Consider the following 57,671-nt stretch of genomic DNA (forward strand, 5'->3'; position numbering starts at 1 on the left):
CCTTGAGCCTGTCGAAAGGCGGTGTGTGCTTCGACAAGGCTCTCCTGAGCTTAGTCGAAGGGCTCAGCACGAACGGTTCAGGCATTAAAAGGCCGAATCTATAAGAATCCTTTGGGCAGGGTTCAATGCTTGAATATCCTCCACACACAGTGGCAGATATTTCCTCAATAACGCATTTCGCTAAAACGCCCTTATTCAACCGGCAAGCCCACCTCAAAAAGTGTGCCATATCACCTACCCGTTGCGGCATATTCGGCACTTTTCCCTGGAAGCCCCAACTGGCGCGGGTTTCAGGGGGTCAAAAAAATTATGCAATTGGGGCATATTCTACACATTTTGCTTAATGTGAAGAAAATGGCGATTTTTTAAGGTGTTTTACGGTCGTTTACTTTAAAAAACCTGTTTTAGAAAACCGCAATATTTCGTTATGCACACGCAGCTATTTAGATAAATAGCAATATATAATCAAATGCTTATATCGATATACTGGAATTTTTGAAGCTCCTCCTCTCACAAATAAAAATCGCCACAAAAGCCCGTATAAATGGCATGAAAAGTGCCTTAACTACGCCGTGACACCTTCGGCTGCCACGTTATAAATGCATTGCTTTTTACAACAAGACCTATGTCCGAGGAGGACTTCAATAATGAAACACACAAAACTAACACTTTGCGCACTTGCGGTAATGTTTGCTGCTGGTCAAGCCTTTGCCCACACGGGTGTACGCGACCAGGTAACCGTAACTGCTACGGCGGGTGCCAACAGTTACAACGGTTTTACCATTACCCACGGTTGTGGTGGCGACAGCGGCGATGCGTATCCAGTTTTAGGTCAATCGGCTGTATTCCCTACGGGTGATCGGGTTGTTTGGCGCGATGCGGCAGGGACTGTTCTCGGAGAAGGCGGTGGTGCAGGAGTCTTCCCGACAATTGTACAAGTACCAGATTTTGACGCTAACGGAAACCCAATCCTAGATGCTAATGGTAACCCGGTAACACATCCAGAAGATAAAGGCCTTAACTTAGGCGTAAACGGCTATGGCAGCGTTTCTTCAGCGTTTACTACAGCACAAGAAATTATTGACCCAAATGCGTTAAGCCCAGGTGTAGTAGAGGGTTTATTCTGGAAAGACGGCGCAATGGAGCCTAAGCTGAACACCATTACGCCATTCAAAGTGGCCGTAACTAAAATCATTGATCCCTCCGTAAAGCAAGTTAATATCCGTATCGGCGTAATCAATTATTGCGACCTTGAGAAAAATGCGGCGAATGATGCTAGAGGCCCCTATAAACAACCTAAAGATGCGTTTGAACGCAAGATTCCGCTGTTGGCATCTTCTGCTGCGCCTGACCAAATCAACGTCAATGGTGCGCCCGTATACGTTTCATTGCCTGCAGGCAACGGCGACAACAACCGCCAAGACTGGTGGTTTGCGGCACCTTACGGCGGTAGTGCGTTATATAACGACCCAGAGCTTATCCAACCAACTTACTGGACAACTTTGACGGTTATCAATTCATCTGCCACGGGCTCAAGAGTGGTATCTGTTGAGCCGACTGGTGCGGCGTTTGACGCCATCTTGACTGGCCCAAACACCCGTCCGTTTACCAAAGGCAATTCAAATCTGTAAGCCATCAGGGCTGATTTTTGTTGGTTAAGCGCAAACAAACCGCCTCAACCAACAGACCAATCCTTTCCATCCAGGGTGTTCCGTGCAATGCGGAACGCCTTGGATTTTTGCGTTTATAGCGCACTTCGGCACCAAGGCTGGAGCCGATAACTGGCCTTACGTTAACGTTTCGATAAGTGCCAGGTAAATCGGGTATGGCGGAGATTGTTTTCGTTTGCCCATGCCGTTGGTTTGGGGATGAAACCACGGCTTTTTTATAACAATCCGTTAGACGACTAACGGCATGAGGAAATAACGATGAAAAAATTAAAAACATTAATGGCTGCCAGTTTGGTCGCGGCAGCAGGTTTTTCCGGCGCAGCATCAGCCCACGACTATTTAGGTACCTTGGGGACAGCGGCGGCGGCAAAAGACATTTGGTATTTTACCTGTCTAAACCCAAACACGGCTAAAGTCCAGCTTCAAGTTAAGCGTCAGGCGGGTACGCCCTGTGTTAAGGCTGCACTATCTTCGCCCGCTTTATCTGCAACCAGTTGCAGTACCACCACCTTTACCACGCTTCAACAAGTGGCAACCGGTTCCGGAAACAAAGTATTTATAGTGAGCAAAAATCCGGCTATAGCGGGTACTCTAAGCTATACCGTCCGGGCGCATTGTATTGACAACACGGGTGTCCATAACCCAGCCGATCAAACAACGCCACAAACTTATTTGCAAAATCAATAAGTCAATGTTGGTTTGATGTGCCATGGCAGCGCCGGCGTTAAGTGTCGGTGCTGTCAAGGACGTTTTGAAAATGTTGAACACACAGGTATCACAAATACGAACAACGCTGAGTTATCAACCGGAATTACTTATTTAACCATGTGAAAACCATGAAATTTGACGACCAAAACAAGCGTTCGCTAATCAGTTTAATAATTGTTTCAACTGTAACTTCAGTTGTAACGACAGTGCTATTATTTGCTTGGATTTTGCCAAACTTTTTCCACAGTGACCCGGTTGGTTGGGGTGCAAATCTCGGTATCAAAGACGCATCGGCGCAAATAGAGCCAAAAGCAGTAAGCTATGAGCTTACATCGACAGCTCAAGCTGCGGATCACGTTGCAGCGCAAGCTAAGCCAACCCCACCTTTTGCTGTTACGCCAGCCGAAGATCCCTTGGCAGAACGCCAGGATACCGTTGCCTTAACCATCCCGCCCAAGCAAAGCCTGGATTATAGGCTGACAATGGAGCGGGATTACGACCTGGATTACACCTGGACGGCGAATGGCAAAACCATTTACGCCGAACTACGCGGCGAAGCCACAGACAGCAAAACGCCCAGCCTTACCTTCGCCAAATTGACCAGCACCAGCGGCAAAGGCTTTTTTATTATCCCGTTCAATGGCCAATTTGGCTGGCATTGGCAGAATAAATCCGACCAGCTTGTGACGATACGCTTGACCACCAAAGGTACATATCAAGTGATCGGGCAGGTTTACGCACCCGCACCAACGTAGCATCAGCGCAATGCCAATGCGCCACTAAAACCGCAAACCACACTTTGTAAAAACAACAGGCCAAGGAAAGGCCATTAAAAAAGAAACAAGAGGTAAAACACGCATGATGATAACAAAACTGACAGCATTAATGCTGTTGCTGATGATGGCGGCAACACTCCCTGCCTGTTCCACGGTACAACCCTGGGAGCGCGGCAATCTTGCAAAACCACAAATGGCTTTAGACCCACATCCGCTACAAAGCAGCTTAAGGGCGCATAACTATGGCAGCCGCGAGGCGGCGGCAGGCGGCAATGCGGGACAAGGAGGTGGTTGTGGCTGTTATTAATAAAAACGATAAGGTTTCATCATTAAAAGCGTTAACCGCGACAGCCTTGTCGTTGCCTGGGATATTGTCGCCAATTGCCCATGCCGCCGACGGTGACGAGGTGGATTTTCAATACAGCCATTACCAGGAAGGGAAAAGGGATATATCGGTTTCTGAAGTCGATGGATCATCTTCTGGGATTTCTGGTACTAAAAGTTTCAACCCCATCGAAGTGGATAGTCTGCATGGCAGCGCACGGGTCAGTTTGACGGATCGGGTGAAGTTTGCCTTTAATTACCTGCAAGATACCTGGGGCGGTGCAACGCCTATGGCAACCGTGCCTTACTTGGCATCGGGAAATCGTGCCATCAAAAACACAGCCGATGCGTTAACAGGTGCCTCGCCTTATGCGATCGCAGGGGCTGGTTTAAAAAATTTGTTTTTGGGTTCACGCTCAAATCGGCTGTTTCAAACCGACCGGGTTGACCCCAACACCGGCCTGCCTGTGTTCAAAAATGACACCAGGCTGACCCATGTGCTGGCGACAGCTTCGCCGGAAACCCGTAAGCAAGGGGACTTCAAGCTGAGTTATGACTGGGACAATGCCGCCGTCAGTGTCGGCGGCGGTATTTCCATAGAAGATGACTACGATTCCCGTTTTGGCAATATCGGCGGACGTTTTGATTTTAACCAAAAACAAACGACCTTAAATGTTGATTTAAGTTATACCAATAGCTACACCCATGCCACGCTAGACCATGATGACTATACGAAGAAAAGTCTTCTGCCATCGCGACAATTAACTGAAATCGTAGGTGAAAGTGGAACAACCATTGAAAAGACAATCATTCATGGCACTCGCCAGGACTGGGCGACTCATTTTGGCCTGACTCAGGTTGTCAACAAGGATGTCTTGCTGGGCGCGGATTTTAGCTATACCCGCAGCACTGGCTACCAAAGCAACCCTTATAAAGGCGTGGCGATAGCCTTTGTCGATAACAACCCGGATTCCAATACCTACGGCGATTTGCCGCCAGGCGTATTTCCCACTCAAATCGCGATGTTTACCGAGCAGCGGCCAGACGTACGCAACCAATATGCTGTGGGTGGGCGTTATGTGCAATATATTAATGCACTCGATGCCGCATTGCATTTTGACTACCGCTTTTCGGCGGATGATTGGGGTATTCAGGCGCATACGTTTGAAGGGGATTGGGTGCAGCCCTTGGGCAGCGGCTGGACGGTTACGCCACGTATCCGTTATTACTCGCAAGATGCGGCTGATTTTTATGCGCCTTTCCTTATTTCGCAACAGCGTTACACATTAGATAGGTTGGTTGACCCGAACAAACTACCCGCCCATTATTCCAGCGACCAACGCTTGTCCGGCTTTGGCACCCTAAGTGGCGGGTTGACGGTAACGAAACAGTTTGCCAAAGGGCTTGCCCTGGAAACCGGCTTTGAGTATTACACCCATCAAGGTGGTTTAAAGCTGGGCGGCGGCGGTGAGTCCGCCTATGCCGATTTTGATTATTGGGTAGCCAATGCCGCGTTAAAGGTCAACCTGAGTGCCTTGGGCAATAGTGGAGCCGGTCATGCCAGTCACGACGGTCATGCGGGGCATCAGCACGGCGCACACGAACCCGCTGGCGTTATGTTTGCCCATACGCTACCGAAAGCGGGCGACTTTATGGTCGGCTATCGTTACATGTGGAATAGCCAGGGCGGTGACATGCTCAATGGCACCAGTCCGGTGAGTGATCAAGCCGTTGTCGACAGGGGATGTACTGAGACCGATACGTTAGGCTGCTTTTTAACGCCGGAGTCCATGTCGATGAGTATGCACATGCTGGATTTGATGTACGCGCCTACGGATTGGTTGACCTTGATGTTGATGCCGCAATTTGTGGATATGCAAATGGGTATGCGGGGGCTGGATGGCGCCCAGAGTATTGATATCATACCGAACAATTTAGGGCATCATATAACTCACCATATACAAAATCCCCATGAAACGGGCGGCATCGGTGATTTGGGGATGTATGCCCTGGTTAAACTTTTTGATAACGGGTTGCACCATGTCCATGCGACCGCTGGCTTAAGCGCACCCACAGGCGATGTCGACCTGCAAATCCGCAGGGCTCATGCTAACGATGGTGGCTATCATGATTACGGTATGCAACTCGGCAGCGGCACCTGGGATTTCAAGCCCAGCCTGACCTACACCGGACAGGTGGATAAGTTCTCTTGGGGCGCACAAGCCAATGGTATTGTGCGGATGGAAGGCAAAAACAAGTCCGGCTATCGCTTGGGCGATATGTTCCAGGGTATGGCCTGGGGCGGCTATAACCTAACCAACTGGTTGACGGCGACAGTACGCGGTGTCTATACCGTGCAAGGTTCGATCAAGGGCCAATATAACGGCTCGTCAGTAGGCCAATTTTTTAATCCCAATAACCCAAAAGAAGAAACTGGTTTTATTAGAGTAAATTCCCAACTTAGATTCGGCCCACAAGACTACCCCAGCAATTATGGCGGTCGGTTTTGGGATGTCGGCTTTGGCTTAAGCGCTGTTGTGCCATCTGGCGATTTGGCCGGCAACCGTTTCAGTGTGGAATGGCTGCAACCCGTTTATACCGATTTCAACGGCTACCAACTGGATCGTGATGGTGCGTTGTCAGCAACCTGGGGTGTGGCTTTCTAAGAGAGCCGAATCCTATCGTTTGAATAGCAATGAATGTTGAGGTTAAGCAATGAACAGCATATTTCCAACTTACCGTTTCGCAAGCGTGCTTGGTCTGTTGCTCGCGTTGATAGGCGTTAGTTTAACAGCGTACGCGCAGGGGGCAGACCCAGTGCAGCAATTAGTAAAAGCCAAAGGGGTGCAAAAAGCCTTGCCATTTTCTTCGCTGTTTCAGGGGCGCGGGGACGGTGTGACGACCTGCCCGGTCACTGGCGAAAAGATCACGAACAAAAAATTCAAGGCCGATATTTTAGGCCGTACGGTCTTGTTTTGTTGTCACGGCTGCCTGAAAGCGGCCAAGCAAACCCCTGGGAAATTTATCAAGGCGACAGTGGCAGAACAGCAAAGCGCCGTTAAGTCTTTCCTTGCACGGGCAACGCAGGCAGCCGATGAAGCAGAGTTTTGTAATGAGTGATGATGGTATTTATTCCTGGCATGGTCAGGTTCAGGCCTGTTGCAATAACCGAGTCAAGTAGGGTGCATTCCATACACCGTATTTGGTGCGTAAAACGCACCCTACATTCTAAAAACAACGCATAAGCTGCATGGCCTATGCACTTATAAATCAGAGGGGATAGTTAAAATGTACCACGCAACAAAATTACCTATAGTCATCAAAACTATAGTGTTATTAACGGGTTTGCTTGCTGCAACAGAAGCTATGGCTGCTACGCCCTTATTTGATAGTAATTGCGCCACTGGTTGCCACGGTGATGGTAATACTGGAACCAATGTTGAGGGTGTCATTACTCCTCCCGTGCAGGATCGCTCACTTACTGGCATTAGAAATTCCATTATAACTGAGCCTTTGCCTGTGCCGGAACACTTTGCTACAAGGTTAATTTATGATTTTGGGGGGTATACAGACCAATTCTTTGTTGACATTGTTGCTGAACTTAACCCGCCTTCAGGTTGCATACCTCCGCAGGAATTGGTCAATGGCATTTGCACGATACCGACAACACCAAGTTGTACCGCACCCCTAGTTTTAGTCAATGGCATTTGCGCCACCCCACCACCACCAGAGTGTGATGACAGCGCCAATACGGCACTTTGTGTCAACCAACTGCACCAATTTGGCAGCTTGGGCAGCGCGGAAACGGCTGCTGACATCTATAAGGCCATCTGCGCTAAACCGGCAGTGGCTATCCGTGCGACCATATCAGGGTTGACTGCGGACACTATGGTGAGTGTCCAGGTATCCAAAGGCGGAGTTTCTACGCCCGTCATCGTGGATGCCACCCCTGGTGACGGTATTGTCAGCGGCAGGCCGGCCCAATTAGCCAAAGGCCCTGGCGTTTATAAGGTAAAGATCAATAAATATAACGCGAATGTGCCTGGCATCGTACAGTACGATGCCGCAATAAGCTGCCTGGATAAGAGAAGTAGGCGGGTAGGTGCCAATGTTGTCATCATGAGGAACCAGTAGCACCGAACGGGCCATTACGATTGGCATTGGGAACAACTTGTCAGGCACTAAAACGGAGCGGCTTTTGTTAAGGCAGTGGTGAGATATTTTATGCTGTTGCATCCGGTTGTCATCCTGCCAAAGCAATATACCTCTGGCCTACGGCGATGAGGATTTGTCGCCGTATTTTTTTGTTATATAAGTCGCCAACTATTTTATAAGCCCATGTATACAAAATTTCCTCTGTTAACGCGTACTTGCCTACTTCGGCATTTGTTGGGCTTAATTATTGTTGGGTTGGCTGGGGCGGGCATGGCTGCACCAGCGGAAAAGCCTATGGCTGAGTTAGTCATCAGCACCAACAAGGGCAGTGAACTACAACTGGAAGTTAGGCAGATACCTATGGCGGAAGTGCTGAAAGCGATTACAGCAAAAACTCAGGTGCCGATCCATTTTTCGGTATTACCTGATGGTTTGGTGACGGCGACGTGTGTGGGTTCAACTTTAAAGCAGGTCTTGGAATGTCTACTGGAAAGAAGGGCTGATTTGGTTGTCCGTTACCCACATATACCCGATAAGTCGGAGAGCAAAGGGCAATTGGCGGAGGCTTGGGTGCTGGGGTCGCGCCAGGACGGTACGGCCTGTTCGCTAACTGGCAATACGCTGCCCGAGCAAAGCCAGCAAGTGTCCGATACGACAGCGAAACCGAATCCTTCCGACACCCTGCTCAAAATGGCGAAATCGAATAATGCTGCCGGACGGGCAGAAGCGATTGGAGCTTTATTGGCGGCTGGCACAAAAGACGACCCTAAAATTCAGGAAATGCTGGAAGATGCAGTCCATGACGAAGACGCCAATGTTCGGGCGCAAGCCCTGTCGACGTTGACGCATTGGAGTAACGATACGGAAAGCATTTCGGTGGCGCTTAGTGAAGCCATCCACGATGGCTCGGCAGATGTCCGCCTGATGGCAGTGGACGGCATTACGGACGATGTTGACCTGCTGCAGCAAGCGGTTAATGACAGTGACGAAGTCGTGCGTACAACGGCTATTACAAAACTAGAATCCCTTATGAAGCAAGCAGCACAGTAAATTGATAGCCCACCATATTATGGCTGTAAGCGGTCGGTAGGCACTGTGTTTATAATGATTAAACTTTAGCTTGATAATTCCACACGGTTTTACGAATTCCACTATCTGAAACTATTCGCTGTTCGACGCTATAATGGCCAGATGCAACAAAACAATCTCAAGTACTTTCGCACTGAGTTCAGGGCAATGGGAACACCGTGTGAAATACAATTATTTGCCCCGACCCAAACAAAAGCGAATAACGCCTTTCTGGCAGTTATCGCAGATGTAGAACGCTTAGAAGCACGGTATTCGCGCTATAAGCCCGATAGTTTTTTATCTGCAATCAATCGGGCGGCGGCTATCGGCGGGACAATTAATGTGGATGACGAAACCGCCAGTCTCTTGGATTATGCGGTCACCTGTCATGAACAAAGCGATGGCCTGTTTGACATTACATCCGGGATTTTGCGACATGCCTGGAAGTTCGATAAAGGGGGGCTGCCAGAACAATCCCTCGTTGATGAATTGCGGGATAAGGTCGGTTGGCATAAGGTTTCCTGGAAACGACCTGTACTGGCTTTTTCCGTGCCGGGTATGGAAATTGATTTCGGCGGCGTGGTTAAGGAATATGCAGTCGATCGTGCCGCTTCTTTATGTTACGGCTTGGGCATAAGGCGTGGCGTTATCAACCTGGGTGGCGACATTAAGGTGATCGGTCCCCGTGATGATGGTAGCCCCTGGCAGGTAGGTATACGCCACCCGCGCAGCAAGGACGCGTTGCTGGATACCGTGCAATTGTACGAAGGGGCTTTAGCCAGCAGTGGGGATTATGAGCGTTGCATCATGGTCGACGGCGTACGTTACGGTCATGTCCTTAACCCTAAAACGGGGTGGCCGGTGCGGCATCTTGCGGCGGTTAGTGTGGTTGCCGATTTTTGTGTGGTGGCTGGCAGCGCATCGACGATTGCTATGCTCAAGGAAGATCGAGGGGTCGAGTGGTTACAGGATTTGGGATTGCCCCATCTTTGGGTGGATGTTCGTGGCGAGAAAGGCGGGTTTTGGATCAAAAAACAACTATAATGTAATCCCCAACTTTTGACCAAAGAACACGGATAAAGTATTTTTAGCGTTAATTATGAATGACAAACAAACAGGGAATTAGCCATGGTCGACACCTCTTCAACTAAGCGCGGCAACGCCGGGCTTTACCTGATTGTATTTCTGACCGGCGCATCGGTGATGGTCATCGAAATGCTTGGTACACGCCTGATCGCGCCATTTTACGGGGCAAGCCTTTATGTGTGGTCGTCCTTGATTTCGGTCACCATGATCGCTTTAGCGGTTGGTTACTTTGTCGGCGGGCAATGGGCGGATCGGGCGCAACGCATCGGGTTGTCGTTGATTATTGCCTTGGCGGCCTTGTTCACCCTGCTCATCCCTTGGGCTACCCGGCCTGTGTTACTGGCGACCGATACGTTGGGGTTGCGCGGCGGGGCATTTGCCAGTGCGTTAGTGTTGTTTTTTCCCAGTTTGACTTTGCTCGGTATGGTGGGCCCGTTTGCGATTAAGTTGGCGACATCTGAATTGGATGGCGTTGGCAGCAGTTCCGGCACTGTTTATGCGGTCAGCACCTTGGGCAGCGTCATAGGTACGTTACTGTTGGGGTTCTTCCTGTTTCCTTGGGTGGGATCGCGGCAAATCCTGGTGAGTTTAAGTTTGATGCTGTTCTTGCTCGCGGTTGTCGTCGCTGTGTTTGAACAAAAACGCTTTGGCAAGACCGTTGCCGTGCTGCCTTGTACGCTGTTAGCGTTAGCCGGATTATGTTTAGTGCCTAAGATTGTCGGCGCTGGCCATATCCCGCCTGATGGACGTTTTAACGTCCTTTCCGAGCGCGAGAGCCTGTACGGCTATGTCCGCGTCATTGAACAGCCTGGCAGGGATTTACGGTTCTTGACTGCCGATGCGTCGATGATAGGCGCGGCCAACATATCCGATGGCACAAACCGCTTGACCTATCAGGATATTGTCGCTTTGATTCCGGCATTAAAGCCAACCATCAAAAAAGCGTTGCTGATAGGCCAGGGGGCAGGTCACATGGCAATGACCTTACGTGATAAGTACGGCATAGTCACCGATACCTTGGAGATTGATCCTGCCGTAGCCGATGCCGCCAGCAATTATTTCGGCTATAAGCCGACTGGAAAACAGGTCATAGGCGATGCCCGCTATGAAATTCGGCATTTGACCGGGTCGTATGATTTGATTATTCACGATTGTTTTACGGGTGGCTCCGAGCCGTCTCACCTATTGACTGTGGAAACCCTGGGGCAACTTAAGGGCTTATTGGCTTCCCAAGGCATCTTGGCACTCAATTTTGTCGCCTTCGGGCAGGGCGAAGGCCAACAGGCGTTAGCTTCGGTTGCTAGGACTGTAGCGCAAGTGTTTCCGAACCAATCCCTGTTTGTTTCCGAGCCTGGCGAAGATTTCAATGACTATATCTTCCTGGCGAGTAGCCAGCCGATTGACCTGGCTACCCCTCCGCTCACTACCGGACAAGCCGACTGGCTTAACCAGCGCAAATTCACGGTCGACGCCAGTAACGGCATTGTCCTGACCGATAATCTTAATCCCCTGGAACATTTGCAAACTCGAAAATCTGAACACTATCGCCATGTTTTAGTCGATTGGTTTGGGAATGATTTGTTGGTGCGTTAAATTTCATGAGTCTTCTAATGTCGTTCACCAAATAGAGCCGTGCCTATCCTCACTATCGTAGCGCCTTCGCTGATGGCGGCTTTCAGGTCATTTGTCATGCCGAAGGAGAAAGTATCCAGCTCTGGCCGTTTTAGCGCAGTTACAGCTCGAAAAAGTGCCTTATAAGGCAAGCGTTGTTGTTCGTAATCTTCTTCCGGCGCAGGAATTGCCATGACACCGCGTAACTTTAATCGGGGAAATTCGGCTATTGCCCCGGACAGTTCCGCTAATTCGTCGGTTGCAATACCGGATTTCGTCAGTTCCTCACTGACATTAATTTGCAGGCAGATATTCAGGGGCGGCAAATTATCCGGCCTTTGTTCGTTTAAGCGCTTAGCAATCTTTAGGCCGTCAACGCTGTGTACCCAGCTGAAATGTTGGGCGATCAACTTGGTTTTGTTGGATTGGATAGGGCCTATAAAATGCCATGTTATGTCGTAAGCACCCAGGGCTTGTTGTTTTAGCAACGCTTCTTGGCAATAATTTTCCCCAAAATGACGCAGACCAGCCTGATAAGCGATGGCAATATCGGTTGCAGGCCTGGTTTTGCTTACTGCCAGCAGTAAGACAGTTTGCGGATTGCGGTGGCACGTGTTGCAATACGTTTCAATTTGGTTTCGGATGGCTTTTATTTTTTCGGGGATATTCATTGAGGGAATGTATCAGTAGGTATGGTCGTTTATTAAACAATATCGCTTTAAAAAAGCGAAGACTTGAACTATTGTTAGCAGCATAACTAACCTTTCTTTTACGATCCAGGAGTAAACTGTGGATATCGCCGAACTGCTAGCCTTTTCAGTCAAAAATAATGCCTCGGATTTGCATTTGTCAGCAGGCTTGCCGCCCATGATACGGGTTGATGGCGATATCAGGCGGATTAATATCCCTGCCCTGGAACATAAGGAAGTCCATGCGCTGATTTATGACATTATGAATGACAAGCAACGCCGCGATTATGAGGAATTTTTGGAAACTGATTTTTCCTTCGAGTTGCCAGGGATTGCACGGTTTCGGGTGAATGCATTCAACCAGGAGCGTGGTGCGGCGGGGGTGTTCAGGACGATTCCTTCCAAGGTGTTGTCATTGGAGGATTTAAAAGCGCCTAAGTTTTTCGCCGAGCTGACCACCAAATCACGCGGACTTATTTTAGTGACAGGCCCTACAGGTTCAGGCAAGTCTACGACTTTGGCGGCGATGATCAACCACATCAATACCAATGATTATGCCCATATCCTGACGGTTGAAGACCCTATCGAATTTGTGCATGACAGCCAAAAGTGCTTGATTAACCAGCGCGAAGTCCATCGTGATACCCACGGATTTAATGAAGCCTTGCGATCGGCGCTGCGGGAAGATCCTGATATTATCCTGGTTGGCGAAATGCGGGATTTGGAAACGATTCGGCTGGCGCTGACGGCGGCGGAAACGGGTCATTTGGTGTTCGGTACCCTCCACACCACTTCTGCGGCCAAAACCATCGACCGTATCATCGATGTATTCCCCGCCGCAGAAAAAGATATGATAAGGTCGATGCTGTCTGAATCGTTACAGGCGGTTATATCGCAGACACTGCTAAAGAAAAATGGCGGCGGTCGGATTGCCGCCCATGAAATAATGGTGGGCACGCCCGCGATCAGGAACCTGATACGGGAAGCCAAAGTGGCGCAAATGTATTCGGCGATTCAAACCGGCCGCAAGGAAGGCATGCAGACCCTGGACCAAAACCTTAAAGAACTGGTCGAACAAGGGCTGATCCATTCCAAAATGGCAATGAGCAAGGCTGTCAATAAAGATATGTTCCGTTAAGAATAGGGAGGAACTATGGATTTTAAAGCCTTATTAGAATTAATGGTTAGGCGCAGGGCGTCTGACCTGTTCATCACGGCGGGTAGGCCGCCTACCATGAAAGTTGACGGTTCACTGGTTGAGGTTTCCAATACCGTGTTGACTGCCGAACAATCCATGATGGTTGTAACGGGCATCATGGATCAGCGGCAAAAGTCCGAGTTTGAAAACACGAAAGAATGCCAGTTCGCTTTGGGCTACCCTAATTTAGGGCGGTTTCGGGTCAGTGCATTTACCCAGCGGGATGCGGCTGGTATGGTGCTGCGGCGAATAGAAAATCAAATTCCAGACTCGGATTCACTGCATTTACCGCCTATCCTAAAGGACTTGATTATGGAGAAGCGGGGATTAGTCATCTTTGTCGGCGCGACCGGTACCGGTAAGTCAACTTCTTTAGCATCCCTGATAAAACATCGGAACGAAAACAGCAGCGGCCATATTATTACCATCGAAGATCCCATAGAATTCCAACATCCGCATTTGGGTTGCATTGTCACCCAGCGAGAAGTCGGGATTGACACGGAATCCTACGAAGTCGCCTTAAAAAACACCTTGCGGCAAGCGCCTGACGTGATCCTGATTGGCGAAATCAGGACACGGGAAACCATGCAGAATGCGATCACCTTTGCCGAGACAGGGCATTTATGCCTGTCCACCTTGCATGCCAACAATGCCAACCAAGCCCTAGACCGGATATTACACTTTTTCCCCGACGAAATGCACGACCAATTGTGCATGGACTTGTCGCTGAATTTGCGCGGCATCGTCGCCCAACAGCTGATTAAACGCACCGATGGTAAAGGCCGTTACCCCGCCGTTGAGGTATTGTTGAATACGCCACTGGCTAAGGACTACATCCGTAAAGGGGAAATCAATAAACTCAAGGAACTGATGAAAAGCTCCCGCGAACAAGGTATGCAAACCTTTGACCAAGCGCTTTACGACTTGTATATGGCGAACAAGATCAGTTATGAAGATGCCTTGACTTCAGCCGATTCCAGGAATGAAGTCCGCTTGATGATTAAGCTGGGTACGTCCAAGGGGGATGGTTTTGACAATGATGATATGATTTTGTCCGAGACTGAAAATTAAGCCCGGAAAGTATTTCCGCCTAATGCCAACGCTATTCGGCCTTGCCAGGGAAACCAGGAAAAGTCCCCTTGATTGGGGGCAACGCTAAATCAATGACCGGAAAGCTCCGTCAAGGCCGATAAAACCTGTTCGCAATGGCCCTTTACGCTTACTTTTCGCCACTCGCGCACCAAAGCACCGTGCGGGTCAATTAAAAACGTACTGCGTTCGATACCCCTAACCTGTTTGCCGTACATGTTTTTCATCTTGATGACATCAAATAACTGGCAAAGGCTTTCGTCCGTGTCGGAAAGCAGGTCAAATGGGAATTCCTGCTTGCACTTGAAATTTTCGTGTGATTTGAGGCTGTCCCTGGAAACGCCCAAGATGACCGCATTTAAGGCGCTAAACCGTTCGATATTATCCCTAAAGTCTTGGCCTTCCAGCGTACAACCAGGTGTGCTGTCTTTAGGATAAAAATACAAGACGACAAATTTGCCACGATAATCACTGAGTTTGACGGCCTTATCGCCTGTTGCTGGGGCTTCGAAATTGGGCAGCACATCGCCAATATGGGGTATGGACATAATTACACCTATCTTTTGATCGGTTCAAGGATTGCATCGATATTCAAATGGTCGCAAAAATCGAGGAACTCTTCACGTAGCGTTAACAAATGGATTTGCGGCGGCACCAAAATCACGAATTTTGTTGAAAAAACAGAGGCTTGGGCATAAGGCGCTTGATAAGAGCTGCCAGTGATTTCTTCAATATCAATATCGTGCCCCAACAAAAAAGAGATGATGGATTCAATGATGCTTTCCTTGTCCAAGGAAATGGTTTCCAGTGTGTAGGGGACGCACTCCTTGACTTTATCTTTGGCTTCGGTGCGTAACGAGTGGACTTTAATCTCCATGCGTTTTTGCAATAAGTCCAAGGCGGTTTCCACTTTGGCGATCTGATTCCAATTGCCTTGAATTAACAGGTAGCTGCCAGTACACTGGCCTAAGCGTGACGACCTGACTTCCAACACATTGCACTTGCAATCGCGGATAGTGGGCAATATTTCCGCGATAAAATGGGTATGAAGTTTTCCTAAAGCGGTAATAGTCAGTTGCATGGTTTATTTTGTGGTTGTTTTATAAAATTCTATCATCAAAAGAGAAAAACTTGATTAACAAAGATTATTGCGTGCACAAACGCAATTTAACCGCTATGGTTTTAAGCGATACTTTTACCCTGAGATTATGAAAAAGCAAAAGTTGGTGGTTGCCGTTTCTTCCCGTGCCTTATTCGATCTTGACGAATCCCATGCGGTCTTTGAAACCCAAGGTAAAGAAGCGTTTTGTAAATATCAGATACAACATGAAGAGGAGATTTTGGCGCCGGGTTACGGTTTTTCCCTGGTAAAAAAATTTCTTGCGCTTAATGGCAATAACCTCAATGAGCCGCTAGTCGAAATCATTTTGCTGTCCCAAAACAGCGCCGATACCGGATTGAGGATATTCAATTCCATAGCTTACCATAAGCTCAACATCACGCGTGCCGCCTTTACCAGTGGCGTTTCGCCTTATGCGTACATGCCGGCGTTTGGCGCCCATTTGTTTTTGTCGGCAAATGCGGATGATGTCGTCAAAACCCTGGATGCCGGGTTTGCGGCGGCGACGATTATGAGCGGTTCCGGCACAGCCAACCAAAGCCAACAATTGCGAATTGCGTTTGACGGCGATGCGGTGCTGTTTTCCGATGAGTCTGAACGGATTTATCAGGAGCAAGGTTTAGCGGTTTTTGCCGAAAATGAACGCAATGAAGCGAAAAATCCCTTGCCAGGTGGGCCGTTCAAGGATTTTCTGGCGCGATTGCACCATATCCAGATGCAGTTTGAACCCGACAGTTCTCCCATCAGGACGGCTTTAGTGACCGCACGTGCAGCACCTGCACACGAGCGCGTGGTCAGGACGCTCAGGGCATGGGGAATCCGTATCGACGAGGCATTGTTTCTAGGCGGGATGTCCAAGGGCGCATTTTTGAAGGCATTTGGGGCGGATATTTTCTTCGACGACCAAAAAGGCCACTGCGAATCGGCGGCTGTCCATGTCGCTGCGGCACATGTGCCGCATGGGATTACAAACAAAAAGTCAAAGCCTTAGATTTTGTTGGCGTATCACTCAGTGGAGCCAAGAATTTACGCATTCCATTACTTACCTGAATTTTTGTCCAGTTCCTTGAGATGCTTTAATTTCTCGGCTATCTTGATTTCCAAGCCCCTGGCCACCGGACGGTAATACGTACTTCCGGTTAATTCATCGGGGAAATAATTTTCCCCAGCCGCATAAGCTTCAGGTTCATCGTGCGCGTAACGGTATTCTTTGCCGTAATCCAGCGATTTCATCAGCTTGGTAGGGGCATTCCTCAAATGGACGGGAACTGACAGGCTGCCATATTGCTTGGCATCGCGCATCGCCGCGTTATAAGCCAGGTAGACGGCGTTACTTTTTGGCGCACAAGCCAGATAGACGACGGCTTGCGCCAAACTGAGTTCGCCTTCTGGACTACCCAAACGCTCTTGTGCTTCCCAGGCGTTGATGGCAATCTGCAAAGCCCTGGGGTCGGCATTGCCGATGTCTTCCGATGCCATCCTGACAATTCTACGCGCCAGATAAGTCAGGTCACAGCCGCCGTCCATCATCCGGCACAGCCAATAGAGTGCAGCGTCCGGTGAACTGCCGCGCACGGATTTGTGCAAGGCGGAAATCTGGTTATAGAATTCTTCACCCTGGTTGTCGAAACGACGAACGCCACCTGACAGCACTTCGGCGGCACATGGTTCGGCTATCTCCCGTTCGCCATTTGCCAAGGCCAGTTCGGCAGCAATTTCCAGGAGATTCAACAGCCGTCTGGCATCGCCATCGGCAGCCTGGGCAAATTGTAGCTTGATGGGATCGGCCATCGTTATTTCCAACGTACCCAAACCTCTAGCCTTATCGGTCAGCGCTTGTTCCAAAACGACCAATAAATCGTCGGTTGTCAGTGCATTCAGCACGTACACGCGGGCGCGTGACAACAAAGCGTTGTTTAAGGCAAACGAGGGGTTTTCTGTGGTCGCGCCGACAAAGTAAAACGTGCCGTCTTCTACATGCGGCAAGAAAGCATCCTGTTGGGATTTGTTAAAGCGGTGGACTTCGTCCACAAACAACACGGTTGGCCTGTGTTGTTCTTTTTGAGTCTGTTTGGCTTGTGTGACCGCATCCCTAATGTCTTTAACTCCCGCAAGCACGGCAGAAATCGGGATGAATTCCGCATCGGAATGTTGGGCGATAATCCGTGCCAGGGTGGTTTTCCCTGAACCCGGCGGTCCCCAGAAAATCATGGAATGCAAATGCCCTGATAGGATGGCTTCGTAGAGCGGCTTGCCTTGCTTGAGGATATGTTGCTGGCCGATGTATTCGTCCAATTGCCTTGGACGCATCCGGTCGGCTAGGGGTTTTGTTAAATCATCCTTCATGGTTACATGAAAGGAATTTAACCATCATTAAAAACATCCGCCCCTTTAGGTGGCTTAAACTCAAACAAGGTCTGCTTAAGCGGCGCATTGACGATGACATTGGAGAAATAAATGCGTGTCAACTGACCGAAGTTATCGCTCAACTCCATGCCCGCCAATGTGCCTTTCGACAAACCGATCAACACATATTTAAAACTGCTGTCCTGGCTTTTGGGCAGTAATTTCACCCATTGCATGTCACCGTCAGTACCTTGGCTTTCCATCGTGTAGTTGTCTTCCAGGGCGACATCGCCGCTTAATAGCAATGCAGGCGTAGAACCCAGGGATTCATCCACTTTTTTTACGGTGACTTGCTCAAGGTCCGTGTCGTAAAACCAAACTTTCCCTGTGTTGGAAACAATTTCTTGCTTAAAGGGTTTTTGGTAATCCCAACGAAATTTTCCGGGCCTTTGCAGGTAAAACACACCATAACTGGTTTGGGTCGGATTGCCGACTTCATTAATCAGTACTTGCTTAAAATCGGCGGACAGCGATTTTGAGACTTTTAAAAAGACTTGCAGTTGTATGACTGGCTCATTCTTTCCTTGTTTGGCGGCGTGGGGTTTTGCGTGGGTTTTGGCAAAGCCAGGACCCGCCATTACCAGCAAACACAGCCCGACCATAAATAACACTGTACCCCTATTCATAATTTACCCTTAGTTGAAAATCATTCTGTAAATAAATTATCAAACCAGGATTTATCCTGGTCGATAACCGCTTGCCCACACGTAGAATACGATGTCGGTGCCGACCCTGGCAGGTAAGGAAGTTCTTTAGCATTTCTGCAAGCTTTGTTGGCGAGTAAGCCATTGCCCATGTCCACCCAGGCTGTTGTGATATTGTCGGGTGGAATGAGCGTGACCGGCTGTTTGGAAATCTGTTTCATTAAGTCAATCCAGACTGGCAACGCCCCTGTTGCACCCGTTAGCCCGATCGGCTTGTTGTCATCCCGACCTAACCAAACCACTGACAAATAATCCCCCGTATAGCCGGCAAACCAGCTATCTTTGGCATCGTTAGTGGTGCCTGTTTTTCCTATCAAGCCATAATCTTTGGGGAAATTGTCATAAGCGGAATGCCCCGTGCCTTGGTGCATCACCTCTTGTAACATGGTGTTTACGATATAGGTTGCAGAGGGGTCGACTGCTTGCCTGACAACATAGGGATAGCTCTGTAATTGTTTGCCGCCATCAGCAACGACTGCCCGGATACCACGAAGGGGCGTTAAGAAACCGTCGCCTGCCAGGGTTTGGTACATTTGCGTCACTTCAATAGGTGTCAGGGAAGATGCACCTAACAATAATGAGGGATAAATGTCGACCTCTCGTGTAATGCCCATTTCTTTTAACGTCTTTGCTGTCCTGGCAACACCAATTTCCAGCCCGATCCTGACAGTTGCTAGGTTGTAGGACTTTGCCAACGCGGTGAGCAAGGAAACATTGCCATGCTCCCTGTGGTCGTAATTTTTGGGACTCCAGGTCGTGCCATTGGGTAAGTTAACCGAAATGTCGGAATCGCTGACACGCGTAGAAATCGTGTACTTGTTTGGATATTGCAGTGCCGTCAAATAGACCACAGGCTTCATCAACGAGCCGATAGGCCGCACGGCATCTAAAGCCCGATTGAAACCGGAGGCCGATTCTTCGCGTGCGCTTACCAAGGCAGCAATTTCGCCGCTGTCCCTGCGCGTGACCACAACCGCAGCTTCCAGGTTTTTTGCACTGGATGATTTCTCCATCTGGCTTAATTGCTTACTGACAGTCTGTTCAAGCGTGTCTTGCACTTGAGTGTCAAGCGTCGTGAAAATCCTAAGCCCGTCTGAGGTCAAATCTTCTTCGCGGTATTCTTGCTTTAACTGGCGTTTGATTAAATCCAGAAAGCCCGGATAACGGTTTTTTGCCGTATGTGAACGTGGCAGGATCACCAGCGGCTTTTGTTTGGCTAGATTTGCTTGTTCTACGGTAATGTATTCCTCATTGGCCATCTCATCCAGCACCAAATTGCGCCGTTCAACGGCACGTTGCGGATAACGCCGTGGATCATATTGGGAGGGGCCACGAACCAAAGCAACCAAGGTTGCCGTCTGTTCCAGATTAAGGTCTTTGAGTGCTGTGCCAAAATAGAATTCACTGGCTAAGCCAAAACCATGAATCGAACTGGCGCCATCCTGCCCCAGGTAAATTTCATTCAGGTAAGCTTCCAGGATTTCATTCTTGCTGTACCTGAACTCCAAAATCAGTGCCATAAACACTTCTTGGATTTTACGCTTTAACGAGCGTTCAGGCGTCAGGTAAAAATTTTTGGCCAATTGCTGGGTAATCGTACTGCCGCCCTGAACAAGGCCGCCTGCCTGAAAATTCGCAAAGATTGCCCGGGCGATACCGCGAAATGAAATGCCGATATGGTTATAAAAATTCCGGTCTTCGGATGCTAGCAAACCTTTGATGAGTATATCGGGGCATTCCTCCAGCTTAATTAATATCCGGTCTTCTTTGATCGCCGGGTAAAAACTGCCAATTTGCACCGGATCCAAACGCACAATAGCGATTTCTTTGCCCTCGCTAAAATCCATCACGCTAGCGATGGCGGACTCATTAAAATCGACCGACACTATTCTGCTGGGTTCATGGCCATCCCAAAAATCAAACGCACGGGTTTTGATGATGTATTGTTGGCCTTTTTTAGTATATGAGCCTTCAACTTGGAGTTGACTGTCTTGGCGATAGTTTAAGCGCTGGACCAATTCGGCAAATTTTTCGGCAGTCAGGTTTTGTCCTGTGTAAAGCTCAACCGGGCTGGCGAACACATGGGCAGGTATAGCCCAGCGCTTGCCTTCAAATTGTTCCCTAACGCTGGAATCGAGGTAGCCTAAAAAGCAGAACAGTAAAAACGTGCCTGCAACAAAAACCCGCAACACAGTATTCCTAAACCAGTGCGATTTCGGTTGGGTCGGCTTTTTTTGGGCGCCATACCTGGTGTTACGTTTTGTTGTCTTTTCTGCCATAAATTCTGACTCGGTCAGTCGATTCCTGTTGTTACGAGCTGTTTGTCCTTATTATACCGATATTTAATCATGCTGACTTGGCTGGTAAATAGTGTAGTATTTCGATGTGAACGCAAAATGAACAGTATTGGGTAAGGGACTTTTTTATAAATTGCCTTGGATTTACGGATTCTTAAAATTCGGTTGTCGACAAAGCTAATTTTCCCGAGAGGTGCTCAACAGCGATAAAGCGATGTGCTTGGCCTGCATGTTGCAATGGAAATTTATTAAGGCATTAACCCGAATTACTTTCAAAGTGCATCTCTTGGTTGCCTGATGGTGAATGCTGAGTTACTCATCGCTCAGCCATTGTTGCCGATAATCTTGATAAGTGGCGCGTTTTATTCGTCTTGTCTGTTTGCTGTCAGTTATGTATATATCAGGCAAATTGTAGCCGTTAAACCGATTGGCTTTGGACAGGCTGTATGCGCCTACTCGCTTAAACACCAATTTATCGCCCACAGATAAGGGCTGGTTGAAGCGGTATTCACCAAACAGGTCGCCCGCCAGACAGGTGCTGCCAGCCAAAATAACGGAATAACCCCCGTCAGGATTATGCTCGTACAATTCCGGTTGCCGCTGGTATTCAAACACTAGTGGATTGTGGTTGACCGAAGTATCCAATACCGCAATGGCTTTACCATCACTGCTGAAGCAATCAATCACAGTAGCCAGTAAATAGCCTGCTTTACCCATGATAGCATTGCCAGGCTCGATAAATATATCAAGGTCAAAGTCATTTTTTAACGAAGCTACCTGACTGATAAATCCGCTGCTGTCAATGATTTGATCGAACAAATAGCCGCCGCCGAGGTTCAGCCAATCTAAAGCGGTTAATTGATTGCCCATTAGGTACTTTAGTTTGTCCAAGGTTTGCATCATCGGCGTGAAATCCATAGCGGAAAAAACGGTATGAAAATGCAAACCTTTAGCGTGTTCGGTAAGCCCGGAATCAAGGAAATCGCTTATCTCAACACCCAATTTCGAATACTGCCGACACGGATCATGGCGCGCATCTTCAGTAAAAGAAAGTTTTGGGTTGATCCGTAAACCCAATGACGAGCTGGTTTTGTCGACGCTTGCAACTTGCCGGAATTGGCCAAGGGAATTGCAGCTTACGTGCGAACAAAGCACAGTCAACTCGGCTATTTCATCTGGCCTGATTCCCGGTGTCGTCAAATGAATAGTACCCTGACCAGCCAATGCTTCGCTTGCCAGTCGTGCTTCAAACAACGAACTTACCGAAAAACCGTCGACATAGGGTTTTGCTAGCGCCAGGACAGCCGACAAAGGCAATGCCTTGATTGAGTATAATACTTTGCAGCCGCATCGATCACGGAGCGTAGCCAATGCTTCTAAAGCCTTCGACACTTCAAGTTCGTCCACCACAAACGCGGGCGAGCTAAGAATGCCGTCTTTTAATGCCTGAATATCCATTATCGAAAAGGTATTGTCCTTATGCCAGAAAAGCTGAGCTGGATAATACACGGAATTGACGTAAAAGTGAGTAGGAATCGTCCGTGGTGGAAAGCTAAATCAGCGTTTTGAATGGCAAGGCAAGCAACTCGTTCAGCTACCCCAACAACCCGGTGGTTATCAGCAGCAACAGACAGGGTTACCCGCAGCAACAAAGCTACCCACCGCAGGGTTATCCACAACAGAATTAATCTGATAAAGGGATTGCCGGCAAAGATTGCAGGGTGCATAAGCTCTGGCTTATGTATCTTGCAAGGGGTCTGCCTGCCCAATAGGTTTAGCTGTATGGACGGTTCTTGTTGAGTAGGTGAAGGCGCAAAAATACTCACCAGCCAAACCAGCTAGTACCGTAAAATTTTACTTTGCATGGCTTTGATTAAAGAAACATAATGTTTATCTTAACCCTGTTTTGTGATGGCACAAGCATCATCGCAATCTCCTAAAAGACGCCAACACTCTTGGTTTCGATAGAGACAAAAATAAAGAATCACCCCATGTGATAGAGTTGGAAAATTTCGATGCCGCCGAAGAGGAGTTGATATTGCCATCGGAAACCGGGCAGATAAAAAAGTAGTCGTAAGCCGAAAAACCGAAATGTATTGGGAAAAAAAGCAGCTACAAGGGCAAATAGGCGGCTTTAGCGAGATAGATTTTCTTTTTAAGCGGTGTCGTACGGTTTAAACTTGTCATGCACAAACTCAAACAAATGTTTGTTATACAGACGGTGCCGTTTGGGCGGATTACCACCTGCTGCCTTACCCTCTTATAGAATTGTGCTAATCTTAATCCTGTCGCTTTAGGAATAAATACCCCCTTACAACTGTCAACTGTATTTAATGAATCCCACTGATGCCAGCCTGCCGGTTGTGTTGCTTATTGATGATGACCAAACCGTCCATTTGTGGGCAAACCGTAACTTGTCGGAAGCGGGTTTTAAATTAATATCGCGTTTCAATGGTGAAGAAGGTGTGGAAGCGTTCAAGGAGGAGTCGCCCAATATTGTCCTGGTTGACATTGAAATGCCGATTAAGAATGGGTTCCAAACCTGCGCCGAAATTCGCAGCCTACCTAATGGTGAAAATATTCCCTTGGTTATCATGACAGTAACAGAAGATTCCCAACGGATAGCCCAGGCTTATGCTTCAGGCGCTACAGATTTCGTCGTCAAGCCATTTAACTGGAAAATATTGGCGCAACGCTTACTTTACATGGTCAAGGCAAGCAATAATTTGCTTAAGCTTGCAAAAAGCGAACGCCGTTTGTTAAGGGCAAAAAAAATGGCCCGATTGGGCGATTGGGAATGGCAAGTCAATGATGAAATGTTGTACTGGTCAGACGAGATCTATTCGATGGTGGAGCTTGATAAGCGCGAATTCAGTCCCAGTACCCATAATTTCAATCAATATATCCATAAAGCCGACATCCCTTACGTGGGAAAGCATTTGGCGAATGTCATCAAAACGAAAGGCGCATCCGATTTAGAGTTTCGCATTATAACGTCCGGGAAGAAAGAGCGTTACGTCTCGCAACATATCGAAGCGGTGGCGGACCATAAGGCTCAACTCACCGGCCTGGTCGGCACAGTCCAGGACATAACCGAATTCAAGGCGCAAGAAAACAAAATCCGGCATTTGGCCTATTACGACGAGATTACCCAACTGCCTAACCGGATTTTCTTTCTTAAATTTTTGGCGAAAACATTAGAACTGGCGCAACGGAACAAACATAATTTCGCCATTTTATTTTTGGATTTGGACGGCTTCAAAGGGATAAACGACACCTATGGCCACCAAGCGGGCGACCATCTCTTGATGGAAATATCAAAACGCCTGACAGAGGGTTTAAGGTGTTCCGATTTGGCATCGAGGTATCTTGATCACTTTGACCAAAAAGTCGATGTGGCAAGGTTGGGGGGTGATGAATTCATTATCCTGTTGAATGATCTTACCCGCCCTGAAGATGCCGCAATCGTCGCTGAACGGATTCAATGCTGGATCACGGAGCCTATAAAGCTCGGCGACCGACTTGCCTATATCGGTGTCAGTATGGGCATCGCTGTTTATCCTGATGACGGCAAAGATTCTGAGGCCTTGTTGAAAAATGCAGATATAGCGATGTATCACGCTAAAAGGACAGGTAAAGGCCAGTATCGGTTTTTCCATGAAACGATGGCAATCAAGGCCAAAAAACGGTTGGAAATGGAAACCTATATGCACAACGCGGTCGCCAATAATGAGTTGTGTTTATATTATCAACCGGTCATGGAGGTCGCGTCGGGAAGGTTGATTGGTGCAGAAGCGTTAATGCGGTGGGAAAGTCCGCAATTGGGTTTTTTGCCGCCCAATGATTTTATTCCTTTGGCGGAAGACAATGGCCTGATCAACCAATTTGGCGAATGGGCGATTCGCGAAGTGTGCCGCCAACACAAAGCTTGGCAACAACTGGGCTTGGGTAACCTGGCCATCGCCGTCAACTTGAGTAGCCTGCAATTTAACCAAGCATCATTCATCCCAATGGTTGCAGGGATCATAAAGGAATTTGGAGGGAATCCAACATTTTTGACTTTTGAGCTGACAGAAAGCATGATTATGGCAGACACCGATAATATTCTGGAAAAACTCAATAACCTGAAAGATTTAGGGATAAAGCTGGCACTGGATGATTTTGGTACCGGTTACTCTTCCTTGCGTTACCTCAATCGATTTCCCCTGGATACCTTGAAAATTGACCGCTCATTCGTGAAAGGATTGCCGGACAATGCCGATGCTGCCGCCATAGTCAGTGCCATCTTGGCAATGGCTAAGGCGCTTAATTTGGATACGATTGCGGAAGGGGTTGAAACCCAGCAGCAAAAGGCGTTCCTGCAAAATACCAGTTGCCATGCAGTGCAGGGCTTTTATTTTTCTAAGCCAATACCGGTAGCGGAATTTCATCGATATTGGGAAAAACAGAAGGCTGTTTCCTGAGTGGACATGTTGGGAATAAACCGGATCAAGAATTATTTTAACCACGCGTCAATTCGGACAAAATTGACCATGGCGATGGGTTCGTGCGCTATACTGGCATTAGTTTTTGTTGCATCCGCGCTTTCCGTCAGGGAATACGTTACTCGAAGGCAACAAACTGAGCAGGATTTATCCGCCGTTGCCAGCATCGTCGCCTGGAATAGCCGGGCAGCATTGGCTTTTAAAGATTTTGACGCCGCGAACGAGTCGCTGCAATCGTTGAAAAACTACCCAGGCGTTATCTCGGCATATTTGTACGACAATGACAGTAAATTAGTTGCCGCTTATGTAACCCCCTATACCGCCTATAAAGGGGACAGGCAGTTCGTGGCTTCGGAAGCTTTGGAACGCGTAAAAAATAATACGTCCCAAACGCTGCCCAACCCTTCCTGGTTGGAGTCCCTAGTGCAAAGGGTAAAAGTTACCTTCGGTAAATCCTCAAGAAAGCCCCTTCAATCCGGTTATTCGGAAGTGATACTTTACGAGAATGGCCATTTGCATCTGTTCCTGCCCATTTTTATGGATAGTGAGCTCATCGGCATCCTGCATCTGGTCGATGACCTAAGCCGTTTGTATGCCTTTTTACACAGCTTTTATTTGATCACCGCCACCATCGTATTATTTACCTTAGTCGCAGTCTTGTATGCGTCGAGACGGTTGCAACGGTTTTTTTTAGACCCGATGTTCAATTTGATGCAGGCCATGCGCGCAGTCACACAGGAAAAAAAATTCACCCGCCGTGTCACTAAGACCAACAATGATGAATTCGGCCAAATGCTTGATGTGTACAACGAAATGTTGGATGAAATTCATAACAGGGATGAACTGTTAGAATGGCAGCGCGAAAAGCTGGCTGTCCAGGTTCGTGATCGCACTCTCGAATTATCGGAAAAGAATGTTGAATTGGAGCAAGTCGTTGCTGAGGCATTGGCGGCCAAAGAAGAGGCGGAAGCGGCCAATATAGCCAAATCACAATTTTTAGCCAATATGAGCCATGAGATCAGGACACCGATGAATGCTGTCCTTGGTATGGCAGATTTTTTATGGAATAGCGAATTGGGGCTTGAACAGCGGCGTTCCGTCGAGGTGATGAGGCAATCTTCGACCTTATTGCTGAGCGTCATCAACGACATTCTGGATTTCTCCAAAATAGAATCCGGTAAGTTGGCTCTTTCCTCGCAAAAATTTGTGTGCCTTGATTTACTCCGCGACAGTTTTGAATTATTGCAATTGGAGGCTAAATCAAAAGGGTTGAAATACCAACTTCACATTAATACAGAACTGCCGGATGTCCTGATTGGGGACTCCATACGCTTAAGCCAAATTCTGGTCAACCTGCTGAGTAATGCCGTCAAGTTTACGGCTCAAGGCGAAGTGACGCTCAGCGCCACTTGCCGCCCCATGTCGAAAAATAACGTCCGCTTGTATTGCGAAATTACCGATACCGGGATCGGTATCAACCCAGATAAGTTAAACCTTATTTTCCAAGCGTTTTCTCAAGCCGACAATTCAATGACCCGGATTTACCGAGGTACAGGTCTTGGGCTTGCCATTGCCAAGCAGTTGGTCCAATTGATGCAAGGCCAAATTGGTGTGAATAGCCAACCCGGTATAGGTTCAAGTTTCTGGTTTTGGGTATGTCTGGAAAAATCCGAAGGCTCATTAAAGTCCAGTAAGTCAAATGCCAATTACCGCTTTAAAGCCAAACTGTTAGTGGCCGAAGATTACCCTGCCAACCAATTGGTTGTGCAGCGTTTCCTTGAAGACTTAGGCTGTCAGGTAACGATCGTAAGCAATGGGTTTGAGGCCGTCAAAGCATTAAAAAAAGGGCGTTTCGATCTCATTTTTATGGACTGCCAGATGCCCTTTATGGATGGATACCAAGCTACCGAAGAAATCCGCCTGTACGAGCTTGGTACGGATTCCGGCAAACATATCCCCATCATCGCCCTCACTGCCCACGCCTTGAGCGAAGATGAAGCCAAATGCAAAGAAGCGGGGATGGATGAGTGGGTGACCAAACCCTTTACCCGTCAGGATTTGAGCAAGATTTTAAAAAAATGGTTGCCGGAACATTTAATTCTTACAGATCAGCCCGCTTTAAAAACAGATATTGGGACACTAGCCAAGGCCATTAACGTAGTAGAGGACACTACCGCGATCAATATGGAGTTTTTCACCCAACAATTTAAGATGGATAATATTGAAGACGTGGCTTTTATCACGTCATTAACAGAAGCCTTTCAGCAGAATGCTGCCCAAACGCTTAGCAACCTACAATTGTGCATAGAAAACGAAGATGCCGAGCAAGTCCGCCTTTTGGCACATGGCCTGAAATCGCTTAGCACAAATGTAGGCAGCGGCAAACTCACCGAATTATGTATAACGATGGAACAGGCCGGAAAAAATAAAAGGCTCGGCAGTACCCAAGCGCTGCTGGAATCCATGAAACAAGAGTATCTAAGGGCGTTGACTGAACTTAATGTGTTGTGTGCAAGAGCATAGCAGGTTTACCTTGTCCATTTGCTATCATTAGTGCGCGTCAATCGCCATTGAAAACTCCCTCTTAGGGCTGGACTTGTGCTGATTTCAGAAAAACAAAAATCCATTCTTCAGTTGTTGGCCGATGGGCAATTCCACTCAGGTACCGAATTGGCGGAAGCCCTCAATATAAGTCGCTCCGCTATTTGGAAACACTTAAACGGCTTGGCTACCGACCTAGGCTTGCAGCATTCTGCTGTTAGCGGCAAAGGGTACCGACTGGAAAGGCCATTGGAGTTGCTGGATGAAAACGAAATCTTAAAATCCGTCGATGCGAAGATAAAACCCTTAATAAGCAGGATTGAAATTTTCGACCAAATCCCATCCACTAACACGTATTTGATGGAACGCAACCATAACCATGCGCCATCCGGCATGGCCTGTTTTGCCGAACAACAAACCGCAGGAAAAGGACGACGGGGACGGCGTTGGGTTTCACCTTTCGGGAGCAATATTTACCTGTCGTTACTCTGGCGTTTCCAAGCCAGCCCCTTGGCAATTTCAGGGCTGAGCCTTGTCATCGGCGTTGCCGTCATCCGTGCACTTCAGTCCCAGTATGGGGATATTTTTCAATTAAAATGGCCTAATGACATTTACTGCAGGGACAAAAAACTGGGCGGTATTTTGGTTGAGGTTTCGGGCGAATCGGAAGGTCCGTGCGCGGCGGTCATCGGCTTGGGATTGAATGTCTACTTACCGGAAGCGGAAGCCGCCGAAATTACCCAGCAATGGACAGACCTGTGCCAAGTCACTGGACAACCCCGCCATAACAGGAATGCATTGGCGGGTGAATTGCTAAACCAGTTGTTTCTAATCATTTCCGAATTTGAAATACTAGGGATAGCTTCCTACTTGGACGAATGGCGGCAATACGATTGCCTCAAAGACAAATCCGCTACGCTGCACATTGGGCAGCACAGTTATCAAGGCATCGTGAAAGGCATTGATGACCAAGGCTTGTTATTGTTAACTAAGCCCGATGGCAACACCCAGGCTTATGCGTCCGGCGAAGTCAGTTTTAGCGGCGACATCGTATGAATCTGTTAATCGACATGGGCAATACCCGGCTCAAGTGGGCAATCGAAAGTAACTTGGATATTGTCCCTGGGAAACCGATCGACAATGCCAAAATCAATCGAAGCGCACTTATCCAGTTATGGCGCGACATGGCATCGCCCAACCAATTGGCTATCTCCTGTGTCGGCACCAGCCAACTTTTCGACTTGGTTGTAGTAACGGTCAACGAAATTTGGCCTAGGATAACGGTTATTCGCGTCCTATCTAAAGCTCAAGGATTTGGTGTTATTAACGCTTACCGAGAACCGGAAAAGCTAGGGGTTGATCGCTGGTTAAGCCTGATTGCAGGTTACGACCGCTACCGGAAAGCGCTTTGTATTGTCGGGTGTGGTACTGCCATTACTTTGGATAGGGTTGACGCCTCAGGTCGGCACTTAGGCGGCCTGATTAGCCCTGGCTTGCGCTTAATGAAAGAAGCGCTTGCACTTAACACGGAGAATTTGGGGCTCAATGAAATCCCTTATCCTTTTGGACTTGCAACTTTTACCGATGCCGCCATCTATAACGGTGTTTTATCAGCCGCTTGCGGATTTATCGAGCATGCCCTAAAAAGCCAACCTGATGCCCCGCAGCTACTGCTTACAGGAGGCGACGCCGAAACTATTTCAGCCCATTTGTCCATGCCAGCGATTATCGACCCTGATTTGGTATTCCGTGGACTTTCTTTAACCTTAAGAAAGCAATCATGAAAACACTTTGCCTGACGGTCATCTTAGCCAATATTTTTCTGCTAATGTGGGAATACAGGAGCGGAGGCTTCACGGAAAACAAGGTAAGCCCAGAGCAACATGCCACATACGGGAAAGAACAGATCTTTTTACTGCACGAACTAAAAAAGCAGCCGCAACCTCCTGCTGCGCTAAAGCCAATTCGAGATCTTCAGCCATCTCTCTTTAATCTTAGCAATGACATTAAGGATATCCCCCTAAAAGCGGGCGAACAAAATGAAAATCCCCAAATTAAGCTGCCTTGAAATGGCCTTATTATCGTTTGGCTGCTTATGGGGCAGGTTTTTTTGAATACGCCAAGTAGCTATACAAAAAAAACTGCGTCCCAAAAATCAGGTTTGCCATTAACAGATGGATAGGTTGCGCCACTGGCGGCATGCCCAGCCTATCAAGCGAAATCCCTGCCATAATGCCAGAAACGATTAGTCCGATAAGCAACAAGTTTACCTTATAAACAAGCGCCGTTCGGTCGAATGCCTGGAAGACTTTCCAGGTTAACCAACCGTTGGTCAACAAAATAAGCGAAGAAAAAGAGCGGTGTATATAAAAAATAACAGGGAAATCGTCGCGCCAGTACTGTCTGTCGATATAAGCATGTTCGTTGGCGATCATGTCCACTGCCTCCCGGACTTGTGTGCCCATAACCACCTGCAATAAGGTCATCAACATAGCCACAACCAGCACATTCGTGAACTTATCGGGCAATACACTGATATCCAGGTAACCGTACTGGGCCTTTTGTGAGCGCGCAAGAATGTAAATAAGCAAGGCAACAATCAATAATGCCAACAGCATGTGCATCGTAATAATCACTGGCTTGAGATTGCTGGCAACTACGGTTGAACCCAACCAGCCCTGAAAACCCACCACGAAAAACACCGTCCACGACAACCAAAAGATCATTTTGTCTTGGGGGCGATAAACGCGCGAACGCCAAGCCGTCAGAAAGATAAGAAAACCGATGGTGACACCGGTCAATCGGTTGAGGTATTCCGTCCAGGTTTTTATGGGATTGAATTGGGTGTTTTCGTAACCGACAGCATATCTCTCGTGGTAATCCGCAGGCAATTGTGCTTCTTCCGTCGGCGGAACCCATTGTCCAAAACAGGTCGGCCAGTCGGGGCATCCCATACCGGCGCCGGAAGCGCGGACGATGCCGCCTACCAATATCAGAAAATAAACGGCACAAACCGTTAAAGTCGCCAATCGCCGAAATGATTGGGCAGCCTGTTGGTCAATCATGGGCGAAAGGTATGAGTTTGATTTGTGTTTGCATATCGCCTTGCAAACGAAGGTTATCGCAGGCGGATTCGGTCGTTTGCAGAATAACCAGCAGTTTGCAGCCTTGATCGTCTTGCTGCGCCAACAACACTTTTCCGATGGTTTCTTGCCCAATGCCATCTTTGTCGATGACCGTTGAATTAGGCTCGGGCACTAGGGAGGATTGACACTCGGCAAGCAACATTTCACGTTTAGTTTTACCCAGGTAATGGGTACGGGCAACAATTTCCTGCCCGGTATAACAACCCTTGTTAAAGCTAATGCCGCCTAATTTATCGAGATTCAGCATTTGCGGGATAAACTCTTCAGAAGTTGCTGTCGTTAGCCAAGGCATACCTGAGACGATGTCGAGATAACGCCATTCGTCCGAGCCGGCTTTACGAAAACCCTGATGATCGATTTGCTCCGTCCAAAACTGCATGGCTTGATCCACATTCATTATGGACAGTCTACGTCTTGTTGAGACAGGAAGATTGACTGAGATCAAATTTTGTTGAATTTCCGAAGTGTTAGGCTGAACGGGCTGCTCCTGCTCAAACAAGCCCAATAAACAGAGGTCGTCAGAACTATCCGTAATCTTTACGTCAGAACGCAACACATACATTTGCAATCTTTTCTTTACCGTTTCCAAAAGCTCTGTGGGGAGAACCAGCAAAAACGTATCCGCTTTCTTCGCCAGCAAAAACGTGGCGATCGCCCTGCCTTTTGGGTTGCACATGGCCGCCAAACTACTGTTGGCTTCGCTTATATCATTGACGTTGCAAGTGACTTGCCCCTGCAATAATTTCGCTGCATCTTTGCCCGTCACCGATAACACGGCAAGATGAGGCAACGGATAAATACGCTTGCTGCCCGTATTCGTTGCCCCTACGAAAGTTATCTTTTCATCTTCCACTGTAGCCAGTTGACCCAGCAAAAAGGTTTTCCAGTTTATGTTCATGCGATATGATCTAGCTCCAAGAATCTGCCCTAATTATATCGCGCTTCATCAGCCATAATGCTTATGTTTGTTAGATACGGTAAAAATGACCGGGCTATTGGGATTTAAAATCTTGGGGTTGCATTGATCGCAAAAAAACAGGGCGCACCGTTTGTCGCCGAACTTAAGCCTTCAAAAAATTTGCAGCGATTGGTCATCGTCATCCATTTGATCGCCTTCGTTGCGACAGTCTCCAATGCCTTGCCGCTTGTAACCAAGCTGGCGATAGTCGTTCTCATCGGAGTAAATTTTAGGGTCAATTTTCCCCGGCTTAAAAATGAGCAACGCAAAATCAGGCATACTGAAAAGCTAGGCTGGGAAATTTCCGATGGCGGCGATTTTAAAGCGGCTACTATCTTGAAATCAACAGTTGTCACAACATTTCTTATCTTCTTGCACATTCAAGATAATCCCCCCATCCTCGTTGCCAATGATGCCCTAAGCATGGATGATTACAGGCAGCTTCTCGTCAAGCTGAAAATGACAGAGCATTAACCCTGTCACCACTTATTCACCCAGATTAGCGTTGGAACTTGTATAATGCCCGGATTTTTCGGAATTCCTAAAATCTCCCCTCGGCGAAGGAGAGAATAAGGGCAAGAGGATTATGCCTTCTTGCCAAGCTTATTCTAAAGCACGAGGTTAATTGAAATTTCTACGGATTTCGGCAACTTATCTATTCCCAAGAGAACTTATGGCATTACACTGTGGAATCGTTGGCTTGCCCAACGTGGGCAAATCAACCTTGTTCAACGCACTGACCCAAGCAAAAATCGCGGCTGAAAACTACCCGTTCTGTACTATCGATCCCAATGTGGGCGTTGTTCCTGTACCCGATCCGAGGATGGATAAGTTAGCAGAAATCGTCAAACCGGAACGCATCGTCCCCACCACTATCGAATTCGTCGATATCGCAGGGCTGGTTGCAGGTGCATCCAAAGGCGAAGGGTTGGGCAACCAGTTCCTAGCGAATATCCGCGAAACCGATGCCATTGCCCATGTCGTCCGCTGCTTCCAGGATGACAATGTCGTCCATGTTGCCGGGAAAATCGACCCGCTTTCCGATATTGAAGTCATCAACACCGAATTGGCTTTAGCCGATATGGCTTCTGTAGAACGAGCCTTGCTGCGTGTAAGCAAGGCGTCTAAGTCTGGCAACAAGGATGACCTGGCAAAAAAACAAGTATTGGAACGCATCTTTCAACAGCTAGATGCCGGATTACCTGCGCGTGGATTGAATTTGGATGATGAAGAAAAAGCTCTCGTCAAAGACTTGTGCCTGCTGACCCTAAAACCCACCATGTACATTGCCAATGTGCAAGATGACGGCTTTACCGACAATCCCTTGCTAGATAGGGTACAGGCATTTGCGGATAACGAAGGTGCAACGGTGGTGGCGATCTGTGCCGCCATCGAAGCGGAAATCGCCCAATTGGAAGAAGACGAAAAAAAGGAATTCCTTGATGATCTCGGCCTTGAAGAGCCCGGCCTAAACCGCGTGGTTAGGGCGGGTTATAGCCTGTTAAACTTGGCCACCTACTTCACCGCAGGCGTTAAGGAGGTCAGGGCTTGGACAATTCCTATTGGGGCGACCGCCCCTCAATCCGCAGGTGTAATCCACACCGATTTTGAAAAAGGTTTCATCCGCGCCGAAGTCATTTCCTATCAGGACTTTATTGCTTATAAAGGCGAGCAAGGCGCAAAGGATGCAGGCAAATGGCGACTGGAAGGCAAAGACTACGTCGTCAAAGACGGTGATGTCGTGCATTTCAGGTTCAATGTTTGACAAAATAAGGGGCGATATCTATAATTCCCGGCTCTTTATCGAGAGCCCACTCATCAGGCGATATAGCTCAGCTGGTTAGAGCACGGGATTCATAACCCCGGGGTCGGTGGTTCAAGTCCACCTATCGCCACCAATTAAATCAAATAGTTACATGATATTGGTTTGTTGATTTAGTTGTTTAACGTAGCTGAATCGTAGCTGTTTTGCTCGACATCTACGGAACGTAGCTCAAACAGTTTATCAACGTACCCTGCCAAATGTTCACCGGACAAATGCGCGTATCTCTGAACCATTTCTGCGGAATGCCAGCCGCCCAGGGATTGCAAGGCATGTAACGGCGTTCCATTCTGAACATGCCAGCTTGCCCAGGTATGCCGGAGGTCATGCCAACGGAAATTTTCTATACCTGCCCGTTTTAATGCCAAACGCCATGCTTTAGTATTAACCTGAATGATAGGCTTGCCTTTGTAACTAAACACATAAGAATGATGCTTGCCTATTTGCTCTCGAATAATAATTACAGCCGTTTTTGAAAGAGGAACTGGTATGGCTTTTCTTGATTTAGCTTGGTCAGCATGAATCCATGCTATGCGCCGAACTAAATCAACTTGTGACCATTGAAGCCCCGTGGCATTCGAACGCCTTAACCCCGTTTGCAACGAAAATTCTACAATTGCCTTTAGGTGTTCTGGCAATTCAAGAACTAACCTATCGGCTTCCTCCCTGGTTATCCAACGTATGCGATGATCTGGCTCTTTCAATAGCCTTATCTTGGGTACTTTATCTAGCCACTCCCATTCTATGGAAGCTCTACGCAAAATAGCACGAACAAGTTGCAACATCCGATTAACTGTAGTGTTACAAACTTTGGTTGCCAGTTTTGATTGAATAAGGCTATCGACCATATCACGATTAATATCATGCAGATAAACACCATTCAAATGCTTGTCCAAAAATCGCAAATGCTTAATGTCATGATCCCTAGATGCCTTATGTTCCGTTTCCTTAAGCCATCTTAAAACCGCATCCTGCCATAGATACCCAGGCTTAACCCCAAGCCGTACCTGTTCCCAAAGTTCCGTTTTCAGTCGGTCGTGGTATTCTTGGGCGGCTTGTCTATCCTCAGTCCCAGTGCTTTTCTGTATTCGTCGTCCGTTGACGCTGATCTTAATCCACCACTGGGAACTGTCTTTACGTTTGTAGAGTGACATAATTTTATCTCCGTTGTCTTATCACCCTGCAACGCTAGCGGGGAGTATTGTAACCGTAGCCAATTCATAAGGTCTACTTCCAGGAATAACCAGCGTTTGCCTACCTTGGCTGCGGGTAGTTCGCCAGCACGGGCTTTGTTACGCACTGTGACCTTGTGCATCCTTAGAATTCCAGCGGCTTGTTCAAGAGTGAGCGTTTCCATTAGCGACCCCCAAGCTTTGCATTGCACTGGATACAGAGGAAAGACCTGGCCAGGATTTCACCAGTCGGGACGCAGACATAAAACCTTCCGATGAATTGGCCGGGCTTGTCAGATTTGAAGTTGCACCATGCACAGGTAATCATGCTGCAACCTCCAATTCTGGATACCAGTAATCATCAAAGGCTTGCAGTGATTTAGGAGTGCCAACGCGAATTAGTTGATCGATAACCGCGCAATAATCGCCAGCTTCTACACGCATCATGACATCAAAAAGACGACCGAACTGGGTTTTGGCTTGTTTGACCAAATTGCGGTAAGCAAGCCCCGCCATCTTTTTTACTGTTTTTATCCGTTCCTGGAATTCTGACAAGAATGCAGTGCAGGGGTATGCACCCGCGAGATAAAAAGAGGGGTTGGTCAATATTTCCCAGGGGATAACGCGCTTGCCCTTTTTGAATTCAACTTCCAGGCGTACCCAGGGCGATTCCTTGTCCTTAAGTTGCTTACCTTTCTCATAAATACGGCAATACTTTACTCCTTGCCTTGCACCGACGTACAAAGTCTTCCCTTTGTTCGTGCCTAAATCATCTATTAATTTGGGTTGTGGCGGACGACCGCCGTCATGAAATAAGCCTTGTTCAAGCCAGCTTAACCCTTGCGCTATAGAGACTGTCGTTCCCTCGTAATCGTCATGGGCAAGGTCACAGCGTGTGATTGTTGCCCCGTAGGACTCACCCCAATACTTGACGGTCAGCCAATCCTTGACTTGGGCGCAACCAGTGGCGTTAAGGTCAATCAAGACTGTGCCGTTTTGTTTTTCGCCGCCCCATGCAATAAAGCCGTACTCACCAAGCCGGATTGACCAGTCATAAAACTTGTATGTCCTTTTAAGCGGGGTTAATCGGATTTCAGGGAGTCCGAAAACCTCAAACAGGATGTGATGGATATATTGGAGCTTTTCGGCACGGGAAGTGCCTTTAAATTCAGGATCGAATTCATCGAAATCGAACGGGCTTAATTCAAATTTGAAGGTGGCGGTAAACCAATCAACGAATGCTGTTTGGCCTTGGGGGGACTTTACCCTCGTATTACAGGACGAGGGTAGGTCGAATGCCGACAAGTCGGCATCCTGAATATCGGCAGGACAACAAGGAGTTTGATTATGAATAGACATGTGTCACCTGCAAGATTTGCAGGCAGCACGTTATGCGGTGTTCAATTTGTTGCATATCGGCATACCTTTGAGGTTACCGATTATGTCCAGATGATAAATCTGGATGTTTTTCTGACGCCTGTTGACAGTTACAGCAATATGGAGAGCGCCATATAACGCCTATCGCTATCACGATAGCAGGATTATCATAATCGTTGGTTAATGGAATAAAACAGGATGGGATTTTAAGAGTATTTTAAGAAATGTCAAGAACATTGTGCCATATAATAAGTCGCCATCGCTTACGGCTGGTCATCGTTCGCTACGCTCTCTCTTCGACCTGCGCCGTAAGCTTTGTTCCCAGATAGCGAAGCCCAGGTTCACTCCGATTCCTTTAGCTTAATAACCGTGGTAGGTTCGGCGGTCTGCCCGACCGCCAGGGGACGCCGGCGGTGCTAATACCGGAAAGGTCACTAAGGAGTGAACCAACGGGATTGGCTAAAGGCTGTACATTTCTTATGCGCCTTTGGTTACCCGGCGCCGACGGTCAATCGCTTCGCTCGCACCCCTCGCCGCCAGTAACTATAAGCCTATCACGGTATACTAAACGCCGTAGCCAAACCGTAACCTTCGTATTATGTTCATCAAATAAAATCAACGCTTTATGTAACTTTGTATTATTGTGCTAGCAATTGCAAGATGTTGATTTTAAATTAGCTAATAGTTTTTATTCAAGATTCATAACCCCGGGGTCGGTGGTTCAAGTCCACCTATCGCCACCAATATAGATCAATAAGTTAACGAAATTCGGGTTTGGTTAACACTGCTTTGGGTCAACAAAAAAATCAGACAAAATAGCCGCAAAACGGTATTATGTGATTTTTGATTTTTGAACAGGTTTACCATGCAAATCGCCAATAACACAGCCGTTTCTATCCACTATACCCTGACCAATGATGCGGGTGAAGAACTTGACAGTACCGTCGGTGGTGAGCCAATGGTTTATTTGCATGGGAGTGGTAATATCATTTCAGGCCTGGAGAAAGCATTGCATCACAAAAATGTCGGAGACAAATTGAATGTGCGTGTTGAGGCGGCGGATGCTTATGGTGAATTCAGTGATGATATGATTCAAGTTGTGTCGCGAGAGATGTTTGATGGCATAGACAAGGTGGAAGTCGGTATGCAATTCCACGCCGCCGTAAATTCAGGTTCGGGCATTATCACGGTCATAAAAATAGATGGGGACGAGATTACCGTTGATGGTAATCACCCTATGGCCGGTCAGTCATTAAATTTTGACGTAGAAATTGTGGGTGTAAGGCTTGCCACTAAAGAAGAATTATCGCATGGGCATATTCATGGTGCTGGATGCCATCATTAATTCAACGACCCAATTAAAGGTATAGTCCTACAATTAAAGTTAATAGGGATAACGTGTGTATTTTAAGGGTTGAAGGGTGACATTGTATCTTTTTGGGTTTGTCTATAAATTCCAAGAATTCTCGGTTGATATATGGGCAAGCAGGTTCTCACATTATTATTCAAGTTGCTAAACTTAAATCTGTTGTTATAATGTCGGGTCTGAATATGAGATAGTTTCAGGCGCGTAGCTCAGTTGGTTAGAGCACCACCTTGACATGGTGGGGGTCGTTGGTTCGAGTCCAATCGCGCCTACCAGATTTTATAAGGCACTGCTTCGTCAGTGCTTTTTTATTTTAGCGTTAGATTAAATTTAGAGTTAAGTTAGCCCCATGCCCGTAGTTACCCTCCCAGACGGTTCCAAGCGTGAATTCGATCAAGTCGTAACGGTGCTTGATGTGGCGCGCTCTATCGGTTCTGGATTGGCTAAAGCGACTTTGGCTGGGAAGCTTGACGGTAAAGTCGTTGATGCCAATGCCGTTATCGACAGCGATGTGTCGCTGCAAATCATTACTGCAAAAGATGAGGAAGGTGTTGACATTATCCGCCATTCAACGGCGCATCTTCTAGCTTACGCAGTAAAGGAGTTGTTTCCTGGCGCACAAGTGACGATAGGTCCGGTCATTGAGAACGGGTTTTACTATGATTTCTCTTTTGAGCGACCGTTCACGCCAGAAGACCTTGAGGCAATTGAAAGTAAGATGTTTGAGCTTGCCCAGAAAGACGAGGCAGTAACTCGCGAGGTTTGGGATCGGGACAAGGCCGTGGCGTTTTTCCACTCCATCGGTGAAAAATACAAGGCTGAAATTATTGCCTCGATTCCTGCGGGTGATGAGATTGGCTTATACCGTGAAGGTAAGTTTGTCGATTTATGTCGTGGCCCGCACGTACCCAGCACGGGAAAATTGCAAGCCTTCAAATTGATGAAAATTGCGGGTGCTTATTGGCGCGGCGATTCCAACAACGAGATGTTGCAGCGTATTTATGGTACCGCTTGGGGCGACAAAAAGGACTTGCAGGCGTATTTGCATCGGTTGGAAGAAGCAGAAAAGCGCGATCACCGTAAGCTAGGCAAAGCGTTAGGCTTGTTTCATGCCCAGGAAGAAGCGCCGGGTATGGTGTTCTGGCACGAAAAAGGCTGGGCGATATACCAGCAAGTCGAACAATATATCCGCGAAAAATTGCGGCTGAAAGGTTACGGCGAGGTAAGGACGCCGCAAATCGTCGATCGCTCGTTGTGGGAAAAATCCGGTCATTGGGATAAGTTCAGTGCAGGCATGTTCACGACCCACTCCGAAAATCGTGATTATGCGATCAAGCCGATGAATTGCCCTTGCCATGTGCAGATTTACAATCAGGGCTTAAAAAGCTATCGCGACTTGCCCATACGTTTGGCTGAATTCGGATCATGTCATCGAAATGAACCATCAGGTACGTTGCACGGCCTGATGCGGGTACGGAATTTTGTTCAGGATGACGCTCATATTTTTTGCACGGAAAGCCAAATACAGGACGAAGTCTCTGATTTTATTGACCTGTTATTTGAAGTATACAAAGATTTTGGTTTTGAAGACGTTATCATCAAGCTGTCTACCCGCCCCGAAAATCGGGTAGGTGACGATGCCAGTTGGGATAAGGCGGAGAGTGCGCTTGAGTTAGCCTTGAATAATAAAAGCTTGGCCTGGGATTTGCAGCCTGGTGAAGGTGCTTTTTACGGTCCCAAGATCGAATTTTCCTTGAAAGACTGCATTGGTCGGGTCTGGCAATGCGGTACGATCCAAGTCGATTTTTCCATGCCCGGTCGATTGGGCGCAACTTATATTGCCGAAGACAGCTCCAGACAAGTTCCGGTTATGTTGCACCGGGCCATATTGGGTTCGTTGGAGCGCTTTATCGGTATTTTAATTGAGCAACATGCGGGTACTTTTCCGCTTTGGCTGTCGCCTATCCAGGTCGTCGTGCTGAGCATTACCGATCGACAGGCGGAATATGCCGAAAAAGTGGCACTTGATTTGGAAAAACAAGGCTTTAGGACAAAAATTGACTTGAGAAATGAGAAGATCGGGTTTAAAATCCGCGAGCATTCCATGCAGCGTATTCCTTATCTTGTCATCATTGGAGATAAAGAGCTTGAAAATCAAGCCATAACGGTACGCTCGCAGAAAGGTGAAGATTTAGGTAGTCTGGCAATCAAGGACTTTACTCAACGATTAAGTCGAGAGATTGAAGACAAAACATAATGTTGTGTTCGGAGGATTGAAATATCGCTGCTAAAAAAGATGAAACGCGCCTGAACGATGAAATCACCGCCAGAAAGGTGAGGGTCACAGGTGCTGATGGTGAGGCTTTGGGTATCATGCCGATAGATCAAGCGAGGCAAATAGCGTATGCAGCCGACCTTGACCTAGTCGAAATATCGCCAAATGCGGATCCTCCCGTCTGTAAAGTGATGAATTATGGCAAATACCAGTTTGCGTTAAACAAAAAGCTGCAAGAAGCCAAAAAGAAACAGAAACAGATTCAAGTCAAAGAAATTAAGTTCCGGCCCGGGACTGATGAAGGCGATTACCAGATTAAATTACGGAGCCTGACCAAATTCCTAAATGACGGCGACAAGACCAAGATAACCTTACGTTATCGTGGTAGGGAAATGGCGCACCGTGAACTGGGCATGGATGTGCTTAAGCGTATTGAAAAAGATTTGGAAGAATTGGCCATCGTCGAGCAGTTTCCAAAAATGGAAGGCAGGCAGATGGTCATGGTCATGGCACCCAAGAAGAAAAAATAGTAAACGGTATGTTTTTGGAAGTGCGGCCAATCACGGGTTCGTGCTTCAGCAAAATCAGCTTCAGTAAGGCGTTTTCCTTAAATCGAAGCGATACGGTAACCACGGATAGGTTGCCCAAACAGCTGGCAGTAAGCTGTCATTGATTCTCCAGGGCCATGCATTTTGCCTTGTTGGGTTTAATCTCAAGGATTTTATTTAATTTTTCGGAGTAAAAACAAATGCCAAAAATAAAGACTAACCGGGGCGCTGCCAAGCGTTTCAGGCGGACAGGTAACGGCGGTTTCAAGTGTGGCCAATCACACAAGCGCCATATCCTGACCAAGAAGACCACAAAAAGAAAGCGCCAGTTACGCAAACCGGCTGCTGTCCATGCCTCTGATGTACGCATGGTCGCCCGTATGATGCCTTATAGTTAACCTGGAGAAGCAAAATGGCTAGAGTTAAAAGAGGCGTTACCGCAAGGGCAAGACACAAGAAAATTCTAAAGCAAGCTAAAGGTTATTACGGTGCACGCAGCCGCGTTTACCGAGTCGCCAAACAAGCCGTCATTAAGGCGGGTCAGTATGCGTACCGTGACCGCAAACAGAGAAAACGCCAATTCCGACGCTTATGGATAGTTAGGATTAATGCGGCATCGCGCATCTATGGCATCTCCTATAGCCGGTTAATCAATGGGTTGACCAAGGCAAATGTAGCGATAGACCGTAAGGTTCTGGCGGACATCGCCGTTCGTGATATCGAAGCCTTTGGCGAAATCGCAAAAATTGCGAAAGCCAACCAAAGTCCGGTTTCATAAGCCGTAGATATAAGATAGTCGATTTTTTACACAATCGCCCGGTCATACCGAAATGGTTTGGAACGGGCGATTGGTTTTATGGCATTTCTTGATTACTCCCCATCCATCGACGAGTTGTATCGTGTCAGATAACTTAGATGAAATTCTCGCGCAGGCGACGAGTTCGATTTCAGATGCACAAGATTTGAATCAACTCGATCAGGTTCGTGTCCATTATTTGGGCAAGAAAGGAATTTTTACTTTACAGATGAAAGAATTGGGATCGCTTGACCCTGAACGCCGCCGCGCTGTGGGACAGGTCATCAACCAAGCCAAAGACCGGTTTCAAGAACAGTTACAGGCCAGGAAAGACGCGCTCGACAATATCGAGTTGGAACACAGGTTGGCAAGCGAACGCATCGACGTGACCCTGCCGGGCAGGGGGCAGTCGGAGGGTGGATTGCATCCGGTCACGACGACATTAAGGCGGATTGCCAAAATCTTTGCCAGTGTCGGATTCAGTGTTGTTGAAGGCCCTGAGATTGAAGATGATTACCATAACTTCGGCGCATTGAATATCCCTGAGCACCATCCTGCGCGAGCTATGCACGATACCTTTTATTTCGATGCCCATACGGTATTGCGTACGCATACCTCACCCGTACAGATTCGGGTAATGGAATCCGAAAAACCGCCGTTAAAAGTCATTGCGCCGGGTCGTGTGTATCGTTGCGATTCCGATATCACCCACACCCCGATGTTCCATCAAGTAGAAGGCTTCCTCGTCGATACCGACGTCAGCTTCGCCGATTTAAAGGGCGTGGTTTACCAATTCTTGCGCGCCTTTTTTGAAAAAGACATCCAAGTGCGTTTCCGTCCGTCTTACTTTCCGTTTACCGAGCCGTCCGCAGAAGTCGATATCGAATGCGTGATGTGCAACGGCGAAGGTTGCCGAGTGTGCAGCCAGACCGGATGGCTGGAAGTGATGGGCTGTGGCATGATCCATCCTGAAGTGTTTAAGGCAGTCAATATCGACAGTGAGTCTCATAGCGGCTTTGCGTTCGGTATGGGCGTCGAAAGGTTGGCGATGTTACGTTACGGTATTAATGATTTGCGGTTGTTTTTCGAGAATGACCTCAAGTTTTTGCGGCAATTCCATTAAGCCTAATGCCCAAGGAAAATTTAACTCATGCAAATTAGTGAAGCTTGGTTAAGGGAATACGTCAATCCAGCCATTTCGACTGAGGAACTGGTCGCACAATTGACGATGGCAGGGTTGGAAGTTGATTCAGTTATGCCCGCTGGGGCACTATTCAGTCGTGTAGTCATTGGTGAAGTGCTGACTACTGAAAAACATCCTGATGCGGACAAGCTAAAAGTTTGCTTGGTTAACATGGGCGGAAACGAACCGTTGCAAATTGTCTGTGGTGCCAGTAATGTCAGGCCAGGATTGAAAGTCCCGGTGGCTTTGGTCGGAGCAGTATTGCCTGGTGATTTTAAGATAAAGCAATCCAAGCTGCGCGGCGTGGAATCGGCGGGAATGCTTTGTTCGGAAAAGGAATTGGGGATTGCAGCCGATGCCAGCGGATTAATGGAGTTGTTGCACGATGCGCCAGTAGGTACGGATATTCGCGAATACCTAAGCCTTAATGATTCAATTATCGAAATCGATTTGACCCCTAATCGCGCCGATTGCTTGAGCGTTGAAGGCATCGCCAGGGAAGTGGCATTGCTGAATGGTATGGACTGGACGGCAACTCCAGTTAAAGAAGCTAAAATCAATCATCAAGATAGCCTGCCTATCGTCATCGAAGAAAAGTCCGCTTGCCCCCGTTATCTGGGACGGCTGATCAAAGGAGTTAACCCCAAAGCGGAGACGCCTTCCTGGATGCAGGAACGCCTGCGCCGCGTCGGGATCAGGAGCCTGGGCGCGGTCGTGGATGTCACGAACTATGTATTGATGGAACTGGGCCAGCCTTTACATGCCTTTGATGCGGACAAGCTGGTCGGCGGCATTACGGTACGGATGGCAAGGAACGGCGAGGCGCTGGCTTTGCTGAACGGGCAAACGATAACATTGGATAACGAAGCATTGCTTATCGCCGATGAGAAACAATCGTTAGCGCTGGCCGGCGTAATGGGTGGCAGTGACAGTGCGGTAAACGATTCTACGCAAAATATATTCCTAGAGTGTGCTTTTTTTGCGCCACGCGCTATTGCCGGCAAAGCCAGGCGATTTGGTTTGCACACGGATTCATCGCATCGTTTTGAACGAGGTGTAGACGCAACATTGCAACATCGGGCAATCGAACGGGCGACCCAGTTGATTATCGAAATAGCGGGCGGTAGTGTCGGGCCGATTAGCGAAGTTAAAGACGACGCGATATTGCCCCAACGCCCGGCAATTTTGCTAAGGCGGCAACGCATAGTCAAAATGCTCGGCATAACTTTGCCCGATGATCAAGTGCAGCGTATTTTAGTCCGTCTCGGTATGTGTATTGACCAACATCCAGAAGGCTGGCTTATTACCCCGCCCGGTTTCCGTTTTGATATGGCCATCGAAGCGGATCTCATTGAAGAACTGGCAAGAGTCCACGGTTATAACAATATTCCCAACAATAGCCTGTTGATGCGTGCGGAACTGGGCAAAGCGACTGAAACCGTTTTGGACATCGATCGAGTTAAAGACCTCTTGGTAGACCGGGGCTATCAGGAAGCCATCACCTACAGTTTTGTTGACGAAGATATTCAACAAGCTGTTGTTCCCGAAGATGGGCTGATTAAAATAACTAACCCGATATCATCCGACTTGTCGGTCATGCGTAGTACCTTATGGTGCGGGTTGCTGAAAGCGGCACTGCATAACCTCAACCGTCAACAAAACCGGTTGCGCTTGTTTGAAACCGGATTGCGGTTTTTAAATGTTAGCGGGCAAATACAACAGCAAAAAATGTTGTCGGGCTTGATATTAGGCAGTTATTATCCAGGACAATGGGGGGAGAGGCCTCGAAAAGTCGATTTTTTTGATCTAAAGGCAGATGTGCAAGCCTTGTTTTCTCTGGCTGGTCGCCCTGTCCAATATGTTCCGGCCAAGCATTCTGCCTTACATCCAGGTCAATCTGCCCAAATTTTGTCCCAAGCGGGTGAAAAAATAGGTATCCTGGGCATGTTGCACCCCAGCCTTGAGAAGCAGCTTGGTTTTGAAACACAGGTGTTTTTATTTGAGCTTAGTCAGGATTTATTGCTTAACAAAACGGTTTCCCGATTTAAATCCTTATCAAAATACCCGTCAGTGAGTCGGGACTTGGCCCTGATCGTCAAAGATACTGTCTCAGCCGACGACATTATTGCCGCCATAAAGGGCAGCAATGAAACTACGATCCAAGATATCGTGCTGTTTGACCTGTACCGTGGGAAAGGGATAGAAGAAAATCATAAAAGCGTCGCGGTCAGCATAACAGTGCAAAATTTTTCACAAACGCTTACAGATGTTGAAATAGATGCTATATTTAACAATATATTACAAAAACTGGCCAAGACGATTGGTGCAAAACTGAGGGATTGATTACATGGCATTGACAAAAGCTGATTTTGCGGAAAGGCTATACGAAGAACTGGGACTAAACAAGCGTGAAGCCAAAGAAATGGTGGAATTGTTTTTTGAAGAAATTAAGGGGTCTTTGGCGCATGGCGAACAAGTCAAGCTGTCAGGTTTCGGCAAGTTTGAACTGCGCGACAAAAACAGCCGTCCAGGTCGGAATCCTAAAACAGGGGAAGAAATACCCATTACTGCCCGTCGTGTGGTAACATTCCGGTCAGGTCAAAAACTAAAAGCCCGAGTAGAAACGTATGCTGGAACCAAGCAATAATAACGAACTGCCCGTCATCCCCGCAAAACGCTATTTTACCATCGGTGAAGTCAGCGAACTTTGTGCCGTCAAGCCGCACGTCCTGCGCTACTGGGAGCAGGAATTTACTGAACTAAGTCCAGTAAAACGGCGGGGCAACCGCCGCTACTACCAACGTCATGATGTCTTGATGATACGGCAGATTCGGGCTTTATTGTATGAACAAGGTTATACCATCGGCGGTGCCAGGGCGCATTTGAGCAGCGACAATGCCAAGGAAGATTCCATCCGTACCAAACAACTTATCCACCAAATGATTGGTGAACTGGAAGACATCTTGGAATTATTGAAATAAAATCCGTTATTAGTGGGTGGGGAAATTTTCATTTCCCAGCCCAATTATCTTTGAAGATTGCGTCAGCAATCGCATTCACAAAGCATTTTGATTAAAAACTGTCGGGGCGTAGCGCAGCTTGGTAGCGCACTTGCATGGGGTGCAAGGGGTCGCAGGTTCAAATCCTGTCGCCCCGACCAATTTAATCGATTAGCTAAAATTTACGTATCAATTAAAAATGGCTATAAACGTATTGCTACGGGATAACCTTTGTAAAAAACAGGCATAAAAAAGCCGCATGGTTAGCGGCCTTGATCAGGTTATTTGTTTGCTGGGCTACGGAATTTATTCTTGGATCAATCATTCATGTCGATAGGGCGGAGATCGCTTCTTTCGGTGCTATAAACTTCAACATCACGCTGATACCCATATTCTGGCAGGCCACGCCTCTATAATATATGTAATGGTGCCGAGAAAAGGACTTGAACCTTCACGAGCTTTCGCCCACTAGCACCTGAAGCTAGCGTGTCTACCAATTTCACCACCTCGGCAAAGGCGCAGAATGCAAAGCGAGGGCGAAATATACTCGTCACACCTGATTTTGTCAATCGGCTGAATAAGCGTCTTCAAATTTTGCTGTTTGCCTAGCTGTTATCCTTAATAGCTAACCTAATTTAACACTCTGTCAAAAACTGATGTATATTGTAGAGATGAGATGTCCTTTGCAAAAAATTAGTCGACTATACACGACCTAACTGTTACTTTGAGCAAAGCAGATTTACACCCTCCTAATTTATTGCTGTCTTTAATCCGCATGCAGTTATTGTTTAGTACAGTTGGCCTGAAGACTCCAAGTTTGGTAACTAAATGACCTCAAAGTCCAAAAAAGAAGCTGTTTTCAGCACAAAAAAAGATCCCTACATTCAGCGCGAAGCTGAAAAATATGAACAACCCATCGCCAGCCGGGAACATATCCTGCAATTGCTTGAACACACCGGCTTACCGCTGCGCCGTGCCGAGATAGCCGACGCCTTCTCGATTACCGAAGATGAGCAACTTGAAGCCTTGCGCCGCCGATTGCGGGCGATGGAGCGGGATGGGCAATTGCTGTTTAACCGGGCGCAGCAATACTGTGTGGTCAATAATAAAGACTTGATTGTGGGTCGTGTGTTGGGGCATTCAGATGGCTTCGGCTTTCTCAAACCAGATGATGGCTCTGATGATTTGTTCCTGTCGCCGCGCGAAATGAATCCCCTGTTGCACAATGACAGGGCGATGGTGCGTATTGTCGGAATCGACCGAAAAGGCCGCAGGGAAGGTGCGGTCGTTGAAATCCTGGAACGGAACACGCACCAAATCGTCGGCAGGTTGTATAAGGAAGACGGATTTACCTATGTAGTCCCCGACCAGAAAAATATTGCCCAGACGGTATTGATACAAAAAGGAGGGGCGGGAAAAGCTAAACAGGGGCAAATCGTCGTCGCGGAAATCGTCGAGCAACCCACCAAGCAACGACAGCCGATTGGCCGGATCATTGAAGTGTTGGGCAACCACCTTGCGCCCGGTATGGAAATTGAAATGGCGATTCGTTCGCACGAATTGCCGCACCAATGGCCGGATGAGTTGTTGCAAGAGATAGAATCATTAACGCCGGAAGTGCCGGAATCCGCAAAGGAAGGTCGTAGCGATTTGCGGAAAACACCCTTGGTCACGATTGATGGCGAAGATGCGCGGGATTTTGACGATGCGGTGTTCTGCCAGAAAACCCCCAAAGGGTGGAAATTGCTGGTTGCGATAGCCGATGTCTCACACTATGTCAGGATCAACACCGCGCTGGACAAGGAAGCGCAAAAACGCAGCACGTCGGTCTATTTCCCGGAACAGGTCATCCCCATGTTGCCGGAAATCCTGTCAAATGGCCTGTGTTCGCTGAACCCCGACGTGGATCGCCTGTGCATGGTGTGCGAGCTGCTTATCGATCAGGATGGCAAGGTGACGAAATCGCGGTTTTTTGAAGCCGTCATGCGTTCCCATGCCCGTTTGACGTACACGGAAGTCGCCAAGATATTGGTTGATGGTGATAAGGAGTTGATCGCCAAATACAAGGCTTTATTGCCGCATCTTAAGCAATTGTACGAGTTGTACCAAGTCATGCGCGTTAGCCGCGAACAACGCGGCGCGATGGATTTCGACACCCAGGAAACTCGGATTATCTTCGGCGCAAACCGCAAGATCGAAAAGATCGTGCCCACGATCCGTAACGATGCCCATAAATTGATCGAAGAATTCATGATTACCGCCAACATGGCGGCGGCGAAATTCCTGAACACCAAAAAAATGCCCAAGCTATTGCGGGTGCATGACGGCCCCAGCGTAGACAAGCTGATGAGCCTGAAAACATTCCTGGGTGAATTAGGGTTATCGCTGGGTGGCGGCGACAAACCTACGCCGCTCGATTACATGGCTTTGATCGAGTCCGTCAAGGACAGGCCGGATTGTCATTTGATACAGACCGTGCTGCTGCGTTCGATGTCGCAGGCCGTTTACAGCCCGGAATTGAAAGGTCATTTTGGGTTGGCGCTGGATGCCTATGCCCACTTCACTTCGCCGATAAGGCGCTATCCTGATTTGCTGGTGCATCGCGCTATCCGGCATTGTTTGCAGGGCAACAAGCCGGAAACTTTCTTTTACGGCTTCCCTGACATGATAACGCTGGGTGAGTCTTGTTCCGCCAACGAACGCAGGGCCGACGACGCGACCCGAGACGTGGTGAGTTGGCTCAAGTGCGAGTACATGATGGACAAAATCGGTGACGTATTCCCTGGCATTATTTCAGCGGTTACCTCATTCGGATTTTTTGTCGAGCTTGCCGAAATTTATGTGGAAGGCTTGGTGCATATCAGTAATTTGGGGCAGGATTATTACCATTTCGATCCCACTAGCCACCAGTTAAAAGGCGAGCGCACCGGCAGCAAATTCCGTATTGGTGATAACGTGATGGTTAAAGTGGCGCGGGTTAGCCTGGACGACAAAAAGATTGATTTTGACCTTGTATTAAAAAACGCAAGTGCAAAAAAGACCGAAATTGTTGGAAAAACTAACAAAAAAAGCCGTAAAAAATAAATCACTAGCCATTACTTTTTGGAGAAAAACCATGTCACTAACGATGTACCAAGCATCAATCCCTTCTTTTGTTCGCATGTTAGGCAACTTGTCGACGATACTCGACAAAGCCGCTGCCCATGCCGAAGCCAAGAAAATCGATGCGTCGATCTTCATAAACGCTCGTTTAGCTCCTGACATGTATCCACTGAACCGGCAAGTGCAAATTGCCACTGACTTGGTCAAAGGTTGCGCTGCCCGACTTGCCGGAATTGAAGTGCCGAGTTACGAAGACAACGAAACCACATTTCCTGAGTTGCAGGCGCGTATCGCTAAGACCGTGGTGTTTTTACAAAGCGTGGCTGCCGCGCAAATTGATGGCAGTGAAGAGCGTGAAATTACCCTGAAATTCGGGAGTAAAGAAGCCCATTTTTTAGGCCAAGCTTATTTGTTGGATTTTGTGTACCCCAATTTTCATTTCCACCTCACAACGGCTTACGCAATTTTGCGGCATAACGGTGTGGAGATAGGGAAAATGGATTATATCGGCGGTTACTGAGAGGCTGATTTAGTCGTTATTGAAACTTTCTGTGGTCCTTCGGTTAATCATTTTGAAATAAACATCTGCCCGACTAAAAACTAAGTTTTTTGGAGAAAATTAATGTGGGATGAAAGATACAGTGCAGAAGAGTACGTATATGGAACGACCCCAAATAAATTTCTGGAAGAGAATGTCAACTTTATCCCCAAAGGTAAAGTCCTCAGTTTGGCAGAAGGGGAAGGGCGCAATGCTGTTTTTCTGGCGAAACAGGGTTACTCTGTAACCGCTGTCGATGCATCTCGGGTCGGTTTGGAAAAGGCCAGGAAATTAGCTGAAGATAACGGAGTTGTTATTGAATTTATTTATGCGGATTTAGAAGAGTATGACATCGGTGAAAACAGGTGGGACGGGATTGTATCTATTTTTTGTCCTGTGCCCTCGGTGTTAAGAAAGGAGTTGCATAAAAAAGTAGTGGCTGGACTTAAACAGAACGGTGTTTTACTGCTTGAAGCTTATACCCCCAATCAATTGAAGTATGGCACCGGCGGTGGGGGTTCGGAAGACTCGATGATGTCCAAAGAATCGTTAAGCCTTGAACTGGCTGACTTAAAGTTTAGTCATCTCATAGAGCTCGAGCGTGATGTGGTAGAAGGTGTTTACCATACGGAATTGGGCGCAGTAGTCCAGGCCATCGCTTCGAAATAAATATAACGTAACACGATACTATCCCGGTTAACCATGACGTTAAGCGCCATCAATTTCGCTCAGATTCTTTCTTGGCAACCTTATCCCGCAAATAAATGGGCATTGCGTGTTCGGCGATAACTGTCAGGCCGTGATTAAAGCCATCAAATCCTAAGCGGGCAACAGCCCTAGCCCTGGGTAGATTATCGGCTTCATATCGGATAATGCGGTGGGATAGACGGGCTGACAATTCCTGGTGATAAACCCTCCATCCCGTGCCTAACCCAACGCCAGCCACATCAGGAAATACAATTTCACTTGCAGCCAATACGGCCTCTTTCCCCAACAATTCAGCAAAACCTAAAAGACCGCGTTGATAAACACCCCAGTAAACCTGATTCATCCGCGCGTCCATAGCGACGAAAACAAGGTTGTCGTCATTATGGTCGAAAAAATCTTGTGCAACTGCCGCCAGATTGGATACGGGTACGACAGGCAAGCCAAGTGCAAATGCGATGCCTTGGATAACCCCTGTCGCTATTCGCACCCCTGTAAATGAACCTGGGCCGCAACCGAACGCCAGGCCGTCAAGGTCGGAAGGTTGCAGGTTTGCTTCAGCCAATAAGGCATCTATCATCGGCAAGATCAGTTTGCTATGACCATTTGCGGTCAACGTGAATTGCTCGGCGATTTCGCCGTTTATCATCAAGGCGGCGGAACAGGCCTCTGTTGCGGTTTCAACGGCAAGTAATTTCATTGGACGAGTTCTTCGGGCTTATCTTTAGTTCCTTCCGCGTGGAAAAAGGCACGGACATCCGCAATATCGCGGGTGCGTTTCATGGCGGGTACGCTATCCAAAAAAATTTGCCCATAACTTCTTTTCAACAGGCGCGGATCGCACACCATCAATACGCCACGGTCGGTTTCGTCGCGGATCAAGCGCCCTATGCCTTGCCGTAAGGCGATGACGGCGTTGGGCAATTGGTGTTCAAAAAAAGGGTTGCCGCCGTGTTCGGTTATCGCGTTCAATCGTGCCTTAAGTACGGGGTCGCCGGGTGAGGCGAACGGCAGCTTGTCGATAATCACGCAGGATAAGGCCTCGCCCCTGACATCCACACCTTCCCAAAAACTGGCCGTGCCGAGCAAGACCGCATTGCCTTTGCGCGTGAACTGTTCTAAAAGTTGCGCCTTGGGTTTTGTGCCTTGGATTAATAAGGGATAGCTAATGCGATATTCCAGCAATTCTGCCGCCTGTTTGAGTGCGCGGTGGCTGGTGAAGAGGAAAAACGCCCGGCCTTTGCTGGCTTCCAGCACAGGAATGACAAATTCGACAATCGCTGGGATAAAATTGGCGTCATCCGGTTTCGGCAACCCTTTGGGATGGTAAAATAAGGATTGGTTGGCGTAATCGTAAGGGCTGCCCCATTGTTTGCTGGGGATATCCCCCAAACCCAAGTTGTTGGCAAAATGGTCGAACTTGTCCGCCACGCTCAACGTTGCCGAGGTAAAAATCCAGGTTGCCTTATGTTGCTGCATAAACGTACTGAATTCCTTGGCAATATCCAGTGGAGTACGGCTTAAGGTGAAGGTTTTTCGATGTGTTTCGTACCAGCGGATCCACTGTCCGGACTTGTCATCAATAATATCGTGTAATTGCAGGGAAATGTTTTCCGCTCGCTGATAGCACAAATCCAGTTCCTTGGTTTTGACCGATGCCAGCTTGAGTTGTCCGGTCAAGTGTTGCAACTGTTCCGTGACCGCCCTTAAACCCGACATCACCTTAGGGTTGTTTTTGATCTCTGCCCAATCGCCGCGTTTTAGTTCGATGCCAAATGCCAAGCGCAAGTCCTTGGTTTCACGTTCCAAACCTTCACAGGCTGCCCTGAGTTCCGGTAAGTCGGTGGCATCTTTGTGATACTCGATTAAGGTATCTTTAGCCAAGTCAAGCAATTGCTTGCCGCCGACATGAATGCCGAGAAAGTTGGATGCAGTTTCCGCCAGTTGGTGCGCTTCATCGACAATGACCACCTCCGCATTGGGCAGCAATTCGCCGAATCCGTTTTCCCGTATTGACCAATCGGCACATAGTAAATGGTGATTAACGACTAACAAATCGCACTCTTGGGCTTTTTTCCGGGCTTTCATCAAGAAGCATTCGTTGTAATCGGGGCAATCCTGCCCCAGGCAATTTTCCACCGTGGAAGTGGCCATATACCAGATCGGGTCGCCCTCGTTAAGGTCGGACATTTCCGCAATATCACCGATTTTAGTGCGTCCTGACCAGGACTTGATTTTGCCCAAGGCAGCGGCTTCTTCTTTGCCAAAACCGAAAGTCGAATCCAATGAATTTTGCAGTCGGTACTTACATAAATAATTGCTCCTGCCCTTGAGCAATGCCGCGACAAAAGGCGTTTTCAAGGCTTTGCGGATAATCGGCAAATCCTTGTTGAAGAGTTGGTCTTGTAAGTTTTTGGTGCCCGTCGAAATGACCACTTTTTTGTCCGATAGAATCACGGGAACCAGATAAGCAAAGGTCTTGCCCGTACCCGTACCGGCTTCTGCAATCAAGTTTTGGTTTTCTTCGATGGCATTGGCGATGGCTTCAGCCATTTCAGCTTGCGCTTCGCGAGGCTGGTAGCCTTCCAAAATGTTGGCCAATGCGCCGTTGCCGCTGAAAAAAGACCTGAATTCGTTCACAAGTCAGATTTTCCTGGGGGAAAGAAGTCATTTGAACGCATGTGGATTCTTGGGTTGGTCATTCAATAAAGTATTCTAACTGGAATTATAGGTGATGTCCGAGAAGAGGTTTGGGCAGTTTATAGCGTAATCAAAGGCTAGGGGAAAGAATGGCAATCCCCTCACTATTGAGAGTTTTAATGAAACGGTTATGGCGTGACGGCTTATACTTCGTCCAGTTCTTCCATGGAAAGGGCTGATTTGTTCCAACCGTAATTAGGTGCAATACTAATCAACAAGGTGATTAATGTGGCAATATAAGGCACTGATTGCACCGACAATACGGCGACCCACAAGTGACCGCTAAGGTTGTCGAAATGTTTGGCGTGACTCATAAATACAATTGACGAAACCAAAAGAAAAAGCAAAAGCAACTCTTCCCTGATGGTCATCAGGCCGGTAAATAAGGGGCCTTGCTTTTCGTATTTAGGGGTACGCATGAAAGGCTTGCCGTTGATGAACAATCCTTGAATAGTGCCTTTTGCAACCGTATGGGTTAAAGACAAGCCTGCCAAGGACGCGCCGATGGAATGCCAAACAGAGCAGGGGACACGGACTTGATAAAGCCATAAGCTACGGATTATTTTAAAACTGAACAAGCCGATGGTGGGCAATAGGAAAGCCGTGATTGGCAATTCTATGTTGGGTTTGTTGCCTTCGATTTCAAAGTCATGAATGAACAACCGATCTAAGAAAGTTAACACCTGGTCGACGAAAAAAAACACCCGATCTTGAATAAGAGCGGCATCAACGTTATTCAATTGTTGCATTAAGATGTCAAATAAAGGCCCTAATTTAACGCCATACCAAATAAAGCCCGTCAATATTAAGCTGGCTGTGGTAAATAAAAGTGCCAGCGCATCGGAAAACCAAGGCAACCAACCGGCTACAAAATAATAGCGTTGGGCCGATGTTAATGGCGATTTTTTGGTCGGTATAAAGCTGCGCCAATGTGCCTTGATAATCTGCATCGCTCCGTATACCCAGCGATAACGCTGGGTCATATAGCCGGACATCGTGTCCGGCATCAGTCCCTTACCAAAGGAGTCTTTGCAATACACGGAATCATAACCCGCCTCATACAGCCTTAGCCCCAGCTCGCTGTCTTCGCAGATGCACCACTGCGCCCACTTTCCGACTTCGATGAGTGCCGATTTCCTGACCATCGTCATCGTGCCATGTTGGATGATGGCATTGTATTCGTTGCGTTGCACCATGCCGATATTGAAGAAACCGGCATATTCCCAGTAACAGAATGACTTGAACGCGCTAATATGCAAGTCGCGATAATCTTGGGGCGATTGTACGAAGCCGACATTCTCGTTGTCGAAATACGGCACCATGCGTTTCAGCCAGTCTGGCGAGAGGATGTAATCGCTGTCGATAACGGCGATGATTTCCGCATCGCTGGCGGTCTGCTCCAGGGCGTGGTTAATCGCCCCCGCCTTAAAGCCCGGCCAGTTTTCCAGGTGGAAAAAGCGGAATTTCGGTCCCAGACGTTTGCAGTCTTCTTCCACAGGCTGCCAAACGGCGGGGTCTTTGGTGTTATTGTCCATCACCAGGACTTCAAGGTTGGGGTAGTCCACGTTCGCCAATGCTTCCAGGGTTTTTCTGACCATCATCGGCGGTTCGTTATGGATGGGCAGGTGTAGCGATACTTTGGGATATTTAAAATCCGGCCCCGGTTCTAGGGGCTGGAATGTCCGGGCCGTTTTACGGTGCCAAACGACCTCGGCAATTTCCAGGCTTTCGATGAGCAATATGACGAGCGCCATGATTTGCATCAGTACAATGAGGATCCAGAACGTAATGGTTATACTGGTTTGGTATTGCTGTGCGCCGATAGACACTGTCCAAAAGATAAACGATGCCGCGAGATTGGCAACCACCCCGAAGAATAATATGCCGGGTAGCTTGATTGTGTTACGGGTGTATAAGAACAACCCCATGATAAGAAGACTGAAAACTGCCGCACCAACTGCCCAGTGTTCCCAAGAGGGTAAGGTAATGACATCGCCGTCCATCGGGAATTTGAGCTGCCGGTCGGCGTTGAAAAGTCCCCAATAAGCACCTGCTGAGCCTTCATCCGTCCGTTTCCAGGGTTGGTCGAACGCTTCAATGACATAATAAGTCAGCTTTTCTTTAGCGGCGCGATTCAAGAATTGGCGTAAAAATTTGGCTTGGTTGGTTTTCGAAGCGATTGCATGTATTTTAGGTTGCCCATCCGAAGGCCAGCCGACTTCAGTAATGACGATGGGTTTATCGGGGAATGCCATCTGCATTTGATGGTAACGGTCGAATACATAATCGACGGCCTCATCGACCGATATGCCTTCCCAATAAGGCAGGATATGGACGCCGATATAATCGACTTCCTTGGCAATTTCCGGATTAGCCAGCCACCTGTCCCACGTTTCCGAGGTACTGACGGGACGTCGAGTGTGTTTTTTGACTTCACGGATATAGTCGATTAATAATTCTTTTGCAACATCGGGGTTTTTTAGTTTTCGTTCCCAGGCTACCCAAATGGGAGAGAATGGGATAGGGAATTTGTTGTCTTGGGCAACCCGTTTAAGTTCTTCCTTAGAAAACTTAATATATTTTTCTAAAGATGAAACACTGAGTTGTTTCGAACTTTCTTTGAGTCCGGCACGGGTAGCGTCTTTACGCAGCAACACCTCATTGCCTACCATCAGTCGGATGATCCTGTTATTATCCTGGTTGCTGAGTTGAATGAGTTCCGCTATTTCTTGGTTATTTTCTTCGAGATCGCCGTCAATCCAAGCGCCTAAAGTGACGTTAAGGTTGTGCTTGGCAGCCAATTCCGGGACTTTATGCATCCCTTTTAACACCTTATAGGTGCGGACAGCGTGGAATTTTCCCTCTAATAACGCTAAATCCTTATCAATGTCCTCTTCGGAATGGGTTGTTTTAGTCCGTGGATTTTCATCTTTTTTTGTGGGGTCAAATGTGACGCCCAGCGTGGTGTTGGTCCACGGCTCCAACTGGAGTGGGTTGTTGATGTAGCTCCAGATACTGAAATTGATGGCGACCAGCAGGGCAAGAGACAGGATTATGGCTAACGTTCTTATCATCGGTGTACTCGGTGTTCGAATTTTTCAAAGAAGTGGGAGCTATGCCTTAATGGGCTCGATGAACAAATCAGCTCTTCTTGACGTAAATATCCGTAATCGTGCCGATTATCATTTCGGCGGCAAAACCTAAGGTTTCAGACAAGGTTGGATGCGGATGGATAGTCAGGCCTACATCTTCGGCATCGGCACCCATTTCCAAAGCCAGGACGGCTTCGGCAATCAATTCACCTGCGTTGGTGCCGACAATGCCAGCGCCCAAGACCCGCCCCGTGCCTTTTTCGCAGATCAGTTTGGTGATACCTTCCTTGCGGCCGATGCTTAATGAACGCCCGCTGGCCGCCCAAGGGAAAGCGGCCTTGTCGTATTCGATGCCTTGTTGCTTGGCCTGGATTTCGGTCAGTCCCATCCAGGCGATTTCGGGGTCGGTATAAGCGACGGAAGGAATCGTGAGCGCGTCGAATGCCGCTTTATGCCCTGCGGCTACTTCCGCCGCGACTTTCCCTTCGTGTGTAGCCTTGTGTGCCAACATAGGGTTGCCGACTACGTCGCCAATGGCAAAAATGTTTTTGATGTTCGTACGTTGTTGCTTGTCTACGGTAATAAAGCCGCGTTCATCGACGTTGACGCCTGCCAGGTCTGCACCAATGGTAAGGCCGTTGGGTTGCCTGCCCACGGCGACTAGAACAGAGTCAAACACTTCGGATTCCGGTGCGTCTTTCCCTTTATCGCCAGGGATGGTGTGTATGCCGCTAGCCGGTATGGAATCGGCGCGGTCAAAAGAAACTTTAAGGCCTTTGGCTTGCGCTTGGATAGAGCTTACTTTGGTTTCCAGCCAGATATTCTTGTATTGCTTTTTAATGCGGTTATGTAAAGGGCGAATCAAGTCCTTATCGCAACCAGGGATGATCTGGTCCATCAACTCGACCACACTAATTTCCGAACCCAAGGCGTGGTAGACCGTCGCCATTTCCAGGCCGATGATGCCACCGCCAACAATCAACAGTTTTTTGGGGATTTGCTTAAGTTCCAACGCATCCGTCGAATCCATTAAGCGCGGGTCGCCATAAGGGAATGTGGGGATTTTAGTAGGATGCGATCCAACCGCGATAATGGCTTGGTCAAATTGTACGCTTGTTGTCGAGCCGTCATTAGCGGCAACTGAGATTGTATTGGCGGAAGTGAATTTCCCTAAGCCGTAAACGACAGTGACTTTCCGCTGCTTAGCCAAGCCCGCCAGTCCGTCATTTAAGGTTTTCGTAACCCCTGCTTTCCAGCTACGCACTTTGTCGAGATCAATTTTGGGTTTGCCGAAGGTGATGCCGTTATTCCCGAATTCTTCTGCTTCATGAATGACTTGTGCGATATGCAGCAAGGCCTTAGAAGGGATGCAACCGACGTTTAAACAAACCCCGCCAATAACAGGATAACGCTCAATCAATACAACTTGCTTGCCTAAGTCTGCGGCACGGAAAGCGGCAGTATAGCCGCCGGGTCCGCCACCCAACACAACGATTTCGGTTTTTAGGTCATTATTTTTGGGGGTTTCAGCCATTTAATTTTATCTCCATTTAAAGCAATAATCGCCGAATATCGCTCAGGTTTTGTTTGATATGGGCCATAAATCGTGCGCCTTCTGCGCCGTCAATGACACGATGGTCGTAAGTCAAATCGAGCGGTAACATCAGTCGAGGGACAAATTCCTTACCATTCCAAACCGGCTGCATTTTTGCACGGGTTACCCCTAGGATTGCGACTTCGGGTGCATTGACGATAGGGGTAAATGCCGTGCCGCCGATGCCGCCCAAGCTGGAAATGGTGATACAGCCGCCTTGCATATCGGTTGGCATGAGCTTGCCTTGCCGTGCCTTGTCGCTTTTTTCGGCCAGTTCGTTAGCCAGTTGATTGATGCTTTTGCTGTCAACATTACGTAAGACGGGCACGACTAAGCCATTGGGCGTGTCTACGGCGATACCGATATTGCAGT

General features: G+C 47.9%; 51 protein-coding genes and 4 tRNA genes (1 of these 55 running past the window's edge). 36 read left to right on the plus strand and 19 right to left on the minus strand.

The genetic code is table 11. The features are described from left to right. The first annotated feature begins 647 nt into the window (after positions 1-647). Positions 648-1,631, plus strand: coding sequence for a hypothetical protein (locus MGMO_RS05255; RefSeq protein ID WP_023494005.1), 984 nt, complete (start codon positions 648-650; stop codon positions 1,629-1,631). A gap of 4 nt (positions 1,632-1,635) precedes the next feature. Here the strand turns inward: MGMO_RS05255 and MGMO_RS05260 are convergent, their stop codons facing one another. Next, positions 1,636-1,947 carry a hypothetical protein gene (locus MGMO_RS05260; RefSeq protein WP_036307002.1) on the minus strand — a complete coding sequence of 104 codons (312 nt, stop codon included), beginning with the start codon at positions 1,945-1,947 and terminating at the stop codon, positions 1,636-1,638. Here MGMO_RS05260 and MGMO_RS05265 point away from each other — a divergent pair. From MGMO_RS05265 to MGMO_RS05305, 9 genes are all read left to right on the plus strand, one after another. Continuing rightward, positions 1,929-2,357 (plus strand): hypothetical protein, encoded by a 429-nt coding sequence (locus MGMO_RS05265; RefSeq protein WP_023494006.1) that lies wholly within the window; start codon positions 1,929-1,931, stop codon positions 2,355-2,357. The two genes, MGMO_RS05260 and MGMO_RS05265, sit on opposite strands and share 19 nt — an antisense overlap. Before the next feature lie 149 nt (positions 2,358-2,506). After that, entirely contained in the window at positions 2,507-3,133 is a 627-nt protein-coding gene (locus tag MGMO_RS05270; protein ID WP_023494007.1) for a hypothetical protein, read from the plus strand. A gap of 103 nt (positions 3,134-3,236) precedes the next feature. Next, on the plus strand, positions 3,237-3,461 hold the full coding sequence (locus MGMO_RS05275; protein WP_023494008.1) for a DUF4266 domain-containing protein: 225 nt from the start codon (positions 3,237-3,239) through the stop codon (positions 3,459-3,461). Beyond that, on the plus strand, positions 3,448-6,144 hold the full coding sequence (locus MGMO_RS05280; protein ID WP_235557237.1) for a DUF3570 domain-containing protein: 2,697 nt from the start codon (positions 3,448-3,450) through the stop codon (positions 6,142-6,144). Before MGMO_RS05275 ends, MGMO_RS05280 begins: the two co-directional genes overlap by 14 nt. Before the next feature lie 49 nt (positions 6,145-6,193). Continuing rightward, entirely contained in the window at positions 6,194-6,598 is a 405-nt protein-coding gene (locus MGMO_RS05285) for a hypothetical protein (protein WP_023494010.1), read from the plus strand. Between the two features lie 168 nt (positions 6,599-6,766). Continuing rightward, positions 6,767-7,612: a hypothetical protein gene (locus tag MGMO_RS05290; protein WP_023494011.1), complete on the plus strand. Its 846-nt coding sequence runs from the start codon at positions 6,767-6,769 to the stop codon at positions 7,610-7,612. Positions 7,613-7,903: 291 nt separating this feature from the next. Then, positions 7,904-8,683 carry a HEAT repeat domain-containing protein gene (locus MGMO_RS05295; RefSeq protein ID WP_235557238.1) on the plus strand — a complete coding sequence of 260 codons (780 nt, stop codon included), beginning with the start codon at positions 7,904-7,906 and terminating at the stop codon, positions 8,681-8,683. Between the two features lie 141 nt (positions 8,684-8,824). Further along, positions 8,825-9,745: an FAD:protein FMN transferase gene (locus MGMO_RS05300; protein ID WP_036307008.1), complete on the plus strand. Its 921-nt coding sequence runs from the start codon at positions 8,825-8,827 to the stop codon at positions 9,743-9,745. 84 nt (positions 9,746-9,829) lie between these two features. Continuing rightward, entirely contained in the window at positions 9,830-11,380 is a 1,551-nt protein-coding gene (locus tag MGMO_RS05305; RefSeq protein WP_023494014.1) for a fused MFS/spermidine synthase, read from the plus strand. Between the two features lie 14 nt (positions 11,381-11,394). On the opposite strand, the gene MGMO_RS05310 is transcribed toward MGMO_RS05305, so the two are convergent. Next, entirely contained in the window at positions 11,395-12,069 is a 675-nt protein-coding gene (locus tag MGMO_RS05310; protein ID WP_023494015.1) for a YggS family pyridoxal phosphate-dependent enzyme, read from the minus strand. A 118-nt stretch (positions 12,070-12,187) separates the two neighbouring features. Here MGMO_RS05310 and MGMO_RS05315 point away from each other — a divergent pair, with 118 nt between their 5' ends. Continuing rightward, entirely contained in the window at positions 12,188-13,225 is a 1,038-nt protein-coding gene (locus MGMO_RS05315; RefSeq protein WP_023494016.1) for a type IV pilus twitching motility protein PilT, read from the plus strand. A gap of 15 nt (positions 13,226-13,240) precedes the next feature. Beyond that, positions 13,241-14,356: a PilT/PilU family type 4a pilus ATPase gene (locus tag MGMO_RS05320; protein WP_023494017.1), complete on the plus strand. Its 1,116-nt coding sequence runs from the start codon at positions 13,241-13,243 to the stop codon at positions 14,354-14,356. An 89-nt stretch (positions 14,357-14,445) separates the two neighbouring features. On the opposite strand, the gene MGMO_RS05325 is transcribed toward MGMO_RS05320, so the two are convergent. Next, a complete protein-coding gene (locus MGMO_RS05325) occupies positions 14,446-14,922 on the minus strand; it encodes a peroxiredoxin (protein ID WP_023494018.1) in 477 nt (158 codons plus the stop codon). A gap of 8 nt (positions 14,923-14,930) precedes the next feature. Continuing rightward, positions 14,931-15,455 carry a glycine cleavage system protein R gene (locus MGMO_RS05330; RefSeq protein ID WP_023494019.1) on the minus strand — a complete coding sequence of 175 codons (525 nt, stop codon included), beginning with the start codon at positions 15,453-15,455 and terminating at the stop codon, positions 14,931-14,933. Positions 15,456-15,582: 127 nt separating this feature from the next. On the opposite strand from MGMO_RS05330, the gene MGMO_RS05335 reads away from it, so the two are divergent. After that, complete coding sequence (locus MGMO_RS05335) at positions 15,583-16,485, plus strand: 5'-nucleotidase (protein WP_023494020.1); 903 nt, start codon at positions 15,583-15,585, stop codon at positions 16,483-16,485. Positions 16,486-16,532: 47 nt separating this feature from the next. On the opposite strand, the gene MGMO_RS05340 is transcribed toward MGMO_RS05335, so the two are convergent. The 4 genes from MGMO_RS05340 to MGMO_RS05355 form a co-directional block, all read right to left on the minus strand. Continuing rightward, positions 16,533-17,840, minus strand: a complete 1,308-nt coding sequence (locus MGMO_RS05340) for a replication-associated recombination protein A (RefSeq protein WP_023494021.1) — start codon at positions 17,838-17,840, stop codon at positions 16,533-16,535. Positions 17,841-17,857: 17 nt separating this feature from the next. Then, entirely contained in the window at positions 17,858-18,478 is a 621-nt protein-coding gene (lolA, locus tag MGMO_RS05345; protein ID WP_051383978.1) for an outer membrane lipoprotein chaperone LolA, read from the minus strand. Positions 18,479-18,546: 68 nt separating this feature from the next. Next, the gene (gene mrcB, locus MGMO_RS05350) at positions 18,547-20,883 is read right to left on the minus strand and encodes a penicillin-binding protein 1B (protein WP_023494023.1); all 2,337 of its coding nucleotides are present in this window, start codon (positions 20,881-20,883) and stop codon (positions 18,547-18,549) included. A gap of 330 nt (positions 20,884-21,213) precedes the next feature. Then, complete coding sequence (locus MGMO_RS05355; RefSeq protein ID WP_321163111.1) at positions 21,214-22,410, minus strand: type III PLP-dependent enzyme domain-containing protein; 1,197 nt, start codon at positions 22,408-22,410, stop codon at positions 21,214-21,216. Positions 22,411-23,234: 824 nt separating this feature from the next. Between MGMO_RS05355 and MGMO_RS05360 the strand changes: the two genes are divergently transcribed. From MGMO_RS05360 to MGMO_RS05380, 5 genes are all read left to right on the plus strand, one after another. Beyond that, positions 23,235-25,364, plus strand: a complete 2,130-nt coding sequence (locus MGMO_RS05360; protein WP_023494025.1) for a two-component system response regulator — start codon at positions 23,235-23,237, stop codon at positions 25,362-25,364. A gap of 6 nt (positions 25,365-25,370) precedes the next feature. Beyond that, a complete protein-coding gene (locus MGMO_RS05365) occupies positions 25,371-27,908 on the plus strand; it encodes an ATP-binding protein (protein ID WP_023494026.1) in 2,538 nt (845 codons plus the stop codon). 75 nt (positions 27,909-27,983) lie between these two features. After that, on the plus strand, positions 27,984-28,982 hold the full coding sequence (gene birA, locus MGMO_RS05370) for a bifunctional biotin--[acetyl-CoA-carboxylase] ligase/biotin operon repressor BirA (RefSeq protein ID WP_023494027.1): 999 nt from the start codon (positions 27,984-27,986) through the stop codon (positions 28,980-28,982). Then, positions 28,979-29,710, plus strand: coding sequence for a type III pantothenate kinase (locus tag MGMO_RS05375; RefSeq protein ID WP_023494028.1), 732 nt, complete (start codon positions 28,979-28,981; stop codon positions 29,708-29,710). The genes birA and MGMO_RS05375 overlap by 4 nt, the downstream gene beginning before the upstream one ends. Beyond that, positions 29,707-29,994, plus strand: coding sequence for a hypothetical protein (locus MGMO_RS05380; protein ID WP_023494029.1), 288 nt, complete (start codon positions 29,707-29,709; stop codon positions 29,992-29,994). The genes MGMO_RS05375 and MGMO_RS05380 overlap by 4 nt, the downstream gene beginning before the upstream one ends. Positions 29,995-30,019: 25 nt before the next feature. On the opposite strand, the gene MGMO_RS05385 is transcribed toward MGMO_RS05380, so the two are convergent. Beyond that, the gene (locus MGMO_RS05385; protein WP_023494030.1) at positions 30,020-30,991 is read right to left on the minus strand and encodes a COX15/CtaA family protein; all 972 of its coding nucleotides are present in this window, start codon (positions 30,989-30,991) and stop codon (positions 30,020-30,022) included. After that, positions 30,984-31,970 carry a CAF17-like 4Fe-4S cluster assembly/insertion protein YgfZ gene (ygfZ, locus tag MGMO_RS05390; protein ID WP_023494031.1) on the minus strand — a complete coding sequence of 329 codons (987 nt, stop codon included), beginning with the start codon at positions 31,968-31,970 and terminating at the stop codon, positions 30,984-30,986. The genes MGMO_RS05385 and ygfZ overlap by 8 nt, the downstream gene beginning before the upstream one ends. 123 nt (positions 31,971-32,093) lie before the next feature. Here ygfZ and MGMO_RS05395 point away from each other — a divergent pair, with 123 nt between their 5' ends. The 3 genes from MGMO_RS05395 (at position 32,094) to MGMO_RS05405 (ending at position 33,928) form a co-directional block, all read left to right on the plus strand. Continuing rightward, on the plus strand, positions 32,094-32,504 hold the full coding sequence (locus MGMO_RS05395; RefSeq protein ID WP_023494032.1) for a protein YgfX: 411 nt from the start codon (positions 32,094-32,096) through the stop codon (positions 32,502-32,504). Positions 32,505-32,703: 199 nt separating this feature from the next. After that, positions 32,704-33,795 (plus strand): redox-regulated ATPase YchF, encoded by a 1,092-nt coding sequence (gene ychF / locus MGMO_RS05400; protein WP_023494033.1) that lies wholly within the window; start codon positions 32,704-32,706, stop codon positions 33,793-33,795. A gap of 56 nt (positions 33,796-33,851) precedes the next feature. Next, positions 33,852-33,928: transfer RNA gene (locus MGMO_RS05405), tRNA-Met, on the plus strand. Between the two features lie 37 nt (positions 33,929-33,965). Here MGMO_RS05405 and MGMO_RS05410 read toward each other — a convergent pair. The 3 genes from MGMO_RS05410 to MGMO_RS05415 form a co-directional block, all read right to left on the minus strand. Continuing rightward, entirely contained in the window at positions 33,966-34,967 is a 1,002-nt protein-coding gene (locus MGMO_RS05410) for a tyrosine-type recombinase/integrase (protein ID WP_407656499.1), read from the minus strand. After that, positions 34,880-35,209 (minus strand): helix-turn-helix domain-containing protein, encoded by a 330-nt coding sequence (locus MGMO_RS21070; protein ID WP_036307013.1) that lies wholly within the window; start codon positions 35,207-35,209, stop codon positions 34,880-34,882. Before MGMO_RS21070 ends, MGMO_RS05410 begins: the two co-directional genes overlap by 88 nt. Before the next feature lie 139 nt (positions 35,210-35,348). After that, positions 35,349-36,383, minus strand: a complete 1,035-nt coding sequence (locus MGMO_RS05415) for a replication initiation factor domain-containing protein (protein ID WP_023494036.1) — start codon at positions 36,381-36,383, stop codon at positions 35,349-35,351. Here MGMO_RS05415 and MGMO_RS19890 point away from each other — a divergent pair. From MGMO_RS19890 to MGMO_RS05470, 12 genes are all read left to right on the plus strand, one after another. Beyond that, positions 36,372-36,539 carry a hypothetical protein gene (locus tag MGMO_RS19890; RefSeq protein WP_161808465.1) on the plus strand — a complete coding sequence of 56 codons (168 nt, stop codon included), beginning with the start codon at positions 36,372-36,374 and terminating at the stop codon, positions 36,537-36,539. The two genes, MGMO_RS05415 and MGMO_RS19890, sit on opposite strands and share 12 nt — an antisense overlap. A 727-nt stretch (positions 36,540-37,266) precedes the next feature. Next, a complete protein-coding gene (locus tag MGMO_RS05420; protein ID WP_023494037.1) occupies positions 37,267-37,746 on the plus strand; it encodes an FKBP-type peptidyl-prolyl cis-trans isomerase in 480 nt (159 codons plus the stop codon). Between the two features lie 219 nt (positions 37,747-37,965). Beyond that, positions 37,966-38,042: transfer RNA gene (locus tag MGMO_RS05425), tRNA-Val, on the plus strand. Positions 38,043-38,116: 74 nt separating this feature from the next. Continuing rightward, entirely contained in the window at positions 38,117-40,024 is a 1,908-nt protein-coding gene (gene thrS, locus MGMO_RS05430; RefSeq protein WP_023494038.1) for a threonine--tRNA ligase, read from the plus strand. 23 nt (positions 40,025-40,047) lie between these two features. Next, a complete protein-coding gene (infC, locus tag MGMO_RS05435) occupies positions 40,048-40,572 on the plus strand; it encodes a translation initiation factor IF-3 (RefSeq protein WP_082458289.1) in 525 nt (174 codons plus the stop codon). Between the two features lie 218 nt (positions 40,573-40,790). Further along, positions 40,791-40,988 (plus strand): 50S ribosomal protein L35, encoded by a 198-nt coding sequence (gene rpmI / locus MGMO_RS18905; protein WP_023494040.1) that lies wholly within the window; start codon positions 40,791-40,793, stop codon positions 40,986-40,988. Between the two features lie 14 nt (positions 40,989-41,002). Next, positions 41,003-41,368 carry a 50S ribosomal protein L20 gene (rplT, locus tag MGMO_RS05445; RefSeq protein ID WP_023494041.1) on the plus strand — a complete coding sequence of 122 codons (366 nt, stop codon included), beginning with the start codon at positions 41,003-41,005 and terminating at the stop codon, positions 41,366-41,368. A 121-nt stretch (positions 41,369-41,489) separates the two neighbouring features. Further along, positions 41,490-42,509, plus strand: coding sequence for a phenylalanine--tRNA ligase subunit alpha (gene pheS / locus MGMO_RS05450; RefSeq protein ID WP_036307021.1), 1,020 nt, complete (start codon positions 41,490-41,492; stop codon positions 42,507-42,509). 27 nt (positions 42,510-42,536) lie between these two features. Next, complete coding sequence (gene pheT / locus MGMO_RS05455) at positions 42,537-44,912, plus strand: phenylalanine--tRNA ligase subunit beta (protein WP_023494043.1); 2,376 nt, start codon at positions 42,537-42,539, stop codon at positions 44,910-44,912. Between the two features lie 4 nt (positions 44,913-44,916). Then, positions 44,917-45,216, plus strand: coding sequence for an integration host factor subunit alpha (gene ihfA, locus MGMO_RS05460; RefSeq protein ID WP_023494044.1), 300 nt, complete (start codon positions 44,917-44,919; stop codon positions 45,214-45,216). Beyond that, positions 45,197-45,550, plus strand: coding sequence for a MerR family transcriptional regulator (locus tag MGMO_RS05465; protein WP_023494045.1), 354 nt, complete (start codon positions 45,197-45,199; stop codon positions 45,548-45,550). Before ihfA ends, MGMO_RS05465 begins: the two co-directional genes overlap by 20 nt. A gap of 102 nt (positions 45,551-45,652) precedes the next feature. Continuing rightward, positions 45,653-45,729, plus strand: a tRNA-Pro gene (locus MGMO_RS05470). A gap of 264 nt (positions 45,730-45,993) precedes the next feature. Here the strand turns inward: MGMO_RS05470 and MGMO_RS05475 are convergent. Beyond that, positions 45,994-46,080 (minus strand) — tRNA-Leu (locus tag MGMO_RS05475). A 316-nt stretch (positions 46,081-46,396) separates the two neighbouring features. On the opposite strand from MGMO_RS05475, the gene rnr reads away from it, so the two are divergent. The 3 genes from rnr to MGMO_RS05490 all read left to right on the plus strand — a co-directional run bounded on the left by rnr (position 46,397) and on the right by MGMO_RS05490 (position 49,877). Further along, the gene (gene rnr / locus MGMO_RS05480; RefSeq protein WP_023494046.1) at positions 46,397-48,652 is read left to right on the plus strand and encodes a ribonuclease R; all 2,256 of its coding nucleotides are present in this window, start codon (positions 46,397-46,399) and stop codon (positions 48,650-48,652) included. Between the two features lie 31 nt (positions 48,653-48,683). Then, entirely contained in the window at positions 48,684-49,190 is a 507-nt protein-coding gene (locus MGMO_RS05485) for a DUF1993 domain-containing protein (protein WP_023494047.1), read from the plus strand. Positions 49,191-49,292: 102 nt separating this feature from the next. Then, positions 49,293-49,877: a class I SAM-dependent methyltransferase gene (locus MGMO_RS05490; protein WP_023494048.1), complete on the plus strand. Its 585-nt coding sequence runs from the start codon at positions 49,293-49,295 to the stop codon at positions 49,875-49,877. 49 nt (positions 49,878-49,926) lie between these two features. Here MGMO_RS05490 and tsaB read toward each other — a convergent pair whose 3' ends face one another. The 5 genes from tsaB to aceF all read right to left on the minus strand — a co-directional run. Beyond that, entirely contained in the window at positions 49,927-50,613 is a 687-nt protein-coding gene (gene tsaB / locus MGMO_RS05495) for a tRNA (adenosine(37)-N6)-threonylcarbamoyltransferase complex dimerization subunit type 1 TsaB (RefSeq protein ID WP_023494050.1), read from the minus strand. Further along, complete coding sequence (locus tag MGMO_RS05500; protein WP_023494051.1) at positions 50,610-52,553, minus strand: ATP-dependent DNA helicase; 1,944 nt, start codon at positions 52,551-52,553, stop codon at positions 50,610-50,612. The genes tsaB and MGMO_RS05500 overlap by 4 nt, the downstream gene beginning before the upstream one ends. Positions 52,554-52,756: 203 nt before the next feature. Next, positions 52,757-55,687 carry a glycosyltransferase gene (locus MGMO_RS05505; RefSeq protein ID WP_023494052.1) on the minus strand — a complete coding sequence of 977 codons (2,931 nt, stop codon included), beginning with the start codon at positions 55,685-55,687 and terminating at the stop codon, positions 52,757-52,759. 67 nt (positions 55,688-55,754) lie between these two features. Then, positions 55,755-57,239: a dihydrolipoyl dehydrogenase gene (gene lpdA / locus MGMO_RS05510; RefSeq protein ID WP_023494053.1), complete on the minus strand. Its 1,485-nt coding sequence runs from the start codon at positions 57,237-57,239 to the stop codon at positions 55,755-55,757. A 16-nt stretch (positions 57,240-57,255) separates the two neighbouring features. Beyond that, positions 57,256-57,671, minus strand: partial view of a dihydrolipoyllysine-residue acetyltransferase gene (gene aceF / locus MGMO_RS05515; protein ID WP_023494054.1) — the 3' portion only. It continues 904 nt past the right edge of the window; 416 of the gene's 1,320 nt are visible here — the last part of the coding sequence; its start codon lies beyond the right edge, outside the window — the gene reads right to left on this strand; the stop codon is at positions 57,256-57,258.

The sequence above is a fragment of the Methyloglobulus morosus KoM1 genome, assembly GCF_000496735.2.
In the GTDB taxonomy this organism is placed as follows: Bacteria; Pseudomonadota; Gammaproteobacteria; order Methylococcales; family Methylomonadaceae; genus Methyloglobulus; species Methyloglobulus morosus.

Excerpts from the sequence above, each read along its gene's own strand:
- lpdA (WP_023494053.1), bottom strand. The coding sequence starts at position 57,239 with ATGGCTGAAACCCCCAAAAATAATGACCTAAAAACCGAAATCGTTGTG.
- MGMO_RS05420 (WP_023494037.1), top strand. The coding sequence starts at position 37,267 with ATGCAAATCGCCAATAACACAGCCGTTTCTATCCACTATACCCTGACC.
- MGMO_RS21070 (WP_036307013.1), bottom strand. The coding sequence starts at position 35,209 with ATGGAAACGCTCACTCTTGAACAAGCCGCTGGAATTCTAAGGATGCAC.
- MGMO_RS19890 (WP_161808465.1), top strand. The coding sequence starts at position 36,372 with ATGAATAGACATGTGTCACCTGCAAGATTTGCAGGCAGCACGTTATGC.
- mrcB (WP_023494023.1), bottom strand. The coding sequence starts at position 20,883 with ATGGCAGAAAAGACAACAAAACGTAACACCAGGTATGGCGCCCAAAAA.
- MGMO_RS05490 (WP_023494048.1), top strand. The coding sequence starts at position 49,293 with ATGTGGGATGAAAGATACAGTGCAGAAGAGTACGTATATGGAACGACC.
- MGMO_RS05295 (WP_235557238.1), top strand. The coding sequence starts at position 7,904 with ATGGCTGCACCAGCGGAAAAGCCTATGGCTGAGTTAGTCATCAGCACC.
- MGMO_RS05300 (WP_036307008.1), top strand. The coding sequence starts at position 8,825 with ATGCAACAAAACAATCTCAAGTACTTTCGCACTGAGTTCAGGGCAATG.
- thrS (WP_023494038.1), top strand. The coding sequence starts at position 38,117 with ATGCCCGTAGTTACCCTCCCAGACGGTTCCAAGCGTGAATTCGATCAA.
- MGMO_RS05485 (WP_023494047.1), top strand. The coding sequence starts at position 48,684 with ATGTCACTAACGATGTACCAAGCATCAATCCCTTCTTTTGTTCGCATG.
- MGMO_RS05415 (WP_023494036.1), bottom strand. The coding sequence starts at position 36,383 with ATGTCTATTCATAATCAAACTCCTTGTTGTCCTGCCGATATTCAGGAT.
- tsaB (WP_023494050.1), bottom strand. The coding sequence starts at position 50,613 with ATGAAATTACTTGCCGTTGAAACCGCAACAGAGGCCTGTTCCGCCGCC.
- MGMO_RS05365 (WP_023494026.1), top strand. The coding sequence starts at position 25,371 with ATGTTGGGAATAAACCGGATCAAGAATTATTTTAACCACGCGTCAATT.
- MGMO_RS05335 (WP_023494020.1), top strand. The coding sequence starts at position 15,583 with ATGAAAAAGCAAAAGTTGGTGGTTGCCGTTTCTTCCCGTGCCTTATTC.
- MGMO_RS05270 (WP_023494007.1), top strand. The coding sequence starts at position 2,507 with ATGAAATTTGACGACCAAAACAAGCGTTCGCTAATCAGTTTAATAATT.
- ygfZ (WP_023494031.1), bottom strand. The coding sequence starts at position 31,970 with ATGAACATAAACTGGAAAACCTTTTTGCTGGGTCAACTGGCTACAGTG.
- MGMO_RS05330 (WP_023494019.1), bottom strand. The coding sequence starts at position 15,455 with ATGCAACTGACTATTACCGCTTTAGGAAAACTTCATACCCATTTTATC.
- MGMO_RS05285 (WP_023494010.1), top strand. The coding sequence starts at position 6,194 with ATGAACAGCATATTTCCAACTTACCGTTTCGCAAGCGTGCTTGGTCTG.
- MGMO_RS05505 (WP_023494052.1), bottom strand. The coding sequence starts at position 55,687 with ATGATAAGAACGTTAGCCATAATCCTGTCTCTTGCCCTGCTGGTCGCC.
- MGMO_RS05375 (WP_023494028.1), top strand. The coding sequence starts at position 28,979 with ATGAATCTGTTAATCGACATGGGCAATACCCGGCTCAAGTGGGCAATC.
- rnr (WP_023494046.1), top strand. The coding sequence starts at position 46,397 with ATGACCTCAAAGTCCAAAAAAGAAGCTGTTTTCAGCACAAAAAAAGAT.
- MGMO_RS05260 (WP_036307002.1), bottom strand. The coding sequence starts at position 1,947 with ATGTTTTTAATTTTTTCATCGTTATTTCCTCATGCCGTTAGTCGTCTA.
- MGMO_RS05305 (WP_023494014.1), top strand. The coding sequence starts at position 9,830 with ATGGTCGACACCTCTTCAACTAAGCGCGGCAACGCCGGGCTTTACCTG.
- MGMO_RS05310 (WP_023494015.1), bottom strand. The coding sequence starts at position 12,069 with ATGAATATCCCCGAAAAAATAAAAGCCATCCGAAACCAAATTGAAACG.
- MGMO_RS05465 (WP_023494045.1), top strand. The coding sequence starts at position 45,197 with ATGCTGGAACCAAGCAATAATAACGAACTGCCCGTCATCCCCGCAAAA.
- MGMO_RS05360 (WP_023494025.1), top strand. The coding sequence starts at position 23,235 with ATGAATCCCACTGATGCCAGCCTGCCGGTTGTGTTGCTTATTGATGAT.
- rplT (WP_023494041.1), top strand. The coding sequence starts at position 41,003 with ATGGCTAGAGTTAAAAGAGGCGTTACCGCAAGGGCAAGACACAAGAAA.
- MGMO_RS05275 (WP_023494008.1), top strand. The coding sequence starts at position 3,237 with ATGATGATAACAAAACTGACAGCATTAATGCTGTTGCTGATGATGGCG.
- ihfA (WP_023494044.1), top strand. The coding sequence starts at position 44,917 with ATGGCATTGACAAAAGCTGATTTTGCGGAAAGGCTATACGAAGAACTG.
- MGMO_RS05265 (WP_023494006.1), top strand. The coding sequence starts at position 1,929 with ATGAAAAAATTAAAAACATTAATGGCTGCCAGTTTGGTCGCGGCAGCA.
- pheT (WP_023494043.1), top strand. The coding sequence starts at position 42,537 with ATGCAAATTAGTGAAGCTTGGTTAAGGGAATACGTCAATCCAGCCATT.
- MGMO_RS05255 (WP_023494005.1), top strand. The coding sequence starts at position 648 with ATGAAACACACAAAACTAACACTTTGCGCACTTGCGGTAATGTTTGCT.
- MGMO_RS05380 (WP_023494029.1), top strand. The coding sequence starts at position 29,707 with ATGAAAACACTTTGCCTGACGGTCATCTTAGCCAATATTTTTCTGCTA.
- lolA (WP_051383978.1), bottom strand. The coding sequence starts at position 18,478 with ATGGCGGGTCCTGGCTTTGCCAAAACCCACGCAAAACCCCACGCCGCC.
- MGMO_RS05290 (WP_023494011.1), top strand. The coding sequence starts at position 6,767 with ATGTACCACGCAACAAAATTACCTATAGTCATCAAAACTATAGTGTTA.
- MGMO_RS05385 (WP_023494030.1), bottom strand. The coding sequence starts at position 30,991 with ATGATTGACCAACAGGCTGCCCAATCATTTCGGCGATTGGCGACTTTA.
- MGMO_RS05320 (WP_023494017.1), top strand. The coding sequence starts at position 13,241 with ATGGATTTTAAAGCCTTATTAGAATTAATGGTTAGGCGCAGGGCGTCT.
- rpmI (WP_023494040.1), top strand. The coding sequence starts at position 40,791 with ATGCCAAAAATAAAGACTAACCGGGGCGCTGCCAAGCGTTTCAGGCGG.
- MGMO_RS05325 (WP_023494018.1), bottom strand. The coding sequence starts at position 14,922 with ATGTCCATACCCCATATTGGCGATGTGCTGCCCAATTTCGAAGCCCCA.
- MGMO_RS05340 (WP_023494021.1), bottom strand. The coding sequence starts at position 17,840 with ATGAAGGATGATTTAACAAAACCCCTAGCCGACCGGATGCGTCCAAGG.
- ychF (WP_023494033.1), top strand. The coding sequence starts at position 32,704 with ATGGCATTACACTGTGGAATCGTTGGCTTGCCCAACGTGGGCAAATCA.